Origin of the sequence: Fructilactobacillus florum DSM 22689 = JCM 16035 (assembly GCF_001436645.1) — a bacterium.
GTDB classification, from domain to species: domain Bacteria; phylum Bacillota; class Bacilli; order Lactobacillales; family Lactobacillaceae; genus Fructilactobacillus; species Fructilactobacillus florum.
This window is the reverse complement of record NZ_AYZI01000010.1, coordinates 1-50,533: the sequence shown is the minus strand read 5'-3', so window position 1 is coordinate 50,533 and position 50,533 is coordinate 1. Positions and strand designations below refer to the sequence as shown.

The 50,533-nt window shown below is 41.7% G+C and carries 49 protein-coding genes; 41 read left to right on the top strand and 8 right to left on the bottom strand.

The genetic code is table 11. From position 1 onward, the window contains the following. Positions 1-317: 317 nt before the first annotated feature. Together FC87_RS06000 and FC87_RS05995 are read right to left on the bottom strand one after the other, a co-directional pair. On the bottom strand, positions 318-998 hold the full coding sequence (locus FC87_RS06000) for an Abi-alpha family protein (RefSeq protein WP_035421435.1): 681 nt from the start codon (positions 996-998) through the stop codon (positions 318-320). A 207-nt stretch (positions 999-1,205) separates the two neighbouring features. Beyond that, positions 1,206-1,532 (bottom strand): hypothetical protein, encoded by a 327-nt coding sequence (locus FC87_RS05995; RefSeq protein ID WP_035421433.1) that lies wholly within the window; start codon positions 1,530-1,532, stop codon positions 1,206-1,208. Between the two features lie 646 nt (positions 1,533-2,178). Between FC87_RS05995 and FC87_RS05990 the strand changes: the two genes are divergently transcribed. The 3 genes from FC87_RS05990 to mscL all read left to right on the top strand — a co-directional run bounded on the left by FC87_RS05990 (position 2,179) and on the right by mscL (position 4,417). Further along, on the top strand, positions 2,179-2,676 hold the full coding sequence (locus tag FC87_RS05990) for a Panacea domain-containing protein (RefSeq protein ID WP_056961902.1): 498 nt from the start codon (positions 2,179-2,181) through the stop codon (positions 2,674-2,676). A gap of 6 nt (positions 2,677-2,682) precedes the next feature. Beyond that, on the top strand, positions 2,683-3,372 hold the full coding sequence (locus FC87_RS05985; protein WP_056961900.1) for a hypothetical protein: 690 nt from the start codon (positions 2,683-2,685) through the stop codon (positions 3,370-3,372). 676 nt (positions 3,373-4,048) lie between these two features. Then, a complete protein-coding gene (gene mscL / locus FC87_RS05980; protein WP_035421943.1) occupies positions 4,049-4,417 on the top strand; it encodes a large-conductance mechanosensitive channel protein MscL in 369 nt (122 codons plus the stop codon). A gap of 19 nt (positions 4,418-4,436) precedes the next feature. On the opposite strand, the gene helD is transcribed toward mscL, so the two are convergent. Both helD and FC87_RS07170 read right to left on the bottom strand, forming a co-directional pair. Continuing rightward, a complete protein-coding gene (helD, locus tag FC87_RS05975) occupies positions 4,437-6,746 on the bottom strand; it encodes an RNA polymerase recycling motor HelD (RefSeq protein ID WP_056961898.1) in 2,310 nt (769 codons plus the stop codon). 144 nt (positions 6,747-6,890) lie between these two features. After that, complete coding sequence (locus FC87_RS07170) at positions 6,891-7,022, bottom strand: hypothetical protein (protein ID WP_268872350.1); 132 nt, start codon at positions 7,020-7,022, stop codon at positions 6,891-6,893. Positions 7,023-7,089: 67 nt separating this feature from the next. Here FC87_RS07170 and trpS point away from each other — a divergent pair, with 67 nt between their 5' ends. The 16 genes from trpS (at position 7,090) to FC87_RS05895 (ending at position 22,679) form a co-directional block, all read left to right on the top strand. Beyond that, positions 7,090-8,124, top strand: coding sequence for a tryptophan--tRNA ligase (trpS, locus tag FC87_RS05970; RefSeq protein ID WP_056961896.1), 1,035 nt, complete (start codon positions 7,090-7,092; stop codon positions 8,122-8,124). Between the two features lie 9 nt (positions 8,125-8,133). Beyond that, complete coding sequence (locus FC87_RS05965; protein WP_054690913.1) at positions 8,134-9,078, top strand: Ppx/GppA family phosphatase; 945 nt, start codon at positions 8,134-8,136, stop codon at positions 9,076-9,078. Beyond that, positions 9,071-10,333: a hydroxymethylglutaryl-CoA reductase, degradative gene (locus FC87_RS05960; RefSeq protein WP_009167349.1), complete on the top strand. Its 1,263-nt coding sequence runs from the start codon at positions 9,071-9,073 to the stop codon at positions 10,331-10,333. Before FC87_RS05965 ends, FC87_RS05960 begins: the two co-directional genes overlap by 8 nt. Before the next feature lie 2 nt (positions 10,334-10,335). Then, on the top strand, positions 10,336-11,301 hold the full coding sequence (locus FC87_RS05955; protein ID WP_056961894.1) for a hypothetical protein: 966 nt from the start codon (positions 10,336-10,338) through the stop codon (positions 11,299-11,301). Between the two features lie 9 nt (positions 11,302-11,310). Beyond that, positions 11,311-12,033, top strand: coding sequence for an NAD-dependent protein deacylase (locus tag FC87_RS05950; protein WP_056961891.1), 723 nt, complete (start codon positions 11,311-11,313; stop codon positions 12,031-12,033). Further along, positions 12,020-12,865, top strand: a complete 846-nt coding sequence (locus FC87_RS05945; RefSeq protein ID WP_235804441.1) for a DUF72 domain-containing protein — start codon at positions 12,020-12,022, stop codon at positions 12,863-12,865. Before FC87_RS05950 ends, FC87_RS05945 begins: the two co-directional genes overlap by 14 nt. Before the next feature lie 277 nt (positions 12,866-13,142). Further along, positions 13,143-15,152 (top strand): methionine--tRNA ligase, encoded by a 2,010-nt coding sequence (gene metG / locus FC87_RS05940; protein ID WP_056961887.1) that lies wholly within the window; start codon positions 13,143-13,145, stop codon positions 15,150-15,152. A gap of 25 nt (positions 15,153-15,177) precedes the next feature. After that, positions 15,178-15,966: a TatD family hydrolase gene (locus tag FC87_RS05935; RefSeq protein ID WP_056961885.1), complete on the top strand. Its 789-nt coding sequence runs from the start codon at positions 15,178-15,180 to the stop codon at positions 15,964-15,966. Then, on the top strand, positions 15,953-16,519 hold the full coding sequence (gene rnmV / locus FC87_RS05930) for a ribonuclease M5 (RefSeq protein WP_009167343.1): 567 nt from the start codon (positions 15,953-15,955) through the stop codon (positions 16,517-16,519). The genes FC87_RS05935 and rnmV overlap by 14 nt, the downstream gene beginning before the upstream one ends. After that, the gene (gene rsmA / locus FC87_RS05925) at positions 16,512-17,405 is read left to right on the top strand and encodes a 16S rRNA (adenine(1518)-N(6)/adenine(1519)-N(6))-dimethyltransferase RsmA (RefSeq protein ID WP_054690918.1); all 894 of its coding nucleotides are present in this window, start codon (positions 16,512-16,514) and stop codon (positions 17,403-17,405) included. The genes rnmV and rsmA overlap by 8 nt, the downstream gene beginning before the upstream one ends. 60 nt (positions 17,406-17,465) lie before the next feature. Continuing rightward, positions 17,466-17,705 (top strand): Veg family protein, encoded by a 240-nt coding sequence (locus FC87_RS05920; RefSeq protein WP_009167341.1) that lies wholly within the window; start codon positions 17,466-17,468, stop codon positions 17,703-17,705. A gap of 57 nt (positions 17,706-17,762) precedes the next feature. Further along, positions 17,763-18,461 carry a metal ABC transporter ATP-binding protein gene (locus FC87_RS05915; RefSeq protein ID WP_054690920.1) on the top strand — a complete coding sequence of 233 codons (699 nt, stop codon included), beginning with the start codon at positions 17,763-17,765 and terminating at the stop codon, positions 18,459-18,461. Further along, positions 18,454-19,248 (top strand): metal ABC transporter permease, encoded by a 795-nt coding sequence (locus FC87_RS05910; RefSeq protein WP_009167339.1) that lies wholly within the window; start codon positions 18,454-18,456, stop codon positions 19,246-19,248. Before FC87_RS05915 ends, FC87_RS05910 begins: the two co-directional genes overlap by 8 nt. Positions 19,249-19,401: 153 nt before the next feature. After that, a complete protein-coding gene (purR, locus tag FC87_RS05905; RefSeq protein ID WP_009167338.1) occupies positions 19,402-20,232 on the top strand; it encodes a pur operon repressor in 831 nt (276 codons plus the stop codon). A gap of 9 nt (positions 20,233-20,241) precedes the next feature. Beyond that, positions 20,242-21,621 (top strand): bifunctional UDP-N-acetylglucosamine diphosphorylase/glucosamine-1-phosphate N-acetyltransferase GlmU, encoded by a 1,380-nt coding sequence (glmU, locus tag FC87_RS05900; protein ID WP_056961883.1) that lies wholly within the window; start codon positions 20,242-20,244, stop codon positions 21,619-21,621. A 68-nt stretch (positions 21,622-21,689) separates the two neighbouring features. Further along, positions 21,690-22,679: a ribose-phosphate diphosphokinase gene (locus FC87_RS05895; protein ID WP_056961881.1), complete on the top strand. Its 990-nt coding sequence runs from the start codon at positions 21,690-21,692 to the stop codon at positions 22,677-22,679. A gap of 77 nt (positions 22,680-22,756) precedes the next feature. On the opposite strand, the gene yidA is transcribed toward FC87_RS05895, so the two are convergent. Together yidA and FC87_RS05885 are read right to left on the bottom strand one after the other, a co-directional pair. After that, positions 22,757-23,578 carry a sugar-phosphatase gene (gene yidA / locus FC87_RS05890; RefSeq protein WP_054690922.1) on the bottom strand — a complete coding sequence of 274 codons (822 nt, stop codon included), beginning with the start codon at positions 23,576-23,578 and terminating at the stop codon, positions 22,757-22,759. Then, positions 23,565-24,950 carry an HD domain-containing protein gene (locus FC87_RS05885; protein ID WP_009167334.1) on the bottom strand — a complete coding sequence of 462 codons (1,386 nt, stop codon included), beginning with the start codon at positions 24,948-24,950 and terminating at the stop codon, positions 23,565-23,567. The genes yidA and FC87_RS05885 overlap by 14 nt, the downstream gene beginning before the upstream one ends. 91 nt (positions 24,951-25,041) lie before the next feature. On the opposite strand from FC87_RS05885, the gene FC87_RS05880 reads away from it, so the two are divergent. The 5 genes from FC87_RS05880 (at position 25,042) to FC87_RS05860 (ending at position 29,567) form a co-directional block, all read left to right on the top strand. Beyond that, a complete protein-coding gene (locus FC87_RS05880) occupies positions 25,042-25,476 on the top strand; it encodes a YwiB family protein (protein WP_035421936.1) in 435 nt (144 codons plus the stop codon). A gap of 46 nt (positions 25,477-25,522) precedes the next feature. After that, positions 25,523-26,077, top strand: a complete 555-nt coding sequence (gene rpoE / locus FC87_RS05875; RefSeq protein WP_009167332.1) for a DNA-directed RNA polymerase subunit delta — start codon at positions 25,523-25,525, stop codon at positions 26,075-26,077. A 138-nt stretch (positions 26,078-26,215) separates the two neighbouring features. Beyond that, complete coding sequence (locus FC87_RS05870; RefSeq protein WP_056961879.1) at positions 26,216-27,829, top strand: CTP synthase; 1,614 nt, start codon at positions 26,216-26,218, stop codon at positions 27,827-27,829. A gap of 115 nt (positions 27,830-27,944) precedes the next feature. Next, complete coding sequence (locus FC87_RS05865; protein WP_009167330.1) at positions 27,945-29,216, top strand: UDP-N-acetylglucosamine 1-carboxyvinyltransferase; 1,272 nt, start codon at positions 27,945-27,947, stop codon at positions 29,214-29,216. A 102-nt stretch (positions 29,217-29,318) separates the two neighbouring features. Further along, on the top strand, positions 29,319-29,567 hold the full coding sequence (locus FC87_RS05860; RefSeq protein WP_035421932.1) for a type B 50S ribosomal protein L31: 249 nt from the start codon (positions 29,319-29,321) through the stop codon (positions 29,565-29,567). Between the two features lie 57 nt (positions 29,568-29,624). On the opposite strand, the gene FC87_RS05855 is transcribed toward FC87_RS05860, so the two are convergent. Both FC87_RS05855 and FC87_RS05850 read right to left on the bottom strand, forming a co-directional pair. After that, a complete protein-coding gene (locus FC87_RS05855; RefSeq protein WP_009167328.1) occupies positions 29,625-30,854 on the bottom strand; it encodes a multidrug efflux MFS transporter in 1,230 nt (409 codons plus the stop codon). After that, positions 30,841-31,338 carry a low molecular weight protein-tyrosine-phosphatase gene (locus FC87_RS05850; RefSeq protein WP_035421931.1) on the bottom strand — a complete coding sequence of 166 codons (498 nt, stop codon included), beginning with the start codon at positions 31,336-31,338 and terminating at the stop codon, positions 30,841-30,843. Before FC87_RS05850 ends, FC87_RS05855 begins: the two co-directional genes overlap by 14 nt. 164 nt (positions 31,339-31,502) lie before the next feature. On the opposite strand from FC87_RS05850, the gene FC87_RS05845 reads away from it, so the two are divergent. The 17 genes from FC87_RS05845 to lysS all read left to right on the top strand — a co-directional run bounded on the left by FC87_RS05845 (position 31,503) and on the right by lysS (position 50,349). Continuing rightward, positions 31,503-32,300, top strand: coding sequence for a hypothetical protein (locus tag FC87_RS05845; protein WP_009167326.1), 798 nt, complete (start codon positions 31,503-31,505; stop codon positions 32,298-32,300). Positions 32,301-32,354: 54 nt separating this feature from the next. Continuing rightward, positions 32,355-33,749 carry a UDP-N-acetylmuramoyl-tripeptide--D-alanyl-D-alanine ligase gene (locus FC87_RS05840; RefSeq protein ID WP_035421927.1) on the top strand — a complete coding sequence of 465 codons (1,395 nt, stop codon included), beginning with the start codon at positions 32,355-32,357 and terminating at the stop codon, positions 33,747-33,749. A gap of 160 nt (positions 33,750-33,909) precedes the next feature. Then, positions 33,910-35,382, top strand: coding sequence for a degradosome RNA helicase CshA (gene cshA / locus FC87_RS05835; protein WP_009167324.1), 1,473 nt, complete (start codon positions 33,910-33,912; stop codon positions 35,380-35,382). A gap of 83 nt (positions 35,383-35,465) precedes the next feature. Then, entirely contained in the window at positions 35,466-36,593 is a 1,128-nt protein-coding gene (gene alr / locus FC87_RS05830; protein ID WP_054691069.1) for an alanine racemase, read from the top strand. Between the two features lie 32 nt (positions 36,594-36,625). After that, on the top strand, positions 36,626-36,814 hold the full coding sequence (locus FC87_RS05825) for a hypothetical protein (protein WP_009167322.1): 189 nt from the start codon (positions 36,626-36,628) through the stop codon (positions 36,812-36,814). Between the two features lie 80 nt (positions 36,815-36,894). After that, entirely contained in the window at positions 36,895-37,260 is a 366-nt protein-coding gene (locus FC87_RS05820) for a type II toxin-antitoxin system PemK/MazF family toxin (protein WP_035421923.1), read from the top strand. 114 nt (positions 37,261-37,374) lie between these two features. Beyond that, a complete protein-coding gene (gene pth / locus FC87_RS05815; protein ID WP_009167320.1) occupies positions 37,375-37,932 on the top strand; it encodes an aminoacyl-tRNA hydrolase in 558 nt (185 codons plus the stop codon). Positions 37,933-38,005: 73 nt separating this feature from the next. Then, positions 38,006-41,470, top strand: a complete 3,465-nt coding sequence (mfd, locus tag FC87_RS05810; protein ID WP_056961906.1) for a transcription-repair coupling factor — start codon at positions 38,006-38,008, stop codon at positions 41,468-41,470. Then, entirely contained in the window at positions 41,460-41,747 is a 288-nt protein-coding gene (locus tag FC87_RS05805) for an RNA-binding S4 domain-containing protein (protein ID WP_009167318.1), read from the top strand. The genes mfd and FC87_RS05805 overlap by 11 nt, the downstream gene beginning before the upstream one ends. Positions 41,748-41,810: 63 nt before the next feature. Further along, positions 41,811-42,164 (top strand): FtsB family cell division protein, encoded by a 354-nt coding sequence (locus tag FC87_RS05800; RefSeq protein WP_054691071.1) that lies wholly within the window; start codon positions 41,811-41,813, stop codon positions 42,162-42,164. Between the two features lie 106 nt (positions 42,165-42,270). Then, positions 42,271-42,726, top strand: coding sequence for a S1 domain-containing RNA-binding protein (locus FC87_RS05795; RefSeq protein ID WP_009166475.1), 456 nt, complete (start codon positions 42,271-42,273; stop codon positions 42,724-42,726). A gap of 48 nt (positions 42,727-42,774) precedes the next feature. Further along, positions 42,775-44,127: a tRNA lysidine(34) synthetase TilS gene (tilS, locus tag FC87_RS05790; protein WP_056961878.1), complete on the top strand. Its 1,353-nt coding sequence runs from the start codon at positions 42,775-42,777 to the stop codon at positions 44,125-44,127. A gap of 11 nt (positions 44,128-44,138) precedes the next feature. Beyond that, a complete protein-coding gene (gene hpt, locus FC87_RS05785) occupies positions 44,139-44,681 on the top strand; it encodes a hypoxanthine phosphoribosyltransferase (RefSeq protein WP_009166473.1) in 543 nt (180 codons plus the stop codon). A gap of 70 nt (positions 44,682-44,751) precedes the next feature. Continuing rightward, the gene (gene ftsH / locus FC87_RS05780; protein ID WP_009166472.1) at positions 44,752-46,803 is read left to right on the top strand and encodes an ATP-dependent zinc metalloprotease FtsH; all 2,052 of its coding nucleotides are present in this window, start codon (positions 44,752-44,754) and stop codon (positions 46,801-46,803) included. Between the two features lie 65 nt (positions 46,804-46,868). Beyond that, positions 46,869-47,762 (top strand): Hsp33 family molecular chaperone HslO, encoded by an 894-nt coding sequence (gene hslO / locus FC87_RS05775; protein WP_009166471.1) that lies wholly within the window; start codon positions 46,869-46,871, stop codon positions 47,760-47,762. Further along, on the top strand, positions 47,759-48,781 hold the full coding sequence (gene dusB / locus FC87_RS05770) for a tRNA dihydrouridine synthase DusB (RefSeq protein ID WP_009166470.1): 1,023 nt from the start codon (positions 47,759-47,761) through the stop codon (positions 48,779-48,781). Before hslO ends, dusB begins: the two co-directional genes overlap by 4 nt. A gap of 92 nt (positions 48,782-48,873) precedes the next feature. Beyond that, the gene (gene lysS, locus FC87_RS05765; RefSeq protein WP_056961904.1) at positions 48,874-50,349 is read left to right on the top strand and encodes a lysine--tRNA ligase; all 1,476 of its coding nucleotides are present in this window, start codon (positions 48,874-48,876) and stop codon (positions 50,347-50,349) included. The last annotated feature ends 184 nt before the right edge of the window (positions 50,350-50,533 follow it).

The window sequence follows — 50,533 nt, the reverse complement described above, 5'->3', positions numbered from 1 at the left end:
TTCGTTTTGATGATTCAGTTTTAGGCTCCTGATATTTACTATACTTTTTGATAATGTCTGCCATGCTAATTACAATAGTTGTTAATAGGTTAATTACTATTTTTCCAGTTAAAATTAATTCAGAATTTATGACTAAATTTATATCAGAAACAGAAAACAGTTTTGATAAAAAGTATAACTTAAAAAATCAGTAAGAAACAACTTCCATAAATGATATGCCCAAAGCGGTTAAGGAAATTACTCCATATTTAATTTCTAAATTATTTTTTTTGTATTTTTTAAGAGTCTCTGTCTCCTTTAATTGATTAGACAAATCTTCATATGCATTGCCCCCAACTTGGATGTTTTATTTGTCTATCATAAAGTATTTCAACAATTCCAAGGGACTCTAATATTTTCAAATGTTCTGAAATTTCTAAACGTTTTTTCAACTTGAAAAATACTTTTCCATCTTTTTCTGCTTTATTAAAAATTCCTGTATCACCAAAAGTTACTTGTTTATAAGCCGGATTAAACTGATTTTTAATATCAGATGGTTCTTTAAGCGCGTTTGCTTTTATTATTGGCAAAGAACCTGCGCCTATTTTTACCATTCCATTCAAAAAAATTACGGATTCTGGAGAAAGATTACTAATTATTGTTGCAAAATAATTAGTAATCTTTCTGTTTTTTCTATTGTCTAAAGAATTAACAATAATATTTTTATATAATTCTCGCAATTCAGCATTAGAAATTGAATATTTAGATTTTTCAATTATATTTAAAATTTGTTCAATCTTTGAATCATCTAAATTATTTTCAGGTATTTTATGTGCATTTTCAGCAACACCATTAGCCAAATCATCTAATTCAGATTTTTTGATAATATTATATTTGATTAATCTGCTAAAAGTAAAATTGAAGATGGCACCGACCGCTTGCCCAACTGCTTCACAAGAAGGACCAAATAGTTTATTTATTGAATCTGTTGGTAATATATTATTATTATTATTATTCATTAAACTCCCTCTTATTTAATTTTTTAATTTAAATACTGTGTAGTTTCCAAATGGAATTGATTTAAGGTCATTTTTATTAATATATTTAAATTGTCTAGGACTTGTTTTCTTAAATCAAAATTAGCAACATGTAACATGCACGAATTTCCGTATTGATCAAATAATTCAATTTCATAAGAAATAGATATATTAGAAAAATTATTGTAATTAAATTTTTATAGACTTTGTAGAATCTTGGAAATCTAATATCAGATTAGTTGGATCATCATTGCTTGAAATATTAGCAATCAAGTTACCATCAGTAGCTTTTGTTCTTCCAGAAAATTTCCAACCATCTTTTGAACATGTAATATTAGTTACTTTTACAGAGTAACCAATGTCTTTTTTTCGATTAGATTTTTTAGGACTAGCTAGAAACATTACAATTAAAAATAAAATTATAACAATCGTATATATTAATATTATATGATAGAATTTTCCATATTCGTTTTTGGGGGGGAGTTTAAATGTTGCATAGCCATTGCTGTCGTTCACAGCATGCTATTTCACAAACGATGAGTACTTCTATCATGGCTGATGAATCATACGAAATTACATTTTTGGACTTTTTATTACCATACCATAAATAATCTGTAGATATCCCTAGTATTTAGAAACTTTCGACAAGCTTCTAAATACTAGGAGTTTTTCTATTCCATGATTAAATGTTATTTATGCCAATTTCTGCTTTTTAGGCAAAGGTTTGTAAATTTTATATGCATTGAGAATTAGCTGTTTGCTTTATTCGGTCAACGATCTTCATTAAATTCATCCCACTCATTTTAAATTAATTACTATAAACGGTTGATAATTAATCAGTAAATCACAAGAGAAGAATCTAAATTGGTATAATAAATAACTCAAAAGCAGGTTCATAAATTAACTCGCCGAATTAAAACCAAGCTTACAGATAGTGATATAAGTCAAGTTAAATTAATTAAGTCAATTAATGAATCAATTTTTCAACTTAACCGATCTATAAATAGTGATATGAAACCGTGTTTGATTAAGACAGGGTAAAAAGTTTACGATTTTTAAAAAAATGGAACGTATTTATTGAATAATTTGTATACATTCATTGAAATTTGACTCTATTAAAAACGTATTACAATTGATATACTCTGTTTAGGAGATGATTATTATGGCTAAATCTTTAGGTGTTTCTGATTATGTTATAACTACTGCTATGTCAAAACAAAAGCCTGTATCGAATTTGAAGTTGCAAAAAATTATGTATTTTTTGAATGTAATTCATTTATTAGAATATAAAAATCCTTTAATTGATGATGATAATTTTGAAAAATGGGATTATGGTCCGGTAATTCATGAAGTCTATAGCGAATATTCATCTAATGGATCTCAGGAGATTAAGAAACCTAAACGACATATAAAAAATCGAGAACTGATAAATGGAGAATACAAGGATGAACCTTATGATAATGATTTTTTTGAACTCAACGAAGAAGATAAAAGATTCATTAATGACAATATAGATTCATTTATTGATGAAAATCCATTTTTTTTAGTGGAAAAAACACATGAAGAGCCACAATGGAAAGATAAGCTTAATTATAATTACGATAATGATTTAACACTTAAGTACTTTGAGAATCCTAAAAATAGATTTTGGGAGAAATAATTATCCATGAATAACAATGATATTAAAAAAAGGTTTTGTGATTTATTATTTTATGGTGAACCACTCAATGAAAAACAAGTTAAAGAATTTAGTAATATCTTAGAAACTATGAATGAAAGAAATATCCATGTTCCTTATGAAATGATATCTAAAAAAGTATTTTATTGTGAAGAGAACGATTTATCTAGACTAATTAGTTCTGCTAAGGAATCTTTAGATTTGGTACGTAATAGAAATACAGATAATTTAATTTATTCAACTATTAGGCATCTAGAATTGTCAAAAATTCAAAATGAATTTATTGTTAAAAAAACCAGCAAAGCAGAAAAAGAGCTTGAAAAGATAAAAAAGAATTCAAAGAAAATATCTAAGATAAAAGATAGTATTTATACTGATTTAATTACTGTTTTAGGTGTTTTTACAGCTATATCTTTTGCAGCATTTGGTGGAATTACATCAATAAGTGGTATGTTTAGCGGGTTAAATGATAAAACTCCACATATTGGATTTTTATTGGTATGTTCTGGAATATCTTTTTTGCTTATTTATGGTGTAGCAGTAACTCTATTTGTTGGAATAAATAAACTTATAAAAGCTGATAATATTTATACATTCAGTAAGTGGTTTACAATTTTAGCAATCTTCATACCTATTATTTTTATAGGGATGGGAATATTCTTGATATGTACGCAATAAATATAAATAAATTTGAGAGTTATAAGTATTTTATGGACGATGTTGTGTGAATGAGCTCATCTGTTTATTTAGATGGGTTCTTTTTTTTATGGAAAAAATAAAAAATTGTGAAAAATCGTTGGTTTTATATGCACTAGAAATACTTATAATTATTATTGGATGGTTATATGGTAATGATTTAATTCGTTTAGTTTCTTCAATTTTTACATTAATAATTGTTTTAATAACCAATAAAATTAAATAGGAGAATCAATGGTTTACTCAGATTCACAAGCTAAACAAGGAACGTAAACGATACATTAACAAACGTTCGACAGCAAGGAACTTTTTAAAAAATAGCGCAACTTTAGATGATTTAGAAGAATTTCAAAATTTACTTAATAGTCGAAAGGAGTTTTTAAATAAATAATTGTGTACCATTGCCCTACGAATGCTGTTATATCAATATTAAGAATCCCCAGAAGCGGCTCAAACTGCAATTGAATACCACGTTTCGTTAAGTAATCACGTCGATTGAATGTGATTTAGGTAAAAAAGCAAGTGGACAAGTACATATAAATTGAAAAATAATAATTTGGAGCTATTGGTAAATCTATGTTTTCGAAGGGGTGTAGTTCGTTATAATGGAGTTATTGTAGTAGCTAAAAAACACATTAACAGGAGACGAGGCTAATCAATGTTTAAAGAATTTAAAGCATTCATTTCAAGAGGCAATGTAATTGATATGGCAGTTGGGGTCATTGTTGGAGCGGCGTTTACCAATATTGTAACTTCATTGGTGAAAAACTTGTTAAACCCGTTCATCGGAATTTTCTTAGGGAAAGTTGATCTATCAACATTAGTTTTCCATGTAGGCGATACGACGTTTAGATATGGAGCTTTTCTCAATTCTTTACTAAATTTCTTTATTATTGCTTTTGTGGTCTTTCTATTAGTTAAGTTGTTAACTAAATTGCGACTTGAGCCGGCAAAGAAAACGCCTGCTCCTAGTACCACGGATAAATACTTACAAGAAATTGTTGAATTATTGCGACAAAGACATTAACACAAAAAGAACTGCTTAATCAGTTCTTTTTGTGTTTGTTAAAAATTTTGACAAATGAACCAGTGCTAGTTTGTAAATTAATGACCGGGGTAATCGGAGCACGGGTCAGCAAAGTGAGTGTATGCATGGCTCGGGTTGCCATGGTGTACACTATCCCTAATGAGTGGTGGTCTGGATAATTTTTCTTGGAAAGATCCCAACCAATAACAGCATCAAATTCCAAGCCCTTAGCAAGATAAATCGGAAGCACGATGACATCGTGAGCCAATGAGCGTTGGTCATCAGAAATCAAGTGGGCATCAAAGTGGCTACGTAATGTTTGCCAAACGGTGGCAGCTTGTTCTTGATTCTTGGTAATAACAGCTACCGAATCGGATTGATTTAAATCAGCGCTTACAACTTTTATTAGCCGCTTTTCTAGATCATTATAACTGGGTTCAATGTATATTTCTGGTAACGTTCCTGAGCGGTTGAATGGTTTAATCTGGTCTCCATCCGGCAAAAGCGAACTAGCAAATTTAGTAATGGGGGAAGTAGAACGGTACGCTCTTCGCAACTCAATGAGCCGCTCATGTTTAACCGGCAATGCTTGCTTTAATTCTTGTAATAATTGCTTTGCTGGTTCAACGTCTTTAAACAAAGCCTGCTCGCTGTCTCCAATCAAGTTAAACTTCGCATGTTGAAAAATCATTTTGAGATACATTAGTTCAGCTATTGCGTAGTCCTGTACTTCATCAATAAATAAGTATTTAATGCTTTGATTGCGATGGCTCCCTAAAAAACGATCCCGCAAGTATAGCAAGGGAGCAGCGTCTTCAAGATGGATTTGATGAAATTCAAGTCGTTCCTGAAAGTCATGAATGGTTTTATCCCAATCAAGCCGGGTCACATTATTTGGAATGGTGACGTGATGAAGAAAATCGATATATTGCGAAGCTGCGTCCCAAAAACGGTTGTTGTAAATCGCATCGTAGACGATTCGAAGTTCTCTTCTAGCAATTCTTAAAAGAAGGTATTCTTGTTCGGCTGCAAATGAGTCAAATTCCTCATGCTCCGTTTCGGCTAAAAGTTCATGATAATCTTCATCAGAAAGCGTATTTAAGATTTCTTCAGCCCAACTACTATGTGCATCTTGGCGACTGCGCCGTTGCAGCTTTTTGATAAGATGATTCTTCGTGGCTACGATTTTTTCACGAAAAGGAAGGTTGATTGGAAGCGCAGCATAGATTTTCGTAATAGTGCTACGAGTAAAGTAAACTTCCCCATGAAAATAAATGTCTAAAAACACCAGGCTTTTAGACGAACAGCGCTGCAGATAAGTTTCAATCGCTGTAATGAATTCGCGACTTCCCTTGAAAGTAGTAATTGCAGTTGGATGTTCGGCGGTTTCAAAACGATTGAAGATGGTTTGAACTTTAAAGCCATTTAATCTTCGCTGAAAGAATTCTGCAATGGTTACCTGACGCATGTTTTTTTCACCAAGACTGGGTAGTACTTCGCTGATGTAGTTTGAAAAGAGCCGGTTAGGGGAAAATAATAGGATTTGGTTGGCCGCAAGGGTCGTGCGACTATGATACAGTAAAAAAGCGATTCTTTGTAATAAGGCTGATGTTTTACCGGATCCGGCGACGCCCTGGACAACGAGAAGATCGCTTTTAGTATCGCGGATAATTGCGTTTTGTTCCCTTTGAATCGTAGCTACGATGTTGCGTAAATTCTCGGAGCTCTGAGCACCTAATTCGGTTTGTAATAGTTCATCACCAACGGTTTCGTTGGTATCAAACATATTGAGCAAACGCCCATTTCGTATCTTAAATTGGCGTTTTTTAATTAATTCGACGGTTTGGTCTCCGGCAGGCGTTTGATAAGTAACGGTGCCTAAGGTTCCGTTGTAGTAAACGCTAGCGATGGGAGCGCGCCAGTCATGAATCAAAAATTGACCTTGATCATCAATCAACGAAGCCGTTCCGATATAAAGGGATTCGGGGGGGCTAGTGGGACTATTTTTGATATCAATACGTCCAAAGTAGGGTGATTTTTCTAGAAGCTGATAGGTTTGAAGTTGATTTTTTACAATTTTTTCATCTTCAACGACCTTGTTAACTAAACTGCGTTGTTGCTGTAAATCAGCCTTGGTCTCAATTCTATCATCTGCTTCTAGATAGTTGACAGAGGTATTGATCCCATAGTTTTTTTGAACTCGTTGCAACTCCGTGGCTGCCGCTTTGACCTGTAATTTGACGGTTTTAATTTTAGCTTTTAATAATTTTGAAATGGTAGTAATGCGGTGTTGTTCTTGCTGTTCTTCTTTTTTGGCGTTACTAAGCATAGGGATGGAAACACCCTTTCTAAACAGTGGAATAAAAAATGGTAGAAAGCTAAGAAAATCCTTGTATTTATTATACCGAAAAACAACTTGAACGGCGCAAACAAGGGAGGCTAGTTTTGACAAATGAATTGAAACCAACTAAAATTAAAACATAATAGTAGCGACGTCAACAAACAGAGAAATCGAATTTGGTGAAATCGATGCGACGAAGTGAATTGGAATGGCTAACGACCTTACCGTTAGAGTGGCATTAAAGTGCAATTTAGGTGGTACCACGTGCAGGCGTCCTATTGATTATTTAATCATGGGCGCCTGTTTTGTTAGCAAAGGAGAAATTTTTAAAATGGAAAAGAAACCAGTGATGTTATCAGGCGATCGCCCCACAGGTAGAATGCATATTGGGCACTATGTTGGTTCACTTGCCAATCGAGTGAGGTTACAAAATGAAGGTAAATATCAACCGTACGTTATGATTGCTGACATGCAGGCTCTAACGGACAATGCGCGGGATCCGGAAAAAATCCGCAATAGCTTATTTCAAGTGGCCTTGGATTATTTGGCAGTTGGGATTGATCCAGCAAAGTCAACCATCTTTGTGCAGTCGCAAATTCCTGCTTTAAATGAGCTAACAATGATTTATATGAATTTAGTAACGGTAGCTCGGTTGGAAAGAAATCCCACGGTAAAGCATGAAATTCAGCAAAAGCGCTTTAATGAAAGTGTACCTGCCGGATTTTTGACTTATCCTGTGAGTCAGGCTGCCGATATCACTGCTTTCAAAGCCGCAGTGATTCCAGTTGGTGATGATCAAGAGCCGATGATAGAACAAACCCGCGAGCTCGTTCGTAGTTTTAATCATATCTATGATAGTAAGGTGTTGGTGGAGCCTACCGGATATTTCCCTCCACAGGGGCAGGGACGTATTCCTGGACTCGATGGCAATGCCAAGATGAGTAAATCCTTAAATAATGCCATTTATTTAGCCGATGATGAGGATACGATTCAAAAAAAGGTTATGTCGATGTACACGGATCCAAACCATATCCACGTACAGGATCCAGGACAAGTGGCTGGTAACACGGTTTTTACTTACCTGGATATTTTTGCTGATGATTCTTCGTATGTTGCGGAATTAAAAGCCCAGTATCAGCATGGTGGATTAGGTGATGTGAAAATCAAACGGTATCTTAACGAGGTTTTACAAGCAAAACTGGCTCCCATTCGAGAACGTAGGGCGGTCTTTGCTGCTGACTTGGAACAGGTTAGCAAGATTCTAGAGACCGGGAGTGCCGCCTCCAATGAGACAGCCGAAGCCACGCTCCAGCAAGTTCGGGATGCGATGGGAATTAATTATTTTCAATCCGCAGGTCGGCGCTAGGAGGATGTGATGGAGAACTTTGTCATTATCGACATTGGCTCTAATTCGGTGCGAATGGCGATTTACGAAATTGATCAAGAGGGCAATTATCAGGAAGTGAAACGGATGAAGAGCCCGGCTCGTCTATCGCAGGGAATGGGACGGAAAAACCGGCTCCAATCGGGTGCCATCCAGCGTACCATTAAGGCACTACATCAATTTCAAGCCTTTTATAGTAAGCTGCCAAATTTAACGGTTACGGCGATTGCAACGGCAGCGGTTCGTCAGGCGCAAAATCAGGATGATTTTCTCAAATTAGTTCGCGACCAAACCGGGATAAAGATTCGAGTGCTGACGGGGGCAGAAGAAGCTTATTTTGACTATGAAGGGGTAGCTGACCGAGTTAAAGTACATGACTTTGTTCTGATGGACATTGGCGGTGCTAGTGTCGAAATTGTGCATGTGCGCAAGCGGGAAGCCATTAACTATACCAGTATTCCTACTGGAGCAGTTAAAATCACCGAACAATTTCATTTAAAAGATCAGGTTTCTGGGGCTGATTGGCTGGCTGCACAGCAACACATTATCGAAATTTTTAGTAAAATTGGCTGGTTGGGACGTCCAGTTCATTACCCCGTTGTGTTAATTGGTGGTGCTGCTCGGACGCTCGCTCGTATTAATCGACGCCAACAAGCTTTGACTCCGATAGATCTCATTCAGGATTATCAGTTGACGAGAAAACAGGTTGGTAAAACCATGTTAATGCTGCTCAGTGCTAACTATAAGGAGCGTAAAAAGATTCCGGGTTTGGAAAACGATCGCGCAGATGTGATTGTTGGCGGATTAGTTAATCTGACGGCTATCATGGATTTTATTGATTCAAAACGAGTGATTTTCTCAGATGGAGGTGTGCGAGAGGGTGTGATTAATGAACACCTCCGCCAGCGGTTACAAAGGGGAGTGAGCCATGACTGAATTACACGGATTTCATCGTAAATCGTACGAAGAACGGTTCCGAATGCTCGTGGCAGCAACAGACCTGAGTGCGAACGAACAGCAGGTGTTGCAAGCAAATTATCAACCGACGGAAGCACACCTGATCGAAAATTATTTGACTAGTTATGGGCTACCAGAAGGAATCGTTCCAAATGTGGTTGTTAATCAAAAACACTATTTGGTTCCGATGGTGACGGAAGAGCCGTCCGTGATCGCAGCTGCTAGTAATGGGGCTGGAATGTTACGGCGCGGTGGTGGAATTACCGCAACTGCCGAAAGTCACGTCTTGACCGGAGAAGTATTGATTAAGGCCGATAATTTATTGGTGTTACAAAATTGGTTCGACGAACACCGTCAATTATTGTTACAGACGGCAGTGGACGCACATCCTTCGATCAAAAAATATGGGGGCGTTCGGGATTTGAAGTTCAACCCCATCGACGAAACGCATGCTTCGTTCGAGTTATTTGTTGACGTCGGCAATGCCATGGGAGCTAACTTGGTTAATTCGATGTTAGAAGCAATTGCTGCTTTGGTAGAAACGGAATTGGATCACCGGGTCATCATGAGTATTTTATCTAACTTTGGGGACCACAACATTGTGATGGCAACTGGCATGGTACCTTTTTCCGCCCTCCAACGGGGCGCTCTTTCTGGAGAAGAGGTAGCTGCTCGGATTGAAGAGGCTGCACACATTGCTAAAATCTATCCTAAACGAGCTGCTACTCACAATAAAGGAATTATGAACGGGATTGATGCGGTGGTGGTCGCGACCGGTAATGATTGGCGAGCCGTCGAAAGTAGTGCGCATTCCTATGCAGCCCGCAAAGGTAGTTACCAAGGACTTAGCAAATGGGAGGTAACCCCAACTGGACTTTCTGGGATGATCAAGTTACCAATTCCAACCGGAATCGTTGGTGGAGCAACCCACGTATTACCAATTAGTAAAGTTAATTATCATATTTTACAGCTTGATTCCGCCCTAGAAATGATGAATTTATTAGCTGGAATCGGCTTAGCGCAGAACTTAGCTGCCTTAAAGGCCTTAGTCACAGATGGAATCCAAAAGGGGCATATGCAACTGCAATTGAAGTCACTGGTTTTGACTGCGGGAGCAACTCCTGAAGAAATCCAACCGGTGCTTCAACAATTACAACGGTATCCTGCGGCGGAACAAAACCTTGCAACGGCTCAGGCGCTTCTTAATCAAGTACGTCAGAAAGGAGCACAGTAAATTTGGCAGATGAATTACAATTGAACTCGACCAGCCAAAATCTCTTAAACCAGGTGGCTCATTATTTTCAAGGCGATGTACAGGTTCAATTTATTGGGACATTCAAGTCTGGGACGGTGCGACACGACCAAGCTCAGGTAATTCAAAATGGACAACAACTCTTGGTGCAAGTTAGTGATCTAACCGCACCTGATTTTGTGGTTACCCATGAAATATTACATCTTTTAATGACCTTACGTGGGTTTCCCAAAATCTATTTTCCGCTAACCACGGATGACCATCAGTTAGACAATCAACTACAGTATTTTGGGACGGAATTGTTTGATATAATTTTACACTTGGTAGTTTATCCAGAACAACGGCGGCACGGGTTGATCACTCCTGAGATTGAAGCTGCCTATGTCCGTGGAGTTCGTCAATTAATCACCCCAGAAATTGGCAAGCTGGATAACGAAATGATAAAACGATTGGTGGTAATTATTGATGCATTAGTCTTGTTGGGGCCAACGTTAGGAGACTATCGGTCGGTTTTTGAACAAAATTTTCCGATGGCAACGGCGGCAGCTCAGCACCTTTATCAAAAAATCACAGCGAAACCAACTGATGAACCATTTCAAGTCCGTCGCAATGCAGTTAAATTATTTAAAGCTTTTGACGACCAAATGCGTACCTGGAAGCTGGCGGAGCTTCACTTAACTGATTTTGCAATGATTACTTCCGTTTTTTCAAAACGGCAGCTACAACTGCAAGTTAAACAAGTTTTTAAGCTATATCATTCCGAATTGAAAGACAAGGAGAGCGGCACTCGGGCGGTTGTTGGGTTTGCCCTGGCAGATGATCAAAATTCACTGGTGTTGGCAGGACCAAGCACACCGTCTGCTGGACGGCAGTTTATTCAAGAAAACTATGAAAAGACGGTTAGCGAGTTGTTTAACGAACTCAAACTTCCGTACCTGCTCCGATCATAGGAGAAAAATATGATACCTAGTGAATTACAAAGTAAATTTGAACAAGCCAACCACCTGGTTTTTTTAACTGGTGCGGGAATTTCGACACCTTCGGGGATCCCAGATTATCGCTCGAAGGGTGGTTTGTATGATCGAGGAGCAGCACAGCACCCCGCCGAATACTATTTGAGTCAGACCTGCTTGCAAACAGAGCCCGCCGTTTTTTATGATTTTGTCATGAAGAACATGTATTTTCCAAAGGCACGACCAAATGTGATTCATGAAAAACAAGCGGCCCTGACGCGAACGGGACGAGCAGCAATTGTGACCCAAAACGTAGATGGTTTGTACCAACAAGCTGCAGCGACCAATTTAGCGGAGTTTCACGGTAATTTGTACCACATTTATTGTCAAAAATGTCAACAAACAGTGAGCTATGCTGCTTATGCGCATTCGATGTATCACCAGCAATGCGGTGGGATTTTACGTCCAGATATTGTTTTATATGGTGAAGGCATTGCACCGACCACCCTACAAACCAGTTTGACCGCCGTTCGCCAAGCCGATCTAGTTGTGATTGTGGGGACTTCGATGCGGGTTTATCCTTTCTCCGGGTTATTAGACTACCGTAATCCAACTGCCCCGGTTGTCGCAATCAATCAGGAGACCCTCCAGTTTGATTTTCCAGTTACCATGATCACCATGGCAGCCGAGCAGTTCTTTGCTGAATTAGCGGTTGATGACCATGATTAAAGTGGGATTGACCACCTGGACTGACCATCCATTTTTAAGCAGTGGGAAGAAGCAAAAAATTACGCTTTCTGAATACGCACGTGATTTTTCCTTGGTAGAAATCGATAGTTCTTTTTACCGCATCCCGCCGCAATCATGGGTCACCAAGTGGCAAACACAGGTGTCAGCAGATTTTCAATTTATTGTAAAGGCGAACTACGCTATGACAAAAACGCCCCTGCCGCATGCTCCGCAACTGGAAGGGGCGGCACTAGCGAAATTGTTTACGGAATTGGAACAAGCAGTTTCTCCACTAGTAGCAGCTAATCAGCTACAAAGCTTATTGTTTCAATTTCCGCCTTCATTTACCTGCAACGTAACGAATGTTCAATATTTGCAAGCCATCAGAAAACGATTGCCACAGTGGCCAATTGCCGTGGAATTTCGACACGCTTCCTGGTTTGCAAACTCGGAACTAACTCACGATACGCTTTCATTTTTGGCAGGGTTGAACTACAGCAACGTGGTGGTGGATGAACCCCATGCTCACAATAATGGGGTGCCGTTGGTGCCGATTGTCACTAATCCGAAATTAGCCTTCGTCAGGCTTCACGGGCGTAACGAAGTGGCGTGGGCTGCGGGGACCAGGGAACGGTATCGATATCGGTATCAGCCGGCCGAACTTGCTCAATTAACCACGCTAGTGCAACGCTTGGAACAGCAGGCACGTCAAGCGGTAGTGATTTTTAATAATAATGCTGGCAAGGATGCGGCGCCGAATGCATTGGAATTAAAACGAAAGCTTCATCAAGAGCCAAATGGTGGTTCGTTAGAGCAACTAAACTTATTTTAGGTGCGTCGTTCGTGGGGTCTAAGGTTAGGAATTGAAGATACCGTGGAGTGGTTACAAAATTTAGATTCATCAATAAAAAAATCTACTGATTGACTAGTAAAGTTTTCAGGACCTAACTGGTTTTGAAATCGAAGTGCTAATCATTCGACGAAGATAGCTCATGAATAATCAAATTATTAGCTGTAAATTTGGTAAAATAAGTAACATATCCATGAAAAGTGGATGCAAAAACTGATTTTATCAAACTACTCAAAACAAATTAAAAAGGAGCAGCGGCATGGCACAGGGAAAACCAACCTACTACATCACAACGCCAATTTATTACCCTTCAGGACGGCTTCACATTGGAAATTCTTATACGACGGTGGCTGCTGACGCCATTGCTCGATACCGGCGCCAAGCTGGTTATGATGTTTATTACTTAACGGGAACGGATGAACACGGCTTAAAAATTGAGCAAAAAGCTGACAAACTTGGCATTCAACCGCAGCAATATGTTGATCAAATGGCGACACAGATTAAAGATCTCTGGCAAGCGCTTGATATTACGAATGATGATTTCATTCGAACGACTGAACCACGGCATACCAAGGCCGTTCAAAAGATTTTTCAACAGCTACTTGACCAGGGAGATATTTATCTAGGTCAATATACGGGCTGGTATTCGGTTTCTGACGAAGAATACTTCACCGAATCACAATTAAGTGAGGTTTACCGTGATGAGAAAGGGCAAGTCGTTGGCGGGCTTGCACCAACAGGAAACGAAGTACAGTTAGTTAATGAGTCTTCTTATTTCTTCAAAATGAGTAAGTATGCGAAATGGTTGCTCGATTACTACCAAGCACACCCGGATTTCATTCAACCCGAATCGCGGATGAAAGAAATGATTAATAATTTTTTGAAACCGGGATTAGAGGATTTAGCAGTTTCACGAACCACTTTTGCTTGGGGGATTCCTGTCACATCTGATCCTAAACACGTGATTTATGTCTGGATTGATGCTCTTAGTAATTACATTACAGCATTAGGTTATGACAGCGATGATGACCATTTAATGAAGAAATATTGGCCGGCTAATTTACAATTGATTGGGAAGGAAATTGTTCGTTTCCACTGTATTTACTGGCCCATTATTTTGCATGCCTTGGGACTTCCCTTACCCCATGAAATCTATGCGCACGGTTGGATTACCATGAAAGACGGTAAAATGTCTAAATCTAAGGGGAATGCTGTTTATCCAGAGGATTTAATTGAAAATTACGGATTAGATGCGACCCGCTACTTTTTATTGAAGGTTGTTCCTTTTGGGAGTGATGGACTCTTTACCCCCGAAGATTTTGTTGATCGGTTGAACTATGATTTGGCGAATGATTTAGGGAATTTGTTGAATCGAACGGTCGCAATGATTAATAAATATGAAAATGGAATTGTCCCAAGCTATCACGATTTGGATTCCGCTCCTGAGCAGGAATTACAGGTAACCGCCGTCGCAGTTACCAAGCAATATCGGACTTTGATGGACCAAGCTCATTTATCAGAAGCACTTGGTGAAGTGTGGAAATTGGTGGGACAGACCAATAAATACATTGATCAGACGGAGCCTTGGAAGTTGGCAAAGACTGCAGCAGATCAAGAAAAACTGGCAGCGGTGATGGCACATTTGGCTGCTAGTTTACGACTGATTGCAATCCTAATTAGTCCCGCTATGCCAACGGCCGCCGCTGCAATCTATACCCAACTTGGATTAGCAAACGATGATCATTTTTCACTGGCAAAGGCAACCTTAGCTGATTTACCCGAAAATTCGACAGTTGTTACTAAAGGAAAGCCAATTTTTCCTCGGTTAGAGCGGCAGGTAGAAATTGATAAGATTAAAGGTAAAATGACTACCGCTGAAAAAAGTAAGGGACGAAGCGCGATGAAACAACGAATTGAACAGAGCGTTGATGCTAAATCACTAGTTGAGATCAAGCAATTCGATAAATTAGAATTGCGGGTGGCAGAAATTCAGAAGGTTAGTCGGGTAGCCAAGGCGGATAAATTATTAAAATTTAGTTTGGATGCCGGCGATCAAGCTCCGCGTCAGATTGTTTCTGGAATTGCTAAGTGGTATCCAGACTTCGAAAAACTAGTAGGAAAAAAAGTCCTAATTGTGGCTAATTTAAAACCAATTAAGTTACGTGGAGAAGTTAGCCAGGGCATGTTATTGTCAATTGAAAAAGATAATGGTGAAGTAGAACTAGTAACTTTAAACGGTGATTTACCAAACGGAAGTCAGTTAGCATAATGATATTTTTTTAGAAGGGATTCCCATGCAGCTGTTTGATTCGCATACGCATTTAAATGATCCAGCTTTTTCTGATCAAGTACCAGCTGCCATTGAGCATGCTCGCCAACTTGGAGTCGTTAACATGGCGATCGTAGGCTCTAATCCGGTAATGAATCGGCAAGCAATTGAACTGGCGCAACAATACCCAGCACTAGTTGCCATTGTAGGATTTCATCCAGAAGATGCCGCTTTGTACTCCTCAGCTACGGTAGCAAAGTTAGAGCAGCAATTACAAATGCCTCAAGTGGTGGCGTTGGGAGAAATTGGCATGGATTTTCACCAACAAGCAACGGGCAAAAAATTACAAGAACGAGTTTTTCGGGAACAAATTGAATTGGCACAGGCCTATCATTTGCCGATCTCAATTCACAATCGTGATGCGGTGGAGACAACCTATCGTATTTTACGGGAAGCTCACGTAGAGAATCTTTGTGGCATTATGCATAGTTTTAACGGCGATGTTGGTTGGATGCAAAAATTTTTGGATTTAGGGTTGTACCTTTCTTATAGTGGCGTAGTTAGCTTTAAAAAAACAAAGGAAATTCACGAAGCAGCCCGGCAGACGCCGTTGAATCGCTTGCTGGTCGAAACGGATGCTCCTTATCTTGCACCAGAACCACTACGTGGGCAACAAAATGAGCCGGCCAATACCTTGTATACCCTCGAAGCGGTGGCTCGGTTTCGTGATGTTGATCCAGATGTGATTGCGCAGGCTACTTATGCGAATGCCCGCCGTGTTTTTGGATTGGAAGGCGATCATGAAACGAATTAAAGAAGTTATTGTAGTGGAGGGTAAGTCAGATACCAAGCAAATCCAACGGGCAGTGGATGCTGATACTATTGAGACCCGGGGATCGGCGATTTCGGATGAAACCCTAGCTTTAATTGATCAGCTTGCGCAAACCCGCGGAGTGATTGTATTTACTGATCCTGATTTTTCAGGAGAAAAAATTCGCCGAATCATTGCACGTGAAGTTCCAGAAGCGAAGCAGGCTTTTATCCAGAAACAGGATGCCTTGCCAACGCAGCGCCACGGTTCGGTTGGCGTTGAACATGCGAGTTTGGATGCTATTAGATCAGCATTGGCGTCCGTTTATACAGAAAGCAAGCAAAATCAAACGGTGATTAGTCGGCATGATCTAATTCAGGCTCGGCTGGTCGGAACTCAGCAGGCTCGGCAACGACGGTTGCGTTTGGGCGAACTTTTGCAGTTGGGGTATGTCAACGGAAAGCAGTTGGAACGACGATTACGGATGTTTGGAATTCAACGGGCTGATTTTTGGTCAGCGGTGGCAGAAATTGATAAGGAAGAACAGAATGACTAATAATCCAGAAATTGGTAGTCAAACTAGAACACGAGCAATTCTAAATCGCTATCACTTAAGTGCTAAAAAGGGCTTGGGACAAAATTTTCTAAATGATCTAGCAGTTTTGCATGCGATCCCAGAAATTGCGGCGGTTAGCAAGACGGACGATGTGGTTGAAATTGGTCCTGGCATCGGGGCGCTGACAGAACAGTTGGCGCAACGAGCCCACCAAGTGGTGGCATTTGAATTGGATGAGGAGCTTTTGCCGGTGCTAGCAGAAACGTTGGCGCCTTATTCGAATGTCACCATTTTGCATCAAGATTTTTTACAAGCGAATCTACCGGAGCTATTGGCAAAACATTTCGATGGTGATCATCCCATCAAAATCGTTGCTAACTTGCCGTATTACATTACTAAACCGATTCTTACCAGTGTTATGCAGAGTCCGGTGTCATTTGCGGCAATGGTTTTTATGATGCAGTTAGAGGTCGCTGAGCGGGTTTGTGCTCAGCCGCAAACAACTGATTATGGGGCATTGAGCGTAATCATCCAGTACCAATATGAGGCGGAGTTGGCGTTACACGTTTCGCATAAATCATTTGTACCCGCGCCAAAGGTTGATTCAGCAATTGTAAAGTTAACTCCTCGAGCTGGAATTGAGGTAACTGCCACCCAACCGGATCGTTTGACGGGGTTTGTGCGAAGCTGTTTTGCGCATCGAAGAAAAACGCTCTGGAATAATTTGGTCGGGTTATTTGGTAAACAAGCAGCTACTAAAGCACGATTACAAGTAATCCTAACTGAGTTGAAAATTGATCCGAAGCTTCGTCCACAAGCGTTGACGGTAAATCAGTTTGTACAACTAGCTAACGCCGTGCAGGCAGCTGATTTAAAATCTGTCTAGACCGATATAATTTACAAACCAGGCGTTTCGTGATATACTGCGAAGCGTGAGGTGATAAAAATGGAAATGGGTTTGGTAGACATTAAGAGCTGGATCAAGGGTCACTTGGGCAGCAACATTAAAGTTGTCGAACAAGCAGGGCGAAAACGTACAAATGAGTATGTCGGTGTCCTGGTTGAAGCGTTCCCAGCTGTTTTTATTGTGGATTTAAGTGCTAGTGAACAACCGGCGCACGCCTCATTTACGTATACCAAGATTTTGACAGAAGACATTCAAGTTACATTTGAAAAACGACCATGAAGCAAGGACGATGGTCCTTTTTTTTTTGAAAAAGCAAGTTAAAGGGGGAACTCAGTTATGAGCGAGATTATGTTAGCTTGTCACCAACTACGCCAAGATTTTAGTGAGAAGGAAGTTCTTAATAATCTAGATTTTGAACTGCATCGTGGTGAGTTTTTAAGTATTGTTGGCGAGAACGGGGTTGGAAAAACGACCTTGATTCGAATTATTTTAGGTCAGCTCCAACCAACCCACGGACAAGTTCAGTTTTTCCCCAGTAGAAAAGATCTTCGTATTGGATATGTTCCGCAATTTCGTAACCTTGATGACGAATACCCATTGTCGGTCAGAAATTTTGTTGCCTTAAACTTTAGCGGGTTTCATTGGCCTTGGCTTAGTCATCAAGAACATCAGCAGTTACAGCGAGTGTTACAGGAAACCGACCTGGAACAGCTCCAAAATGAGCCGATGGGGCGCGCTTCTGGAGGAGAAAAACAGCGGGCGTATCTAGCGCAAGCTTTGACAAAGCAACCAGATCTGCTGATTTTAGATGAATCAACGGCTAGCTTAGATCCCATAGCCAAGGAAACCCTCCTTAAATTGGTTCGAAAATTAAACCAAACTACGCAGGTTACAGTGATTTTTGTGACCCATGATTTGCCACTAGCTCGGGCTTACTCGGATCATTACTTGTTATTGCAACCGCAAGGATATGAATACGGAGAAATTCAGCAGTTACAGGTTAATGATTACGTGGGGGGCGAACATCATGTTTAGTTTTGAGTTCATGCGAAATGCGTATCTTGCCAGTACCATGATTGCGATTGTTTGTGGCTTTGTCGGCGTATTTGTCGTTGCCCGTAACATGCCGTTTTTAACGCATACGCTGTCAGAAATTGGCTTTGCAGGGGCAGCTTTTGGCATGTTTGTTGGGATTAGCCCGCTAAACGGAATGCTGTTGTTTACCATCATTAGTTCGGTGTTAGTCGGACGAATGAGTACTAAAGCAGCGCGCCGTGAAGATTCCATTAGTGCTGTTTCAGGTTTATTTATTGGCCTGGGGGTCTTGTTTTTAGCACTTTCAAATAAGTCCGCCAGCTATGCTACTAATATTCTGTTTGGAAGTGTCGTTGGGATTAGTATTACCGATGTTTATCAGATGATCATTATGGCCGGAATCGTCTTGATTGGGATGTTATTAATTTATCGGAACCTAAAATTCGATTCTTTTGACGCACTTGGAGCACAAGGACAACAGTTAGCGACAGGCTGGTTATCAGTTGCATTTTTAGTGATGTTGGCTTTGAGCGTGTCAGTAGCTGCCCAGGTCGTTGGCTCGTTATTGATTTTTATTTTGTTAACCCTGCCGGCTGCCAGTGCCAAGTATTTTGTGCATTCAGTTAGTGGGATGGCCTTCTTAGCAATTGGATTTGGATTATTAGGAGTTTGGGTGGGGCTTTACTTAGGCTACCTGACCAATCTCCCGGTTAGTTTTTTTATTGCAACAATCGAGGCAATCATTTATTTTGGGGCATTAGGGTATAGTCGTTATCGAGCACATTAGACGATGACGGGTAGTGCTTAGGATTCGTTAAGTTGAAACGAATCCTTTTTTTTGGAATAAAGTACGAAATTAACTAAAATTAATTAAAACAAAACCCAAAAACCGAACATTTATGCTAAACTCAGAATATATTGAAAATGATGAGGTGAAAAGATGAAGGTAAAGCGTAGTGAACGACTTGTCGACATGACAGATTATTTGTTGAACCGACCGCACTGCTTGATTCCGCTGACGTTTTTTTCAAAACGCTATGACTCGGCAAAATCATCAATCAGTGAAGACTTAACCATCCTAAAACGAACATTTCAAAGGCGGGGGATTGGTTTAGTAGAAACGGTTCCAGGGGCTGCTGGTGGGGCAAAGTATATCCCTTATATTTTAAAAGAAGACGCCGACCAGTTTATGGATGAAATCGTGACGATCTTAAACAATAGTGAACGAACTCTTCCTGGTGGATATGTATACATGTCTGATATTCTAGGGGATCCAGAAAAGCTCCGTTACTTAGGTAGAATGATTGCAACTCAGTATTTAAACCAGCGGGTCGATGCCATCTTGACCGTCGCAACCCGGGGAATTCCGATTGCGCAGGCCGCTTCGTCATATTTAAATGCTCCATTAGTAATTGCACGTCATGATACGAACATTACCGAAGGTTCGACTGTCAGTGTTAATTATGTTTCTGGGTCTAGCAAAAAAATCAAGCGCATGACGATTTCCAAACGCAGCTTGCAACAAGACGGAAATGTTTTGATTGTCGATGACTTTATTCATGGTGGCGGTACAATTAATGGCTTGACCTCATTAATCACCGAATTTAACTGTAATTTAGTCGGGAGTACTTTTTTCGCTGAAGGAGCCTATAGTAATAATCAAGATTTTGGTAATTATACTTCGCTGGTTAAGATGGAAACTAATGCAGCCGGAGAAATGTTGATTATGAAGGGTAATTATGACGAACAAATTTTTAGTAGGAATGACTAGGAGAAAATGATGGGTGAAAGAAACACGATTATTTTAGCAGCGGGGAAGGGAACCCGGATGAAGTCGAAAAGCTACAAGGTTTTGCATCAAATCTGTGGGAAAACCATGGTGGATCATGTTTTGACGCAAGTAAGCCAGTTAGATATTCAGCAGATTGTGACCGTCGTAGGCTATGGGGCCACCGCAGTTGAAGCAGAGCTTGGGCAGCGTACTGAATATGTAGTTCAAACTGAGCAACTGGGAACGGGGGATGCGGTTCTTCGGGCGGAACCATTATTGCAAACAGCTCAAGGGACGACCTTGGTTATGAGTGGTGATACACCATTATTTCGTGCCCGTACGCTGGCAAAGTTGTTTGACTTTCATGAAGCCCAGCACGCTGCTGCTACCGTTTTGACATCGCAAGCGCCCGATCCGACGGGATATGGTCGGATTGTTCGCGATTCTAGCGGGAATTTAAATAAAATCGTTGAGCAAAAGGATGCAACTAGAAGCGAACAGAGTCTTAACGAAATTAACACTGGGGTTTATGTTTTTGATAATCAACAGTTATTTACCGCCCTGCATCAGGTTACTAATGATAATGCGCAGGGAGAATATTATTTAACTGATGTGATTGAAATTTTGAAAAAATCTGGAGCAGCGGTTGCTGCCTATCAAATGGATGATTTTTCTGAATCAATGGGAGTAAATACCAGAAAAGCACAGGCTGATGCTACGAAGGTAATGCAGGCCCGAATTAATAATCAGCACATGGAGAATGGAGTAACAATTATTGATCCTGCTAGTACATATATTGATGCAGGAATTGAAATTGGAACTGATACCATTATTGAACCAGGAGTCCAGTTGCAAGCCGGTACTAAGATTGGAAATGAATGTTTGATTGGGGCTCATTCTAAGCTGGTCGCTAGTACTTTGCATGATGGGGTTACCGTTACGTCATCAACGTTGGATCATGCAGAAATGGGTGATCACTCAGACATTGGTCCGCATAGTCATTTGCGACCAGGAGCTAAAATTGGTCCGCGGGTGCACATCGGAAACTTCTGTGAAGTTAAACAAGCTGAATTGGGAGCCGATACGAAGATGGGTCATCTGAGCTATGTTGGCAATGCTAAGTTAGGGCGCGGGATCAACATTGGCTGTGGAGTGATCTTTGCCAATTACGATGGCAAGCATAAGCATGAAACCATCGTTGGGGACGACTGCTTTATTGGGAGCAATGCCAATCTGATTGCGCCATTAACAATTGCTGATCACAGTTTCATTGCGGCGGGATCCACGATTACGGATGACATTGATCGTTATGAAATGGCAATTGCTAGGCAACGACAGGAAAATAAACCGAACTATTATCAAAAATTACCTTTTAATGGAACAGATTAAACTATTGCTGAATTAAAAAACTAATCATATAATTAGTAAAAAACTAGTTACTAGCAGCGAGGGATATTATGGGAATTGGGTTACAAAATTCTAACATAAAGATTTTTTCATTAGATTCTAACCAGCCGCTAGCCGCCAAGGTTGCTAAGCACATTGGAATTCAACTGGGGCAAGCTTCTGTAGATCACTTTAGTGACGGTGAGATTAAGATTAATATCGAAGAAAGTGTTCGTGGAGACAATGTCTACATTATTCAATCAACTTCAGCTCCGGTAAATGATAATTTGATGGAGCTTTTGATTATGGTGGATGCACTGCGCCGGGCTAGTGCGGCCACGATTAATGTGGTGATCCCCTACTATGGCTATGCTCGCCAAGACCGAAAAGCGCGTTCCAGAGAGCCAATTACGGCCAAACTGGTTGCTGACATGTTGCAAACCGATGGAATTACTCGAGTGGTAGCACTAGATTTACATGCTTCACAAATCCAAGGATTTTTTGATGTACCAGTGGATCATTTGATGGGGGCGCCACTCCTAGCTGATTACTTTATTCAAAATGGGTTAGCAAAGGATGCCGTGGTAGTTTCTCCTGATCATGGTGGGGTTACGAGAGCTCGAGCATTAGCCGAGTTTTTGGGAGCACCAATTGCCATCATTGATAAGCGTCGTCCTAAAGCAAACGTTGCCAAGATTATGAATATCATTGGCGATGTTTCTCAGAAACGAGCGATCATGATTGATGATATGATTGATACGGCGGGAACGATTACTAAGGGGGCAGCTGCCTTAATCGAAAATGGTGCGACAGAAGTATACGCTTGTTGTACCCACCCAGTGCTATCAGGACCGGCAATTGATCGGCTTGCTTCATCACCGCTAAAACAAGTGGTTGTCACTGATTCGATTCAGTTACCGGCGGAAAAGAAAATTGCTAAAATTAAGCAAATTTCAGTTGCTCCGTTAATTGGGGATGCGATCATGCGGATTGATCAAAACCGACCAGTTAGTCCGCTGTTCAATTCGCGCTTTAACTACGAGACGGATCAAATCAAGTAGAATAACTAAAAAAACATCCTGATGTGAGGAAAGCTTTAACTCAGATCAGGATGTTTTTAGTTGGTGTAAAAAAGTAGTTACTGATCCCTGTTTGTGACAAACTTATCAAGGGCAAAGGCAACACCGTTCTCACGATTGGTTTTGGTAATGAACTGGGCATTTTGTTTAACATCATCAATGCCATTTCCCATGGCGACCCCTAATCCCGCGTATTTAATCATACTAAGATCATTTTCTTGGTCACCGATGGCAATTACATTTTCGGGAGTTAGTCCAAGTGACTTGGTCAGTTGCTCCAACGCATTACCCTTACCAGCTCGTTTGTTCATAAACTCTAGGAAAACGGGTGTACTCTTAACCACGTTCATCCGTTCCTTGATGGATAGTGGTAAATTATGGTTGGCAGCATCAATTTTGGCTGGTTCATCAACAAACATTAACTTACAAATTTGATAGTCTCTAGTAATTTCTTCTGGAGCGCGGTAATTCATAGCGAGACTAACTAACTGACTTTCATAGCTACTGTATAAACTGATATCTCGATTGAGAACATAAATTCCATTAACAGCTTCGATCTGAAAATGAACTCCCATCTCGCGTGCCATCATCTCAACTTCGAGATAATCTTCATAGTTAACATTGTCTTGGAACAGAATTTTTCCAGAAACCGTCTCTGCCACGGCGCCATTAAAAGCAATGGCATATTCTTGATCTCCGCTAATCTCTAACGGATCTAGGTAGGGATGGATGCCAGAAAGAGGGCGTCCAGAACAAATGACGATCTTGGCACCAGTTGCGCGCGCTCGTTTGACAGCAGCGATGGTTTCTGGGGCAAGTTCATTATTTTCATTGAGTAGGGTACCATCGACATCAATGGCGACTAGTTTAATTTGGTTCATTGTTCGACTCCTTTGGGCGAATGATTTGATCATTTTTAAGGTACTGCTGAAAATTATCATATACTGGTTGAAACAATTCAAGGTCTGAATGTGTTCGTAACATTTCTTTGGGAAAGAAAAAGCGACTGTCGCCTAAGTCACGCCCGGTCATTGTTCGAACTAATAAGCTAGTCTGGGAGAGTTCTAATAAGCTACCGTCCTTTTGCATGAGTTCAATCGGCGCATTTTGTTGTTGGTTTTGTGGTTGATACACATCATAAGGTTGGTTATAGCTATTGTCAGTTGCTGCATAATAGTTTGGGTTAAACCCGGCTTGATTAATTAAACTAACTAGTTTTGGAATTAAGGGTTTAGTTGCTTGTTTAAATTGAACCGATTTAAACGGACGTCGGTTGAGAAAGCGACTGGCGAGATCGGCTAGAATTTTGTCAGGGAGCTCCTGCCAGGTTGAAAAATAAGTGTTTAGCACGCCGTCATCAAGTTGCAAATATGGATTCAGATCTTGGTTTGGATCGAATTGCTCAGTTAAAAAGGGTAACAGGAGGGTCGGTTCAAACTTGAATCCAGCAGGGGGATTTTGAACTAGTTCGTAAGCCCGCTTTAATAAGTTTGCTAAAATTATTTCCATTGACCGCGATGTCCGGTGAAAATATACTTGTAGATACATTTGGTAACGACTGACAATGTAGTATTCAACGGCATGCAACCCACTCATTTTAAAACAAATTCCGTGTCGGTAGGGACGCATGACTTGTAAAATTCGATCTAGATCAAAATTTCCATATTGAGCACCAGTAAAGTAAGAGTCACGTAGGAGATAATCCATCCGGTCGGCATCACATTGACTAGAAATCATCTGAATAACTTGCTGATTGGGATAAGTTTTATTGATGACGTTAGCAACTTTAGCTGGGAAATCTGGTCCCAGTTGGCGGAGCTTTTGATTAACCTCAGTTTCTGGTGAAGTAATAATTTTTTGGGTAATTAACTCATGATCAGTATGAAAAATGTGTTCAAATGTGTGCGAATAAGCTCCGTGTCCGATATCATGGAGTAAACCAGCACACTCGGCCACCAGTCGCTCGTTGTCATCCCACAGACCATCAGTCGGAGTTTGGCTCGGATAGTTTCGTTGAAAGTGATCGCAGATTCGGCGTACAATTTCATAAACACCCAGTGAGTGGGTAAACCGGGTGTGCTCGGCTCCAGGGAAAGTGTAGGACGTAGTTCCTAGTTGGTGAATTCTTCGTAGTCGTTGAAATTCTTTAGTGTTAATGAGATCCATAATAATCTGATCTTGAATGTAGATGTGACTATGAACTGGATCACGAATCACTTTTTCCTGATTTAATTTTTCCGCACTGTAAGCCATCTGCTGAGCTCCTTTATTCAGTCTGTTTCAATTATAGCTGAACCAGCTAGATTCGTCATTACCACTAGTCCAGATAGAAGAGGTGTTTGTCGTGATAGAAAAAAACGCAACAATTCCAGTTCAAGTAAAATTAACCACTACGGTGACGCAGCAAGGAGATACCACGACCCATCATTTTGTTGAAACAGGTCAGTTAGGTCAGATTCAAGGAACTTGGTATCTGCGCTTTCAAGAGACGACGGGTCACCAGACGGTTCCGGTTTCCTTTCGCTTTGATAATCAAAAGCAAGTTCGTTTGCTTCGGAACGGCGAAAACCGGCTTAATTTTTTGTTTCGTGATCAAGCAGAAACCGAAAACCAGTACCGGACCCCGTTTGGACTAGTGAAACTACAATTGAAAACGCAAGCACTACACTTGGATTTTGATGTAGAGGCGGCCGTGGGGGCATTCGAGGTTTGCTATCAGCTTCGGCAAGGAGGCGACCCGGTCGGTGACTACCAGATTAAATTGCAATTTAATTCATAAATTAGTATGATGAGATGTAACCGTGATTAAGAAAGGCGTGTGTGATTTGGAACTAGAAAACTTGGATCAAGCAAAAAAAGACGAATTATCCATGATTGAGGTAGCGCATGCAATCCTTGCGGACCAGGGGAAGACCATGCAATTCCCTGACTTAGTTAATGCCATCCAAAAGTACACTGGTTTTAGTGATGCCGAAATCAAGGATCGCTTAGTTCAGTTTTATTCAGACCTAAACGTTGATGGAAGCTTTATTTCGCTTGGAAACAATGTCTGGGGTTTGCGGACTTGGTATCCTTATGATTCAGTTGATGAAGCTACGGCTAGTGAAGGCGACGACGAACCAAAAGTTAAAAAACGTCACAAAATCAATGCATTTCTGGCAGATGCCGCTGATGACGACGATGTAATTGATTATGACAATGACGACCCAGAAGATGACGATGTGATTGATTACGATGATCAGGACGATGCTCCCGAGGATCATGCAGGGATTGATTATCACCATGACGATTCAGAAGATGATGATTTTCATGATGATTTGGATGAGCATGCGGCAGCAGAAGATCATGATGAAGCCGATGATGACGACGATGATCTTTAGACTTGACGCCATTCTGCTTTTCGATTAAAATCCTTCTTGGGCACTTTATGGGATCATAAAGGCATTCGAAACAAGGCTCCCCTACCATTAGGGGAGCCTTTTTAATTGTTGTTGTTAGATCACAGGGGGGAATTGATTATGACCAAGTATATTTTTGTCACTGGCGGGGTGGTTTCTTCGTTGGGAAAGGGGATTGTATCGGCTTCGCTCGGACGGTTACTTAAAAACCGGGGGTTGTCTGTGACGGTTCAAAAATTTGATCCCTATATTAATGTCGATCCGGGAACAATGAATCCCTATCAACACGGTGAGGTATTTGTAACTGATGATGGGACCGAAACTGACTTAGATTTAGGCCACTATGAACGGTTCATTGACAATGATCTCAACAAGTATTCCAACGTGACGACGGGAAAAATCTATCAAGAAGTTTTAGAAAGAGAACGCCATGGGGACTATTTAGGAGCCACTGTCCAAGTGATTCCACACATTACCGGTATGATCAAAGAAAAGATTATGCGTGCAGCTAAAACGACTCAGGCAGACATTGTCATTACAGAAATTGGCGGTACAGTAGGAGATATTGAATCTCTTCCATTTCTAGAAGCAATTCGCGAGATGCGTAAAGAAGCTGGTTTTAAGAACACTTATTACGTACACACGACGTTGGTACCATATTTGCGGGCAGCAGATGAAATGAAGAGCAAGCCGACCCAGCATAGTGTCAATGAACTTCGGAGTGTGGGGATTCAGCCGGACATGCTGGTTTTAAGAGCAGAGAAACCAATTACGGAAACGATGAAACAAAAAATTGCCATGTTTTGTGATGTCCCAGAAAAAAGCATTATTGAATCAATTGATGCTCCAAATTTGTATCAGTTACCACTCAGTTTTCAGGCGCAAGATATGGATGATCAGATTTTGGAACATCTTAACGTTAAAGCTCCTGAGGCCGATATGGTTGCTTGGAAAAAAATGGAACAACACATTCGCAATTTGCACAAAACCGTGCGAATTGCGTTGGTAGGAAAATATGTCAAACTGAAAGATGCTTATATTTCGGTTGATGAGTCGCTCCGGCATGCTGGCTATGCGGCTGATGCCGATGTAAAAATTGTGAATCTCGATGCGGAAACCATCACGGCAGCGAACGTAGCTGATCAGTTGGCAGGCTTTGATGGAGTGATTGTGCCTGGTGGCTTTGGAAATCGCGGGATCGAGGGAATGATAACGGCAATTCAATTTGCCAGAGAACATGACCTGCCGTTCTTAGGAGTTTGTTTAGGGATGCAAGTTGCCACGATTGAATATGCTCGCCATGTTGCCGGATTTGCTGATGCGAACTCAACCGAGTTTGATAGTGAGACCCAGCACAATGTGATTGATCTGATGGCAGATCAAAACGATGTGGATGGTTTAGGGGGCACCCAACGCTTGGGCGCTTACCCCACAAAATTAACTCCGCACACGCAGGCCGCTGCTGCTTATGACAACCAAGTTCAGATTTCTGAACGTCATCGACACCGCTACGAATTTAATAACCAATTTCGGCAGGATTTAGAGGCCGCAGGCTTGGTTATTGCTGGGACTTCACCTGACAACCATTTAGTTGAAATTGTTGAAGTTCCGCAACACCGCTTTTTTGTAGCAGCACAATATCATCCAGAATTTCTTTCCCGACCCGATCGACCAGAAGGATTATTTAAAGCATTTGTGGCCGCCGCTACTCAGTATCACGAACAAAAAAAATAAGTGTGTGATATCCTTAACTTTTTTCGAAAATCTTAGGAATGCTATTGTAATACCGCCATTTTTTACTTATGATTGAGAGCGTGACCTATAGTGAAAACAGTGAGGATTATTATACATGAGTACGATGAAAATACAGGGAGGTCGACGACTTCATGGCGACGTTACCATTGGCGGTGCCAAAAATAGCATCGTAGCACTGATTCCCGCCGCGATTCTTTCTGATACGCCAGTCAAATTCGACATGGTACCTGATATTTTAGATGTTCATAATTTGATGCTAATTCTCAAAGCCATGAATGTACCGTCAGCTTTTGCTGATGGAGTATTAAAGCTTGATCCAACTAAAATTAAAAGCGGTCGGTTACCCAGCCGTGCCATTAAAAAATTACGCGCTTCTTATTACTTTATGGGGGCTTTGTTAGGTAGATTTCACCGCGTTGAGATTAATTTCCCCGGCGGTGATAACATTGGTCCAAGACCGATTGATCAGCACATCCGTGCCTTTACGGCTCTTGGAGCGACAGTCCGAGAACATGGTGATCAGATTGTAATTGATGCAACTGACCATGGCTTGCTTGGAACGGAAATTGAGTTTGAAAAAATTTCAGTGGGGGCTACTATCAATGCGATTTTAGCTGCCACGAGAGCCACAGGCACGACGATCATTCGTAACGTTGCGCGAGAACCCGAAATTGTTGATATTGTGTCATTTCTAAACGAATTGGGAGCTCGCATCAGTGGAGCGGGTACGAATGAGATTCGGATTGAAGGAGTCGCTCAGTTGGCTGCCCACCAAACCCATATGGTGATTCCGGATCGGATTGAAGCCGGGACTTACTTAGCATTAGCTGCGGCCATTGGTGATGGGGTTCAGATTAATAATGTAATCCCGCAACATTTGCAGGCTTTTACTGATAAACTGAACGAAATGAACGTGGCTTTGGAGATTGGATCAGACAGTATCATGGTTCATCCACACCGTCAGTTACATGGCGTTCACATTAAAACTGCGCCCTTTCCTAATTTTGCGACGGACTGGCAACAACCAATTACACCGTTACTTTTGCGAGCTCAGGAGCCTAGTTTGATTGAAGACACCATCTATCCGCAACGGAAAAAACATGTTTCAGAGTTGCAAAAAATGGGTGCTCAGATTAGTATTACTCCAGAAAATCAGATTAAAATTAATCCGACCGCTGCTTTACATGGGGCTACCGTCTCAGCTGGTGAGATTCGGGCGGGCGCCTCGCTGGTAATTGCCGGATTAATGGCCGATGGCGAGACTACCATTACTAACACCGATAATATTCTACGTGGATATGACAATCTTGCCCAAAAGCTGACTAATTTACATGCTCGAGTGCAAATGATTAATGATTTAGACTAATGCTGAAAGTTGCATCACGAAATCTTTAATGGTAAACTACAAAAGTTGAGTAATTATAATCAATCTCTGGGCTGATGAGGTTCAGGGCAAAGGAGCGATATCATGAAAAAAGGCATTCATCCAGATTTTCATCAGGTAGTCTTTCAGGATTCTAGTACGGGCTTTAAATTTATTACAGGTTCGACAGCTACTTCGAAAGACACGATTACGATGGAAGATGGTAACACTTATCCCTTGATTCGGGTTGAAATCTCTTCGGATTCGCACCCCTTCTATACTGGGAAACAAAAATCAGCTCAGGCTGACGGAGCGGTTGATCGCTTCAACAAGCGTTATGGGCTTACCAACTAAGTTGCTATCAAAATAAAAGGATTAGTCATGATTGCTGACTAATCCTTTTATTTTGGTTTAAAATTGTTTGCGTGCTTGATGGACGACGAGGCAAAGATTAATCAAGACTAATCCCGCTGTCGAAAGAAAGACCCCGGAGTAATCAAAGATTGAAGAGACTAAGGAACCAATTAGTGGTCCGGTAAAGTTTCCAATTGCCTGAAATGATTGGTTCCAGCTGAAAATTCGACCGGTAACGGCTGCAGGGGTGCTTTTAGCTAAGATGGCCTGAACTGCTGGTAGCATACAAGCATTTGAAACTCCAAGTAAAAATCTAAGGGCAATTAATTCCCAAACATTGGTAACGAATGCCATGGGGATGAATAGTACTATGGCTAGTAAAAAGCCAAAAATCATGACTTTTTGGCTACCAATGCGATCTCCCAATGATCCAAACTTGGGCGCAGCAATTAATGTTGCAATTCCTGGAACGGCTGCGACAACCCCACTAAAAAAAGTGACCGTGGGTGAATTTTGCATAATTTCTTTAACGTAGAGGGAGAGAATTGGCGAGATTGACATGTTTGAGGCTTGAATAATCATGGTAGTAATGAACATTCCAAAAATCAACTGAGGATGGGGGAGTTCCTGAATGACGGCGGCCGTGTTGAGATTAGCTTCTTTGGTCACTGGTTTGAATTTTTCTTGCACAAAAAAGAGGGTTACAAAAAATACACCTAGCATTAATGCACCAGTAATGAAAAAGGTGATCCGGTAACTAAAAATTGAAGCGAGCACTCCTCCGACTAAGGGACCGAAGAGTGAACCGGAAACTCCGCCAGTTGATAAGATGCCTAGAGCCTTACCGCTCTGGCTTTTGGGAACTTGGATGGCTAAGAGAGCGTTAGAATTTGGCATGTAGCCTGAAAAGGCCCCTTGAATGAAACGTAGCCCAATTAGCATCCAGACATTGTTAACGGTTCCCATTAAAAAGACACAAATTGACATGCCTAAGGAAGCTCGCAACAGCATGACCCGCCGACCGTAACGATCTGCCAGGCTACCCCACAGGGGAGAAACAACGGCTGCTACAATAAACGAAGCAGAAAAAGCGAGACCACTGTACAGGCTAACTTGACTACGACTAAAGTCACCCATGGTATTGATGTAGAGCGATAAAAATGGCATCATCCCGCTAAACCCCATGCTGGTTAAAAAGAGACCAATCCAAAGGGCAACGAGGTTTCGATGCCAAATTTTACTCGGGACGGTCTCGCTTGGATCGGTTGGTTCATTAGATTGTTCCATTATTAGCCTCCTGGGTTCGTTGCTGTTCCATGCTGGTTAGCCAGCGGGGCAACGACTGCTGTAATTGTTGATAAGTTAAAGTAAAGTTGTTGGTATACCAAGGATCGGCAATGCTAGCTGGATGTTCATGATTTAGAACCTCTAAACAAAGGTGCAGTTTTTGAACGTGTTTAGAACCCAGTCGAAGTTGTAAGTCGGCTAGATTTTGTTGGTCCATGGTAATTAGGTAGTCGGCCTGTTGCAGTTCTTGATCAGTTACGCGGTGAGCACGGTGAGTTGCAATGTTCAAGTTGTGTTTTCGAGCACAAGCTTGTGCTTTGAGATGAGGGGGATTGCCGGTTTCCGTGGCACTGGTAGCAGCTGAGCTAATTTGATAAAATTGTTGTACCCCGCGGTTAATGGTTAGTTGTTCAAACAACGCAGCTGCCAAGGGGGAACGACAAATATTTCCAAGACAAATAAAGATTACATTGATTTTTCTCAATTTAATCAGTCCGTTTCATAAAAGTTAATATGATTATCATAGCAAGTTTACGGCTTTTTCGCATCAATTAGCTATTTTAAGAATTACTACGCTAAAATGTTGCTGCTGAGATGGTGATTCGGTAGTATAATAAAAAACGATAGATGACGAAAAGAGTACTCAAGATGTTAACTAATTTAATCTATTTAAAGGTTAGTGTCTGGGATCACTTTACAATTTCGTGGGGGATTTCCTCTGGTGATTTTGTAAATGGAATTCAGCAACTTCCCCAGAATATCATTCTAATAAATGATGATTTTGCGTCTTCCAATAGCTATAATCCGCATTCACAGTTTCCAACAATTGTCGGTCAAAGCCAGATTCGTGAATATTTGATTGGTCCGAACGGCAGCCCTAATAAGTGGATTGATTATCAAACCAAAGACCACCTAGACTCACTGCGAGACGATGAAATTGCTGATTTACTGTATCTGGCTCATATTGGCTGGCCTAATCATCAGCGGAGCCCTTTTTCACATAAACTCGGTAATCAGTTTGTTTACTTAGGCGGCCGGAACGGTTTTAAAAAAATTTATTTTCAAAGATTTACCGCCTTTACTCATGTTTTAGAGTTAAGTATCAAGCGTCATTTGCGAAACCAGCGAAACAGCAAGCGCATTTTTGCTCGACCATTGTTTGTGAAAGACCTTGAGAGTGACTTGTTGCAGCAATTAATTGAGACCAGTTTTACGGGGCTGATTTTGGCCTTTGAACTAGCGCGGGAAAGTCAACGCCAGTTTAAAATCCCTATTTTAGCGCCAAAAGCGAATCAGGAAAAGGTGCTTTGGAACACGGAGGGGCAGTTGCGGTCACAGACTGATCAACTGGGGACCCTAACGTATAATACCCTAACTAATAAATGGTCATTGCAGTTACAACATTCACAAGAAGTCGATCTTAACAATTTTAAAATTGATAAATAACCGGGTTGGAAGTTATAACCCGGCTTTGTTTTGTCAAAAGAGGAGTCAAACTAAATGAAAATGAAAATCGAAGAAGTTGCTCAAGCGGTTAGTGGCGAGCTTACCGTTCCAGTAGCAGCGTCAGAACTGGTTACTAGCGTCGACTTTGATAGCCGTAAATTAACGACGGGAGCGCTTTTTGTGCCGCTAACTGGGACCCATGATGGACATCAGTATTTAGCTAATGCGATCGAAAAAGGAGCCGTAGCAGCTTTGTGGTCTGAGGATCACCGCGACACCGCTCCCGCTGATTTTCCAGTAATCATTGTGCCAAATCCATTAGCAGCCTTACAAACGTTGGCCCGATATTATTTAACTAAAATAAATCCAAAGGTAATTGCCGTAACTGGTAGTAATGGCAAAACCACTACTAAGGATTTGATTGCCAGCATTTGTAAAACGCGTTTTAATGTCACTAAAACGCAGGGAAATTACAATAACGAAATTGGAGTACCAATTACCGTCTTATCGATGGATTCCAGCACAGAGGTTTTGGTTGTGGAAATGGGAATGGATCGACCGGGGCAACTGACCATGTTGAGCCAGTTAACTACTCCTGATATTGCGGTAATCACGATGATCGGCGAAGCTCACATCGAATTTTTTAAAACTAGGGCACGAATTGCCGATGCAAAAATGGAGATCACTAGCGGGTTACGACCGGATAGTTGGTTGATTTACAAGGGGGATGAGCCCTTGTTGCAAAAACGGGCAAGCGCATTGCCTTTCCCACAAAAAACTTTTGGAGAAAGCGATGTAAACGATTTGTACGTGACCGAGAGCCAAACTGATGATCAAAAAACAGTATTTACGACCAATGCTTGGCCCAAGCTACCCTTTACAGTGCAACTTCCAGGGCGCTACAACGTTAACAATGCGTTGGCAGCGCTGGCTGTTGGCGATGCACTGGCAATTCCGGCCCCAGCCATGCAACAAGGACTGGAAGCGGCTATTTTTACAAAAAATCGTACCGAATGGCTGCTTGGGGATCAAGGAGAAAAAATCCTCAGTGATGTTTATAACTCTAACCCAACCGCTGTTCGAGCGGTATTACAAGCCTTTGCGGCTAGCCAACCACAGGGGAAACGGATTGTGGTGTTAGGGGACATGTTGGAACTTGGTGATGCTGCTCCACAGTTGCATGCGAAATTAGCCGAGGTGCTTGACCCTAACCAATTCAATTCGGTCTTCTTGTTAGGAACTGAGATGCAGGCTTTGAAGACGGCACTTGCTGACAAATACCAACTTGGAAATAACTTGTTTTATTATGATGGGAATCAGCAACCACAATTATTACAAGAACTCCGCCAGCATCTGACTAGTAAAGATGAAGTATTGTTAAAGGGAAGTCACGGGATGCATTTAGAAATTGTTTTGCAAGGGCTACTGGGAGAAAAATCGGCGAGATGATTTGATAAATTCTTGTTTTTGGTGTAATGTTAGATGGTTATGTTTGCCAGTATTATCAATAGAATAACAATCGAACGCGGATCCTAACGGATGAATAGAAAACGGATTTTTTCTAGTTAGGATTTCGCTGATCGGGATGTTTCATTTAGGAGGAACACATTTGAATTTTCAAGATTTAGGACTATCAGATAGTCTGTTAGCGGCGGTTGCTAAAAATGGTTATGAAGAACCTACCGCCATTCAAGCCCAGACAATTCCACTGACGCTTCAAGGCGAAGATGTGATTGGGCAGGCACAAACAGGAACCGGTAAAACGGCGGCCTTTGCATTGCCGATTTTGCAAGGAATTGATGTTGATGACCCCAATGTTCAAGCATTGATTATTTCTCCCACCCGGGAATTAGCCATTCAAACACAAAATGAATTGCAAAAACTAGGTCGTTCTGAAGGAGCTCGGGCTCAAGTAGTCTATGGTGGTTCCGATATACGGCGCCAGATCTATGACTTGAAAAAACATCCACAAGTCATTGTTGGGACTCCTGGGCGTCTATTGGATCACATCCAGCGACGGACGCTCAAGTTAGATCACGTGAAGTTTTTGGTTTTAGATGAAGCCGACGAAATGCTGAACATGGGCTTTTTAGAGGATATCGAAAAAATCATTAAAGAGACTCCAACTGAGCGGCAAACGATGTTATTTTCAGCCACGATGCCTGCCCCAATTAGACGGGTTGGCTTAAAATTCATGACTGATCCTAAACAAGTTAAAGTGAAAGCCAAGGAATTAACGACGGATTTAGTTGATCAGTATTACGTTAAGGTACGCGACAACGAAAAATTTGATACGATGACGCGACTATTTGATGTTGAACAACCAGACGTCACAATTATCTTTTGTCGGACGAAACGTCGAGTGGATGAAGTTGCTAAGGGAATGGTAGCTCGCGGCTACCAAGCTGCCGGGCTGCATGGTGATTTGACTCAAAATCGGCGAACTCAGATTATGAACGACTTCAAACGCGAACGGATCAACTATCTTGTGGCTACAGATGTTGCTGCGCGGGGAATTGATGTTTCTGGAGTGACGCATGTCTATAACTTTGATATTCCTCAAGATCCAGAAAGTTATGTTCACCGAATTGGACGAACGGGTCGGGCAGGGCGTCACGGGGTATCAGTAACTTTCGTGACTCCAATGGAAATGAATTACTTGCGTGGGATTGAGAAATTAACTAAGGTACGGATGTTGCCTTTAAAGCCACCAACTAGTGATGAAGCCCTAGCGGGTCAATTAAAAGATGCTCAGACCGATGTTGCCAAATTAGTTCAGCGGACAGAAACATCCCGTTTTAGTGAGGTAGCACAGGAGTTGTTAACTAAGTATGATAGCCTTGATTTAGTAGCAGCTTTGTTAAATGAAATGTCACGTGACCAGGTCAAAGTTCACATTACACCTGAGCGACCTTTGAAAAACCGTGGTGGTCGTGGCGGTGGTTACCGTGGCAAGAGCGGTCGTTCACATAGTGGTGGCTATCGTGGCAATCGCGATCGTCAGCATGGTGGACATAGTCGTGGTCATGATCGTGACCAGCACACCCGTAATAATAAATTTGTGATTAAGAATAAGCACTAAAAGGGGCGAAAGCTCCTTTTTGTTTCTAGCCAGCTCAATTAAATGCTATGTTATAATTAATGCGTTAAAAAGGAGCTGAGAGCATGGTAATTGGTGAGCATCGGCCGGCGGAGATCATCATTGATGAGACGGCACTATATCATAATATTCATACGGAACAGCAGCTATTATCTGCTGGTACAGAAATGTTTATGGTGGTTAAAGCTAATGGTTATGGTCACGGCGCCGTTCAGGTTGCTAAAGTAGCGCGTGCTGCCGGAGCAACTGGTTTCTGCGTAGCTATCCTAGATGAGGCGCTCGAACTACGTCGGGCGGGTTTTGTTACAGAACCGATTTTAGTCTTGGGAATAACTAGCATTTCGTGTTTACCATTGATTCTGAAATACAATATTACTGTGACAGTTAGTAGCATAGAATGGCTAAAACAAGCAATTCGACAGCTGTCAGACAAACAGCTAACTAACCAACTCCGATTTTTTTTAGCACTCGATACCGGGATGGGACGAATTGGCCTGCAAACCAAAGAAACCGTCAAACAGTTTTCCATGTGTTGGCAAGCAGCGCAGACCAAGTTAGATTTTCAAGGGGTTTATACTCACTTTGCCACGGCAGATGAAAGTGACGCGGGCTACTTTGAACAACAACAGCAACGTTTTGCCACGCTTATGAGCGCACTGCCAAAGCGACCGCGCTATGTATCAGTTGCTAACTCTGCCACTAGTTTATGGCACCAAACAGTGGAGGCAAATTTAGTTCGGTTCGGGATTGCTGGGTATGGATTGAATCCGGCAGGAACGTTGCGTAAAGCTCCCTTTCAGTTACAGCCGGCGCTTAGTTTTACCAGCGAGCTTGTATTTGTGAAGCAGGTTCAGCCAGGCACTTCAATTGGATATGGGGCAACGTATACAACTCCGAAAACAGAGTGGATTGGAACACTTCCGGTTGGGTATGCTGATGGGGTTGACCGGCGTTTGCAGGGATTTCATGTGATTGTGGCGGGTCAATTTTGTCAGATTGTTGGTCGAGTGTGCATGGATCAGTTGATGATTCGACTGCCACAAAAAATGCCGATTGGAACCCCAGTAACGCTGGTGGGAACGGAAGCTAATTTAACAATTACCCTTGACGACGTGGCTAATTATTGTCATACCATTAATTATGAAGTTGCTTGCGGATATTCCGCACGACTCCCAAGATTTTATCAGGCGTGAATCGGTTAGTTTTATTTTAGGAAGCGATTATTATGATAGCGATCATCAAATATCAGCCGGGCTTATCTAATCCAGCCTGGCATTTGGATGGTGATTTGCAACCAGTGGTGATGGTACCCTTATTTTACAATCAGAATCCTTTGAACAATCAACTAGCCTATGGCTATTGTAAAATGGCGCTCATTAATCAGGAAATTGCAAATGAGTATAGGAATTGCTAATGTGCTAAAATTGTGTAATCGATAAATTGCTTTAATTAAGAACCAAGTTTAAAACGTATAAAAACGAAAGGTCAGGCTCAATGAGAGAGTTGCAAATTAAGCGAGGCGACATCTTTTATGCTGATCTATCTCCAGTGGTAGGCTCAGAACAAGGCGGATTACGACCGGTTTTGGTGGTGCAAAACAACATTGGAAACCACTATAGTCCGACGGTCATTGTTGCTGCAATTACTGCTAAGATAGCAAAGCCACGGATGCCAACCCATGTTGCAGTTGCTGCTAAAAATACAAATATTGAAAAAGATTCGGTGATTTTGTTAGAGCAGGTTCGAACGATTGATAAGCAACGGTTGCGCGATCGGGTAACCCACCTGCACGATAAGATTATGGAAGATGTTGATACGGCCCTCACGCTTAGTTTGGGACTCCGTGCGGACATCCGTTAGTTAAATTTATGGTGAAGGAGCTCATGGGTAGCTCCTTTTTGTTTGGCGCTGGGAGTGTAGTGAATGGGCTGTGTTACAATCGAGATGATTTAGGGAATCAAAGGAGTGAGTGCGATGAAAATGATTGTTGGGTTAGGAAATCCAGGAGAAAAATACCAATCGACCCGCCATAATACAGGTTTTATGGCGCTTGAAGATTTTGCTAAAGCACATCAAATTGAATTGAATCAACACAACCAAAATGCTCAGTTTGGAAGTGGTTTGTTGGAAGGTGAGAAGGTATTATTGGTCGAGCCGTTAACTTATATGAACGAATCTGGACAGGCGGTGCGTCCGCTATTAGACTATTATAAGTTGAGTCTGGATGATTTAGTGGTGGTTTATGACGATATGGATTTGCATGTTGGTCGGATTCGACTGAGAAATCATGGATCCTCGGGCGGACATAACGGGATTAAAAGTTTAATTGCACATTTAGGGACGAATCAGTTTAATCGGATTAAGATTGGAACGGACCATCCGCAGCGGCAAAGCGTTGTTTCTTATGTGTTGGGGAGCTTTAGTTTAGAACAACAAGGACCACTAGCCGAGTCGTTAACCCATGCCACGCAAGCACTTGATGATTGGGTGGCGGGGAAAGACTTCGCCCAGTTAGAAAATAAATTCAATTAAGCACGTGAAGGAGTTTTTAGTGAAATTAACAAAACCCTTTTTACAAACTAATCAGGTACAAAATGTCCTGAAGATGTTACAGCCCCATCAGCGTCAGCTAGTTACCGGCACTAGCGGGGTAGCGCAAAAGTTGTTTTTGACAGCGCTAGTTGCCAAGCAACAACAACCGCTGGTTTTTTTAACTGATACAGAAGAACATGCTGAACAGGCATGTCAGGAATTTCAAACAATGCTCCCGAAAGACCAATTGTTTTCTTTTCCAGCAGCCGAGGGGTTAGGGGCACAACTGGCAACTGATTCCGGAATTTATCAGGCTGCCCGCGTAGAAGCATTGCATGCCCTGCAGCTTGGTAAACCGGTGGTGGTAGTAGCGTCACTGGCAGGTTTGAAACATGCCCTTGCACAACCGACGCGTTTTCAAAAGTCACAGTTACAGCTAGTACCTGGGCAACAATTTGAGCTGGGAAAATTACAGCAACAACTTGTTCAAATGGGATATCGTCGAACAAAACTGGTTGATACTCCTGGTCAATTTGCGGTACGTGGTTCAATTGTCGATATCTATCCTCTGACGGCCAAGCTACCGGTGCGGCTTGACTTTTTTGACGATGAGCTTGATTCGCTACGAAGTTTTGAACCGGGAACCCAGCGAAGCCAGCAAAACTTAACCCAGGTAACGGTTTTACCGGCCACCGACTTTTTACTCACAGCGACGGACCTTGAAGCTGGTAAGCAAGCTTTGCAAGCAGCTGTACCAAAAATGACGGATTCACCACAACGACGCGAACTGCAGCAATTGCTGAAACTGCCAGTGGCAGAAACTAATAATCAGCAATGGTCGAACTACCGTAACTTCTTTTGGAAACGACCCGCATCGCTTCTAAATTATCTGGCTCCAAAGGGAATCGTAGCGTTGGACGATTATGTTCGGATTCGTGAAACAGAGCGACAAGGACAGCAGGATCAGGCAATGTCAGACATGCTTGCTGGTCAATCAAAGGTAGGGACGTTACAAAAACTATTAGAAACTGATCAACACCCCCAACTTTTGTTATCACTATTTCAAAGGGGATTAGGGCGAATGACTCTGACAGCGGTAACGGATTTGCAGATTCGACCCATGCAGCGTTTCTTTGGTCAGTTGCCCCGGCTTAAGACGGAGTTAGAACATTATCGTAATCAGGGGCGAACCGTTATTATCATGGTCGCAAATGAAGAGCGTCGGCGTCAGGTAGCGCAAACATTAGCTGACTTTAAAATTAAGGTAGCAGCGACGACGGCCACAAACATTCAACCAGGGGTAGTCCAATTAACGTCCGGCAAGTTGACAGCTGGGTTTGAATTTGCCGCTGGTAATTTAGTGGTCATAACTGAAGCTGAAATGTTTCAAAGAGTTAGTGAACGTCCTCGACCGATTCGAACTAGACAGCCGACTTTTACGAATGCCGAACGGATAAAAAATTATACGGATCTGAAACCAGGCGACTATGTTGTACACGTAAACCACGGAATTGGACGTTATGAGGGACTCCAGACCATGGAAGTCGACGGTAAACACCAAGATTATCTCGCGCTTTCATTTAAAAACAACGCCCATATTTACATTCCAGTAACCCAGCTAAATTTGATTCAAAAGTACGTTGGGTCAGAAGAAAAAGCACCTCGGTTAAACAAACTGGGCGGAAATGAATGGGCTAAGACTAAAAGTCAGGTTTCCCAAAAAGTTGATGATATGGCCGATGAATTGGTCGATTTATACGCTAAACGTGAGCAAACGGCTGGTTTTGCTTTTCCGGCTGATGATGATTATCAAAGGGAGTTTGAGGCGGCCTTTGCCTACTCACCTACCCCAGACCAAGTTCGAAGTGTACAAGAAATCAAGCATGATATGGAGCAACCTCATCCGATGGATCGACTGTTGGTCGGAGACGTAGGCTATGGTAAGACGGAAGTAGCCATGCGGGCAGCTTTCAAAGCGGTCTGTGCGGGGAAGCAGGTTGCAATGCTAGTTCCAACTACCGTCTTAGCACAGCAACATTATGAGACCTTCCAAAATCGTTTTTCTGATTTCCCGGTCACAATCGGTGGCTTGTCTCGGTTTAATAGTGCCAAAGAAACGCGGACCATTCTCCAAAAATTGAACGATGGTCATATTGACATTATTATTGGAACTCATCGATTACTCTCAAAGGATCTTCACTATCATGACCTTGGACTTTTAATTGTTGATGAAGAACAGCGATTTGGGGTTAAGCACAAGGAAAAAATTAAAGAACTTAAAAAAAATGTGGATGTTTTGACCTTAACTGCTACTCCGATTCCACGAACCCTCAACATGTCAATGATGGGAGTTCGAGATCTATCGGTCATTGAAACGCCTCCGGCAAATCGGTATCCAATTCAAACCTTTGTTTTGGAACAAAATGATGCCACAATTGTGGATGCTAGTCGTCGGGAAATGCAAAGAAATGGACAGATTTTTTATCTGCATAATCGAGTCAAAGATATTGATCAAACGGTAATGAAGTTACAGCGGTTATTACCAGATGCTCGGATTGGTTTGATCCATGGAAAGCTGACGGAAAATCAACTGGAACAGATTTTGTTTGATTTCATTAACGGGGCTTATGACATCTTAGTGACAACGACAATCATTGAAACAGGGGTTGATATGCCGAATGTGAATACGTTATTTGTTGAAAATGCTGATCGAATGGGTCTATCACAACTATATCAACTGCGAGGACGGATTGGTCGGAGCAATCGAATTGGGCAAGCGTATTTTATGTATCAGCCAGATAAGGTGTTGACCGAGGCTGGAGAAAATCGATTAGAAGCGATCAAGGATTTTACAGAATTAGGTTCAGGTTTTAAAGTGGCCATGCGTGATTTGTCAATTCGTGGAGCTGGGAATGTTTTAGGTCGAGCTCAGCATGGGTTTATTGCTTCGGTTGGCTATGATATGTATACTAAGATGTTATCAGACGCAGTGGCTTCAAAGCAGGGGAAACCTGCGCCATTGGCCAAGACGGATGCGGAACTAGATTTAGGTATCGAAGCTTACTTGCCCAGCAGCTACATTAGCGATCAACAACAAAAGATTGAAATGTATAAGCGATTACGCCAAATTGAAAATGACTCCCAATTTAACGAATTACGTGATGATTTGATTGATCGATTTGGTGAATATCCCCAGCCAGTGGCAAATCTACTAATGGTCGACAAACTCAAAATGCGAGCTGATTATGCCCAAGTTGAGCAGATTAAAAAGCGCGCCGATCACTTAGAAGTTGTGCTTAGTCCGGCAGGAACCACGCAATATAGTAGTAAAGAAATTTTACATGCAATTGCTGCGACAAAGTTTCGATCAATCATCAAGCAGAACCACGATAAATATCAAATTGAATTAGTGATCCAGCCAACGATGGCGTCAGCCGAGTGGCTCCTAGAGCTAGATCATTTCCTACAGGCGCTAGAAGTTAGTCGTGATAAGCAGCGCCAGCAGGAATCAGCAAAGGAGAATTTGCATGCGAATTGATAAATTTTTAAAGATGGCTAGAATTATTAAACGACGACCGGTTGCAAAAAAAATTACAGATCAAGGGCGCGTACTTATTGATGGGAAAGTAGCAAAATCTGCTAGTTTAGTTAAAACAGGGGACCAGCTTACCATCAAATTTGGAAATAAGACGCTAGTTGTAAGGGTTACAGCCGTAGTGCAAACCACTAAAAAAAGTGATGCTGAGCAAATGTATGAGGTAGTTTCAGAAACTTACGAACGTGACTATCAAAAAGAATCAGAGGAACTCTTGTAAAATACAATTTGTTGTTGTAACATGACTGGTAAAGTTGCTAGGTAGTTGTGGAGGAGGATTATCGTGGAAAAGCGAACTAATGTAGCTCAGTTGCATGCAGCAATTGGAACCAAACACCAAAGACGGTTACTATCTCCACGACGGGCGCGTCGAGCGTTGATAATTAGCGCACTAATTGCGGTTATCCTAGTATTTTTGACTTTGCAATGGTTTGGTGCCCGAGTACAACTACACCAGCTCAATGCTAATATCAGTAAAGAGCAGGTTCGATTGGAACGTCAACACCAGCGCCAATCTCAGTTACAGCATCGACAAAAATTATTGAAAAATAACGATTACATTAAAAGTCAAGCGCAGACGAAGTATGGTTATACTAAACCAGGTGAAACGAATTTTCGGCTAATGAACCATAAATAAGCACAGGTTATTACCGGACGTGAAAAAACTTAAACAAGTTTTTTCACGTCTTTTTACTATGCTATAATACGGATTAAGTAATTATGAACAGAGGAGGATTAAGTTTTTGGGGCTTGCAGTTGGAGAGATTGTTACAGGAAAAGTTACTGGAATTACTGGATTTGGAGCGTTTGTTGACCTTGGTAATCGCCAGACTGGACTAGTTCACATTAGTGAAGTTTCGTCTGAGTATGTCAAAGATATTCATGACGTGTTAGCGGTGGGCGATGAGGTCGCAGTGAAGGTCACTAAAATTGGTTCTGATGGCAAGATTGCGCTTTCGATTCGCAAGGCCAACTCGCAAGATTCAGCACGAAAATCAGGTCAAACTGATTCAAAACGTCATTCAATGGGGCAACCAGCAACTACTCCAAAACCACGTGGCACTCGTGCTAATCACCAAACGACGGGCGAATTTGATGATCTACTTTCTAATTTTTTAAAGGAAAGTGAGCATCGCTTGTCAGATATTAAAAAGAATACCGAAGGAAAACGCGGTGGTCGCGGTGGTCGTCGCAAGTAAAACCAGGGTGGTTTCCTGGTTTTTTGTTTAAAGGGGGCGCAGCAGTGCGTGGATTTACAACAAAAAATAGATAAATTGGTAGCGCAACACCAATGGTGGGAGCCAGGAGAAAATGTGGTTGTAGCAGTATCTGGAGGCATCGACTCAATGGTACTGTTAGATTTGTTACAAAGACTAGGAACGGACCGACCAGCTTTAATCATAGCGCACGTTAACCACCGCTTACGCGCAAACAGTACCCATGAAGCAGCTGCATTACAAAGATATTGTGAGGTTCGCAAGCTCCCCTTTTTTATGACTAACTGGAAGCATGGAGAGCTTGATCATGGGATTGAGGAGCAAGCCCGCCAGTTTCGTTACCGTTTTTTTGCCGAAATCATGAGGACAACCGGTGCGCACTGGCTCCTAACCGCCCACCAGCAAAATGATCAGGCGGAAACCGTTCTAATGAAGTTGATTAGAACTGGCAATCTGGCAGCCGTTAGTGGCATGCGTCAGGTTCGCTTTTTTCCACCAGGACGGTTATTAAGACCGCTATTAACGGTTTCAAGAACTGAAATTGAAACATATGCCGAAAGAAGGGCATTAACCTGGTCAAAAGACGAAAGTAATGCGACCAATGCTTTTTTGCGAAATCGGATTCGTCACCAAGTATTGCCAGCCCTTGTGAAGGAAAATCAGCAAGCAGTTGCACATTTGGCAGCATTTGCCACTAACCTACAGCAGCAAAATGATCGAGAAGTGGTGTCTCTAGATCAAACCTTATCTCCATTGAAAATTACCAAGGGTTCGCAAGCAATTGGGCTACCACTTCCCTTAGTAACTACGAATGTTGCAGGAGCGGTTCGCTGGTTATTAGGGCAATTGACGAGCAAAGTGCAAATCAGTGATCGACAATGTCAAGAAATTGCAAAATTGCTTGCCAATCAAGCCAAGCCGCAGGGTCAGTTAGACTTAGGATCAGGGTATGTTTTGCAAAAAACTTATCAGCAGTTAACGATTAGTTGGCAGGGAAATAATTACGGGGAATGCCCCCAAAAAGTCCCAACTTTTGTGGTAAGATTAAACCACTGGTATCCATTAGCAGCAGGTCGTTGGTTTAAAGTATCCAAGGAGCCAGGTTCAAACCCACCACACGGGGGAACTAGGTTTGCTTTGCGAGCTGATCAGTTGCCCTTACGGGTTCGTCGTAGCCGTCCGACTGATCAACTTCGATTGGCTAACGGTGGTCATAAAAAACTTCGGCGGGTCTTTATTGACCATAAATTGGCAACTGAAAACCGGCAGCTTTCACAGACCCTGGTCACCAGTGATGGCGTAGTGCTAGCGGTTTTGGGAGTTCAGAGTAGTGTATTAATTCCCCAAACAATGGCTGATCATTATTTACTGAGGTTGAAATGAAAGGATTAATAATGGATAATGACATCCAACGAGTGTTGTACAGCGAGGCAAAGATTCAGGAAACCTGTAAACGGTTAGGCTCACAACTAACGAACGTTTATCGATCTAAACGTCCGTTAGTGGTTTGTGTGCTGAAAGGGGCAGTTCCTTTCACCGCCGATTTAATTAAGCGTATGGACGTATACATGGATCTTGATTTTATCGATGTGTCTAGCTATCATGGGGGAACTAAATCTTCTGGAACGGTAAAACTGCTCAAAGATTTAGATACATCAGTTGCTGGTCGGGATGTTTTGTTTGTCGATGACATTGTCGATACTGGGAAAACACTGGTGTATTTGCAACGGCTCCTAAGAAATCGGGGAGCAGCTTCAATGAAGGTTTGTACTCTGATGGATAAACCTGAAGCTCGTCCCAATGATGGAGTCAAGGCTGATTACGTTGGTTTTCAAGTTCCCAATGAATTTTTAGTTGGGTATGGTCTAGATTATCAAGGCAAATATCGAAATTTGCCGTATGTTGGAATTCTAAAACCAGATATTTATCAAGCGTAATCAGTCGTTTACCATTTAAAAAAGTGATAGAATTTTAATATTAACTAATAATGTAGCGTGGAGGACTTAAATGAAAAACAATCGAAATGGGCTGTTTCGTAGTAGTCTGTTTTATATAATCATGTTTGTATTAGTGATGGGTGTCATTCTCTTCGCCACTGGCGGGAGCGGAACAAAACCAGCGCAGACCCAAAAGATTCAATCTAGTCAATTTGTTAACGATTTAAAGCAAAACAAAGTTAAAAAGTACGGGATTGAATCTGCTAATGGTGTTTATAAAATCACCGGTGAATATCGAAAGCCACAAGAAGTCAAGAATAACAACAATAATAACGGTTTTCCGTTTAAGTTTGGGAACAAAGGTCTAGTTAAACAGAATACTAAACAGACCAAAACGAAGCAGTTTTCGACTAACCTGGTCAAAAGTGATGCAACGGTTCGTGAAATTAACGGTTTGTCCAAACAGCATCAAGTTGAAGTAAATGCAACTCCTACCCAGTCAAATGGGTTTTGGTTAAATCTGATTGTTTCAATTTTGCCATTGATTATTTTCATTTACTTATTTTATATTATGATGCGACAAGCTGGTAGCGGAGCTGGTGGTCCGGGCGGAGTCATGAAGGTCGGGAAGAGTCAGGCCAAGCCCGTTAAAAGTAAGGTACGCTTTAGCGATGTTGCTGGTGAAGATGAGGAAAAACAAGAATTAGTTGAAGTGGTTGAGTTCTTGAAAGATCCTAAAAAATTCACTAGTCTCGGAGCGGTGATTCCTAAGGGGGTCTTGTTAGAAGGACCTCCAGGAACTGGAAAAACTTTATTGGCAAAAGCAGTGGCAGGAGAGGCCGATGTGCCTTTTTACTCCTTATCAGGATCTGATTTTGTGGAGATGTTTGTCGGAGTTGGTGCTAGTCGGGTTCGTGATTTATTTGCTCAAGCAAAGAAAAACGCTCCAGCCATAATCTTCATCGACGAAATTGATGCAGTTGGTAGAAGACGTGGCGGCGGTATGGGTGGCGGTCACGATGAACGTGAGCAGACTTTGAATCAGCTGTTGGTTGAAATGGATGGTTTTTCTGGCAATGCTGGAGTAATTGTAATTGCTGCAACCAACCGATCCGATGTCCTTGATCCAGCCTTGACGCGTCCAGGTCGATTTGATCGGAAAATTTTGGTAGGTCAACCGGATGTTCGTGGTCGAGAAGCAATTTTAAAAGTTCACTCAAAAGATAAGCCAATTGATTCCTCAGTTGATTTGAAAGAAATTGCGAAGCAAACTCCTGGTTTTGTAGGAGCAGATTTGGCGAACCTCTTGAATGAAGCGGCGCTTCTGGCTGCACGTCGAGATAGTAAGGTAATTACTGCTGCTGATTTAGATGAAGCCGAGGATCGGGTAATTGCCGGACCAGCCAAGCGGAATCGAATTATTAGCCAGCACGAACGTGAAGTAGTTGCAAATCATGAAGCCGGGCATACGATTGTGGGATTAGTCCTGAATGATGCACGGGTTGTTCATAAGGTGACAATTGTTCCTCGTGGTCGCGCTGGTGGTTACGCTATCATGCTTCCTAAAGAAGATCAGCAACTCTTGTCGAAAAAGGATGCCATGGAACAAATTGCTGGAATGATGGGTGGTCGCAGTGCTGAAGAAATTGTGTTTGATTCCCAATCATCGGGAGCTTCCAATGATTTTCAACAGGCGACGCAAATTGCCCGCGCAATGGTTACGCAGTACGGAATGACGGATGAATTAGGAACGGTCGCTTTAGAGGATCCTAATGCTGATCCGTATGCTGCTCGTAAATATTCTGAAAAAACTGCTGCTGAAATCGATAAAGCAGTCAAAGATTACACGGCTGCAGGTCATGAACAAGCCTTGCAAATTATTTCGGAGCATCGCCAGCAACATAAAGCAATCGCTGATGCATTATTGAAATATGAAACTCTAGATGAGAAACAGATTTTGAGCTTGTACAAGACGGGAAAATTACCTGCTACTGACCAGCATGATGAAGATGATTCTGAGTCGTTCAAACAGGCTCAACGTCATGCTGAAACTCACGATAACGAGGAAAACCGCGAGATTACTGATGACATTAAAGATGATCAGGGTCAACCGGACGATTAGTTCAATAGTCGCAAAAGAACGTAAGCATTGTGCTTGCGCTCTTTTCGAATTGAAGGGAGTTAGATATGGCGATGGATCAAGAGTTAGTCAAGGCAGTTACTACTGACAATAATTTTCGCGTGTTGCTGCTGAATGGTCAATCCGTAGTTGAAACTGCTCGGCTTAGTCATCATTTGACGAAAACAACAACTACCGTATTAGGACGGGGATTGCTCGCAACGCTGTTGCTTGCAAGTTCCGTTTTAAAGGGAACAGAAGGGTTGACGGTCAGGTTAAACGGACAAGGACCGGTTGGTGGTATGTTGATTGATGCTGATGCGCACGGGACGGTTAAAGGTTATCTTCAACACGGTCAGGTCGAATTACCCCTCCTGGCTAATGGCGACGTTGACGTTGCTAGCGCAGTTGGAACCGATGGATTTTTAGAGGTTTTAAAAACCCAAGGAAATTTAGATCCATATACAAGTACGGTTCCGCTAGTCACTGGACAGATTGGCAGTGATTTTGCATATTATTTGGCCAAATCAGAACAAATTAACTCAGCAGTTGGAGTTTCAGTCGTGTTAGATGAGCATGGTCAAGTTAAGACGGCTGGTGGTTATTTGATTCAAACATTACCAGATGCTGATAATACAGCAATTGCTGCGTTAGAAGAACGACTGCCAACGCTTCCTTCGATTGCAACTATGCTAACTACTGCTACGGATCCAGTTAAGTTAGCGGCGATGTTATTACCCGATGAACCAGTCAAAGTGTTGAGTCAAGAGCAAGTCGCTTTTGCATGTGATTGTTCAAAAGCTCAGTTTGCACAGAGTTTAGCAGGACTTAGCAGTTCTGAATTACGGCAATTGATCACGGAAGATCATGGTGCTGAGGTTGTTTGTCATTTTTGTGGGGCACGATATCAATTTTCAGCAACTGAATTACAACAGATTTTAGCTGAGAAAGGAAAATTATGAAAACAAATAGAGCTTGGAAAATCGGTGATCTAAAGATTGATAATCCGGTTGTCGTTGCTCCGATGGCGGGAGTAACTAACTCAGCCTTCCGGTTGATTTGTAAGAATTTTGGTGCGGGACTTGTCGTTTGCGAAATGATTTCTGATCGGGCGTTGATGTACAATAACAAAAAAACCCTCCAAATGATGAATGTTGAAGCTGCTGAACATCCCATGAGTATTCAGATTTTTGGCGGGAGCAAAGAAACTTTAGTTGAAGCTGCTAAGTTCATTGATCAAAAAACGGCGGCCGATATTATTGATATCAATATGGGTTGTCCGGTTAATAAAGTGGTCAAGACTGATGCAGGGGCTCGGTGGTTATTAGATCCGCAAAAAGTTTACGAGATGGTTTCTTATGTTACAGATGCAGTTTCCAAACCGGTAACAGTAAAGATGCGGACGGGATGGGATGATGATCATTTATATGCCGTTCAGAATGCATTGGCTGCTGAAAAAGCTGGAGCTAGTGCGATTGCTATGCATGGTCGGACTAGAGAACAGATGTATTCGGGACACGCTAATTGGGAAATCTTAAAAGAGGTTGCTGACGCGTTGACGATTCCATTAATGGGAAATGGTGATGTGACTAGCCCCCAAATGGCTGCTCAAATGTTAGATGAAGTTGGTGCGACGGCCGTGATGATGGGTCGGGCGGTTGAAGGAAATCCATGGATTTTACGGCAAACGGAACATTACCTATCCACGGGAGAATTATTACCAGTGCCAACGGTTGCCGAACGCATGCAAATGGCCAAGGATCATTTGCATGGCTTAGTACAATTAAAGGGTGATCGGGTTGGTGCGCATCAATTTCGTGGGCATGCGGCCTATTATCTGAAAGGAGTTTCACACTCGGCGCGAACTAAAGTGGCTCTTTTTAATGCTGATAGCGAAGCCCAAATGGATCAGATTATTGATGATTTTGTTGCAAAAACAGAACAACGTCAGAAAAAAGACCTGCTGACGGCGCAGCACTAGAAATTTCTATGATAAAATTATGTTACTTAATTTAGTTTGGAGGAGAAACGGTGGCACAAGATCCGAAACAACAACGCAAGCAAGCTCGCCAGATGAATGATCAAATGCGGGTTCGTCGTGAAAAAATGAATGATTTGTTAGCAGAGGGCATCGATCCTTTTGGTCATGAATTTAAACCAACTGCCTTAGCAGCAGAATTGGATCAAAAATACGATCAATTCAGCAAAGACGAGCTAGAGAATAAACACATTGAGGTAACAGTTGCAGGTCGGATGATTGCTAAACGGGGAAGTGGAAAGGTTGGTTTCGCTGACTTATTAGATCGTTCTGGCAAGATTCAGATTTATGTGCGAAAGGATGTTGTTGGCGAACAAGCTTATCATATTTTTAAGCGAGCTGACATTGGTGACTTCTTAGGTTTTACTGGAGAAGTGATTAAGACTGATATGGGTCAGTTGACGATTCGTCCTACTAAGGTCACCTTTTTGTCTAAAGCATTGCGACCACTACCCGAAAAATATCATGGGCTTCAAAATAAAGAGCAAAAGTATCGGCAACGATATCTAGATTTGATTTCTAATCGGACTAGCTTCGACCGCTTCCAACAACGGGCACAGATCATTAAAGCGGTGCGTAGTTATCTAGATAATGATTTGGACTTTACTGAAGTTGAGACACCAGTTTTACATTCCTCTGCTGGTGGTGCCTCGGCTCGCCCCTTTATTACCCATCATAATGCGTTAGACATTGATTTATACCTGCGAATTGCGCTAGAGTTACATTTAAAGCGTTTGATTGTCGGGGGAATGGGTCGTGTCTATGAAATTGGGCGGGTCTTTCGTAATGAAGGCATGGACAAAGAGCACAATCCGGAGTTCACAGAACTTGAAAGTTATGCGGCCTATTATGACTTTTATGATGTGATGGATGAGACTGAGGGAATTTTTCGCAGTGCTGCCAAAGTGGTTAGTCCTGATTTGAAGATTGAATATCAGGGACAACCGGTAGATTTGGGGCAACCATTTAAGAGAATTCACATGGTTGATGCGATTAAAGAAAAGACGGGAGTCGACTTTTGGCCCAAATTATCAACAGAACAGGCTCGCCAGCTTGCTGATCAACATCAGGTTTCTTATGAAAATTACTGGCAAACCGGGCACATTATCAATGCCTTTTTTGAAAAATTTGTAGAACCAACGATTAAAGATCCGACGTTTGTTTATGGTCATCCAATTGAGATTTCACCGTTAGCTAAGAAAAATGCTGATGATGCAAGATTCACTGATCGATTTGAACTTTATATTTTGGGAAATGAGTATGCAAATGCCTTTTCTGAATTGAATGATCCAATTGATCAACGACAACGGTTTGAGGCTCAGGCGCAAGAACGAGTTGACGGAAACGAAGAAGCGCAAGGAATTGATGATGATTATGTGAAGGCTCTCGAATACGGGATGCCTCCTACTGGCGGACTTGGAATTGGGATTGATCGGTTAGTGATGTTGCTAACGGATGCTCCTTCTATTCGTGATGTTTTGTTATTTCCAACTATGCGACCAGAAGATTGATTTTGGTAAGCCCTTTGTTTTGAAAGGGCTTTTTTTTATGAATAATTTGATAAGCTATTGACAAGCGCCATCAGAGAAGCTAAGCTATTACTTGTGCTTAAAAGGAAGTGATTCCTTGTTAGATTTTTATCAATGATTTATTTGATTAAATTCATTGACAAATATTTACTAACGCGCTATGATA

What these genes read in the sequence shown, in the direction of transcription:
- FC87_RS05910 (WP_009167339.1), top strand. Translation starts at nt 18,454, where the DNA reads ATGTTTAGTTTTGAGTTCATGCGAAATGCGTATCTTGCCAGTACCATG.
- hslO (WP_009166471.1), top strand. Translation starts at nt 46,869, where the DNA reads ATGGCGATGGATCAAGAGTTAGTCAAGGCAGTTACTACTGACAATAAT.
- FC87_RS05935 (WP_056961885.1), top strand. Translation starts at nt 15,178, where the DNA reads ATGCAGCTGTTTGATTCGCATACGCATTTAAATGATCCAGCTTTTTCT.
- FC87_RS05805 (WP_009167318.1), top strand. Translation starts at nt 41,460, where the DNA reads ATGCGAATTGATAAATTTTTAAAGATGGCTAGAATTATTAAACGACGA.
- dusB (WP_009166470.1), top strand. Translation starts at nt 47,759, where the DNA reads ATGAAAACAAATAGAGCTTGGAAAATCGGTGATCTAAAGATTGATAAT.
- FC87_RS05915 (WP_054690920.1), top strand. Translation starts at nt 17,763, where the DNA reads ATGAGCGAGATTATGTTAGCTTGTCACCAACTACGCCAAGATTTTAGT.
- FC87_RS05960 (WP_009167349.1), top strand. Translation starts at nt 9,071, where the DNA reads ATGACTGAATTACACGGATTTCATCGTAAATCGTACGAAGAACGGTTC.
- FC87_RS05945 (WP_235804441.1), top strand. Translation starts at nt 12,020, where the DNA reads ATGACCATGATTAAAGTGGGATTGACCACCTGGACTGACCATCCATTT.
- FC87_RS05985 (WP_056961900.1), top strand. Translation starts at nt 2,683, where the DNA reads ATGAATAACAATGATATTAAAAAAAGGTTTTGTGATTTATTATTTTAT.
- rnmV (WP_009167343.1), top strand. Translation starts at nt 15,953, where the DNA reads ATGAAACGAATTAAAGAAGTTATTGTAGTGGAGGGTAAGTCAGATACC.
- alr (WP_054691069.1), top strand. Translation starts at nt 35,466, where the DNA reads ATGGTAATTGGTGAGCATCGGCCGGCGGAGATCATCATTGATGAGACG.
- glmU (WP_056961883.1), top strand. Translation starts at nt 20,242, where the DNA reads ATGGGTGAAAGAAACACGATTATTTTAGCAGCGGGGAAGGGAACCCGG.
- mfd (WP_056961906.1), top strand. Translation starts at nt 38,006, where the DNA reads ATGTTACAGCCCCATCAGCGTCAGCTAGTTACCGGCACTAGCGGGGTA.
- FC87_RS05865 (WP_009167330.1), top strand. Translation starts at nt 27,945, where the DNA reads ATGAGTACGATGAAAATACAGGGAGGTCGACGACTTCATGGCGACGTT.
- FC87_RS05870 (WP_056961879.1), top strand. Translation starts at nt 26,216, where the DNA reads ATGACCAAGTATATTTTTGTCACTGGCGGGGTGGTTTCTTCGTTGGGA.
- FC87_RS05885 (WP_009167334.1), bottom strand. Translation starts at nt 24,950, where the DNA reads ATGGCTTACAGTGCGGAAAAATTAAATCAGGAAAAAGTGATTCGTGAT.
- FC87_RS05895 (WP_056961881.1), top strand. Translation starts at nt 21,690, where the DNA reads ATGGGAATTGGGTTACAAAATTCTAACATAAAGATTTTTTCATTAGAT.
- FC87_RS05820 (WP_035421923.1), top strand. Translation starts at nt 36,895, where the DNA reads ATGAGAGAGTTGCAAATTAAGCGAGGCGACATCTTTTATGCTGATCTA.
- metG (WP_056961887.1), top strand. Translation starts at nt 13,143, where the DNA reads ATGGCACAGGGAAAACCAACCTACTACATCACAACGCCAATTTATTAC.
- FC87_RS05840 (WP_035421927.1), top strand. Translation starts at nt 32,355, where the DNA reads ATGAAAATGAAAATCGAAGAAGTTGCTCAAGCGGTTAGTGGCGAGCTT.
- hpt (WP_009166473.1), top strand. Translation starts at nt 44,139, where the DNA reads ATGGATAATGACATCCAACGAGTGTTGTACAGCGAGGCAAAGATTCAG.
- helD (WP_056961898.1), bottom strand. Translation starts at nt 6,746, where the DNA reads ATGCTTAGTAACGCCAAAAAAGAAGAACAGCAAGAACAACACCGCATT.
- FC87_RS05950 (WP_056961891.1), top strand. Translation starts at nt 11,311, where the DNA reads ATGATACCTAGTGAATTACAAAGTAAATTTGAACAAGCCAACCACCTG.
- FC87_RS05860 (WP_035421932.1), top strand. Translation starts at nt 29,319, where the DNA reads ATGAAAAAAGGCATTCATCCAGATTTTCATCAGGTAGTCTTTCAGGAT.
- yidA (WP_054690922.1), bottom strand. Translation starts at nt 23,578, where the DNA reads ATGAACCAAATTAAACTAGTCGCCATTGATGTCGATGGTACCCTACTC.
- lysS (WP_056961904.1), top strand. Translation starts at nt 48,874, where the DNA reads ATGAATGATCAAATGCGGGTTCGTCGTGAAAAAATGAATGATTTGTTA.
- purR (WP_009167338.1), top strand. Translation starts at nt 19,402, where the DNA reads ATGAAGGTAAAGCGTAGTGAACGACTTGTCGACATGACAGATTATTTG.
- FC87_RS05920 (WP_009167341.1), top strand. Translation starts at nt 17,466, where the DNA reads ATGGAAATGGGTTTGGTAGACATTAAGAGCTGGATCAAGGGTCACTTG.
- pth (WP_009167320.1), top strand. Translation starts at nt 37,375, where the DNA reads ATGAAAATGATTGTTGGGTTAGGAAATCCAGGAGAAAAATACCAATCG.
- FC87_RS06000 (WP_035421435.1), bottom strand. Translation starts at nt 998, where the DNA reads ATGAATAATAATAATAATAATATATTACCAACAGATTCAATAAATAAA.
- trpS (WP_056961896.1), top strand. Translation starts at nt 7,090, where the DNA reads ATGGAAAAGAAACCAGTGATGTTATCAGGCGATCGCCCCACAGGTAGA.
- FC87_RS05855 (WP_009167328.1), bottom strand. Translation starts at nt 30,854, where the DNA reads ATGGAACAATCTAATGAACCAACCGATCCAAGCGAGACCGTCCCGAGT.
- FC87_RS05825 (WP_009167322.1), top strand. Translation starts at nt 36,626, where the DNA reads ATGATAGCGATCATCAAATATCAGCCGGGCTTATCTAATCCAGCCTGG.
- FC87_RS05965 (WP_054690913.1), top strand. Translation starts at nt 8,134, where the DNA reads ATGGAGAACTTTGTCATTATCGACATTGGCTCTAATTCGGTGCGAATG.
- mscL (WP_035421943.1), top strand. Translation starts at nt 4,049, where the DNA reads ATGTTTAAAGAATTTAAAGCATTCATTTCAAGAGGCAATGTAATTGAT.
- FC87_RS05845 (WP_009167326.1), top strand. Translation starts at nt 31,503, where the DNA reads ATGTTAACTAATTTAATCTATTTAAAGGTTAGTGTCTGGGATCACTTT.
- ftsH (WP_009166472.1), top strand. Translation starts at nt 44,752, where the DNA reads ATGAAAAACAATCGAAATGGGCTGTTTCGTAGTAGTCTGTTTTATATA.
- FC87_RS05990 (WP_056961902.1), top strand. Translation starts at nt 2,179, where the DNA reads ATGGCTAAATCTTTAGGTGTTTCTGATTATGTTATAACTACTGCTATG.
- rsmA (WP_054690918.1), top strand. Translation starts at nt 16,512, where the DNA reads ATGACTAATAATCCAGAAATTGGTAGTCAAACTAGAACACGAGCAATT.